This is a genomic window from Klebsiella pneumoniae subsp. pneumoniae HS11286 (assembly GCF_000240185.1).
GTDB lineage: Bacteria > Pseudomonadota > Gammaproteobacteria > Enterobacterales > Enterobacteriaceae > Klebsiella > Klebsiella pneumoniae.
In genome coordinates this window covers 4,428,324-4,485,715 of the sequence record NC_016845.1, presented here as the reverse complement: position 1 = coordinate 4,485,715, position 57,392 = coordinate 4,428,324, and the positions used below count along the sequence as shown (strand labels likewise).

At 58.1% G+C, this 57,392-nt stretch carries 55 protein-coding genes (2 of these 55 cut by a window edge); 35 read left to right on the top strand and 20 right to left on the bottom strand.

All coding sequences use genetic code 11. From position 1 onward, the window contains the following. The 6 genes from KPHS_44480 to KPHS_44430 form a co-directional block, all read right to left on the bottom strand. On the bottom strand, positions 1-516 hold the 5' portion of the coding sequence (locus tag KPHS_44480; protein YP_005228748.1) for a 16S rRNA (uracil(1498)-N(3))-methyltransferase. It extends 216 nt beyond the left edge of the window; 516 of the gene's 732 nt are visible here — the first part of the coding sequence; it begins with the start codon at positions 514-516; its stop codon lies off the left edge, out of view. Positions 517-607: 91 nt separating this feature from the next. Beyond that, positions 608-1,315, bottom strand: a complete 708-nt coding sequence (locus KPHS_44470) for a DNA-specific endonuclease I (RefSeq protein ID YP_005228747.1) — start codon at positions 1,313-1,315, stop codon at positions 608-610. A gap of 94 nt (positions 1,316-1,409) precedes the next feature. Next, the gene (locus KPHS_44460; protein ID YP_005228746.1) at positions 1,410-1,910 is read right to left on the bottom strand and encodes a SprT family zinc-dependent metalloprotease; all 501 of its coding nucleotides are present in this window, start codon (positions 1,908-1,910) and stop codon (positions 1,410-1,412) included. A gap of 77 nt (positions 1,911-1,987) precedes the next feature. Then, positions 1,988-3,382, bottom strand: a complete 1,395-nt coding sequence (locus KPHS_44450; protein YP_005228745.1) for a galactose-proton symport of transport system — start codon at positions 3,380-3,382, stop codon at positions 1,988-1,990. Positions 3,383-3,767: 385 nt separating this feature from the next. Continuing rightward, positions 3,768-4,922, bottom strand: a complete 1,155-nt coding sequence (locus tag KPHS_44440; protein ID YP_005228744.1) for an S-adenosylmethionine synthetase — start codon at positions 4,920-4,922, stop codon at positions 3,768-3,770. A 147-nt stretch (positions 4,923-5,069) separates the two neighbouring features. Continuing rightward, positions 5,070-5,240 (bottom strand): hypothetical protein, encoded by a 171-nt coding sequence (locus KPHS_44430; protein ID YP_005228743.1) that lies wholly within the window; start codon positions 5,238-5,240, stop codon positions 5,070-5,072. Between the two features lie 601 nt (positions 5,241-5,841). On the opposite strand from KPHS_44430, the gene KPHS_44420 reads away from it, so the two are divergent. Both KPHS_44420 and KPHS_44410 read left to right on the top strand, forming a co-directional pair. Beyond that, on the top strand, positions 5,842-7,740 hold the full coding sequence (locus tag KPHS_44420; protein YP_005228742.1) for an arginine decarboxylase: 1,899 nt from the start codon (positions 5,842-5,844) through the stop codon (positions 7,738-7,740). 233 nt (positions 7,741-7,973) lie between these two features. After that, a complete protein-coding gene (locus KPHS_44410) occupies positions 7,974-8,894 on the top strand; it encodes an agmatinase (protein YP_005228741.1) in 921 nt (306 codons plus the stop codon). 127 nt (positions 8,895-9,021) lie between these two features. Here KPHS_44410 and KPHS_44400 read toward each other — a convergent pair whose 3' ends face one another. Beyond that, the gene (locus tag KPHS_44400; protein ID YP_005228740.1) at positions 9,022-10,242 is read right to left on the bottom strand and encodes a major facilitator family transporter; all 1,221 of its coding nucleotides are present in this window, start codon (positions 10,240-10,242) and stop codon (positions 9,022-9,024) included. A gap of 427 nt (positions 10,243-10,669) precedes the next feature. On the opposite strand from KPHS_44400, the gene KPHS_44390 reads away from it, so the two are divergent. From KPHS_44390 to KPHS_44260, 14 genes are all read left to right on the top strand, one after another. Beyond that, complete coding sequence (locus KPHS_44390; RefSeq protein ID YP_005228739.1) at positions 10,670-10,993, top strand: naphthalene 1,2-dioxygenase system ferredoxin component; 324 nt, start codon at positions 10,670-10,672, stop codon at positions 10,991-10,993. Further along, positions 10,990-11,298 carry a hypothetical protein gene (locus KPHS_44380; protein YP_005228738.1) on the top strand — a complete coding sequence of 103 codons (309 nt, stop codon included), beginning with the start codon at positions 10,990-10,992 and terminating at the stop codon, positions 11,296-11,298. The genes KPHS_44390 and KPHS_44380 overlap by 4 nt, the downstream gene beginning before the upstream one ends. A gap of 10 nt (positions 11,299-11,308) precedes the next feature. Then, entirely contained in the window at positions 11,309-12,331 is a 1,023-nt protein-coding gene (locus KPHS_44370) for a 3-phenylpropionate dioxygenase subunit alpha (RefSeq protein YP_005228737.1), read from the top strand. Then, positions 12,331-13,080 carry a short chain dehydrogenase gene (locus KPHS_44360; protein ID YP_005228736.1) on the top strand — a complete coding sequence of 250 codons (750 nt, stop codon included), beginning with the start codon at positions 12,331-12,333 and terminating at the stop codon, positions 13,078-13,080. The genes KPHS_44370 and KPHS_44360 overlap by 1 nt, the downstream gene beginning before the upstream one ends. Positions 13,081-13,093: 13 nt before the next feature. Beyond that, positions 13,094-13,882, top strand: a complete 789-nt coding sequence (locus tag KPHS_44350; RefSeq protein ID YP_005228735.1) for a putative regulatory protein IclR — start codon at positions 13,094-13,096, stop codon at positions 13,880-13,882. Positions 13,883-13,970: 88 nt separating this feature from the next. Next, the gene (locus KPHS_44340) at positions 13,971-14,897 is read left to right on the top strand and encodes a putative glyoxalase/bleomycin resistance protein/dioxygenase (protein ID YP_005228734.1); all 927 of its coding nucleotides are present in this window, start codon (positions 13,971-13,973) and stop codon (positions 14,895-14,897) included. Further along, positions 14,894-16,090, top strand: coding sequence for a putative ferredoxin reductase subunit (locus KPHS_44330; RefSeq protein YP_005228733.1), 1,197 nt, complete (start codon positions 14,894-14,896; stop codon positions 16,088-16,090). The genes KPHS_44340 and KPHS_44330 overlap by 4 nt, the downstream gene beginning before the upstream one ends. 26 nt (positions 16,091-16,116) lie before the next feature. Beyond that, on the top strand, positions 16,117-17,373 hold the full coding sequence (locus KPHS_44320) for a major facilitator superfamily transporter MFS_1 (protein YP_005228732.1): 1,257 nt from the start codon (positions 16,117-16,119) through the stop codon (positions 17,371-17,373). Positions 17,374-17,383: 10 nt separating this feature from the next. Continuing rightward, positions 17,384-17,914, top strand: a complete 531-nt coding sequence (locus KPHS_44310) for a putative cupin domain protein (RefSeq protein ID YP_005228731.1) — start codon at positions 17,384-17,386, stop codon at positions 17,912-17,914. A gap of 9 nt (positions 17,915-17,923) precedes the next feature. After that, the gene (locus tag KPHS_44300; RefSeq protein ID YP_005228730.1) at positions 17,924-18,694 is read left to right on the top strand and encodes a putative hydrolase; all 771 of its coding nucleotides are present in this window, start codon (positions 17,924-17,926) and stop codon (positions 18,692-18,694) included. After that, on the top strand, positions 18,678-19,472 hold the full coding sequence (locus KPHS_44290) for a short chain dehydrogenase (protein YP_005228729.1): 795 nt from the start codon (positions 18,678-18,680) through the stop codon (positions 19,470-19,472). Before KPHS_44300 ends, KPHS_44290 begins: the two co-directional genes overlap by 17 nt. A 9-nt stretch (positions 19,473-19,481) precedes the next feature. Then, positions 19,482-20,246: an aspartate dehydrogenase gene (locus KPHS_44280; protein ID YP_005228728.1), complete on the top strand. Its 765-nt coding sequence runs from the start codon at positions 19,482-19,484 to the stop codon at positions 20,244-20,246. Between the two features lie 15 nt (positions 20,247-20,261). Further along, positions 20,262-21,731 (top strand): putative aldehyde dehydrogenase, encoded by a 1,470-nt coding sequence (locus KPHS_44270; RefSeq protein ID YP_005228727.1) that lies wholly within the window; start codon positions 20,262-20,264, stop codon positions 21,729-21,731. 13 nt (positions 21,732-21,744) lie between these two features. Further along, a complete protein-coding gene (locus KPHS_44260) occupies positions 21,745-23,385 on the top strand; it encodes a thiamine pyrophosphate enzyme (RefSeq protein YP_005228726.1) in 1,641 nt (546 codons plus the stop codon). Between the two features lie 136 nt (positions 23,386-23,521). Here KPHS_44260 and KPHS_44250 read toward each other — a convergent pair whose 3' ends face one another. Together KPHS_44250 and KPHS_44240 are read right to left on the bottom strand one after the other, a co-directional pair. Next, positions 23,522-24,790, bottom strand: a complete 1,269-nt coding sequence (locus tag KPHS_44250) for an outer membrane protein OprE3 (RefSeq protein ID YP_005228725.1) — start codon at positions 24,788-24,790, stop codon at positions 23,522-23,524. 377 nt (positions 24,791-25,167) lie between these two features. After that, positions 25,168-25,863 carry a M48 family metallopeptidase gene (locus KPHS_44240; RefSeq protein YP_005228724.1) on the bottom strand — a complete coding sequence of 232 codons (696 nt, stop codon included), beginning with the start codon at positions 25,861-25,863 and terminating at the stop codon, positions 25,168-25,170. A gap of 341 nt (positions 25,864-26,204) precedes the next feature. Here KPHS_44240 and KPHS_44230 point away from each other — a divergent pair, with 341 nt between their 5' ends. The 5 genes from KPHS_44230 (at position 26,205) to KPHS_44190 (ending at position 33,038) form a co-directional block, all read left to right on the top strand. Then, the gene (locus KPHS_44230) at positions 26,205-28,196 is read left to right on the top strand and encodes a transketolase (protein ID YP_005228723.1); all 1,992 of its coding nucleotides are present in this window, start codon (positions 26,205-26,207) and stop codon (positions 28,194-28,196) included. 385 nt (positions 28,197-28,581) lie between these two features. Next, the gene (locus KPHS_44220) at positions 28,582-29,610 is read left to right on the top strand and encodes a D-erythrose 4-phosphate dehydrogenase (RefSeq protein YP_005228722.1); all 1,029 of its coding nucleotides are present in this window, start codon (positions 28,582-28,584) and stop codon (positions 29,608-29,610) included. A gap of 39 nt (positions 29,611-29,649) precedes the next feature. Then, positions 29,650-30,813 carry a phosphoglycerate kinase gene (locus KPHS_44210; RefSeq protein YP_005228721.1) on the top strand — a complete coding sequence of 388 codons (1,164 nt, stop codon included), beginning with the start codon at positions 29,650-29,652 and terminating at the stop codon, positions 30,811-30,813. Positions 30,814-30,910: 97 nt separating this feature from the next. Beyond that, on the top strand, positions 30,911-31,990 hold the full coding sequence (locus KPHS_44200) for a fructose-bisphosphate aldolase (protein YP_005228720.1): 1,080 nt from the start codon (positions 30,911-30,913) through the stop codon (positions 31,988-31,990). Between the two features lie 190 nt (positions 31,991-32,180). Further along, complete coding sequence (locus KPHS_44190; RefSeq protein YP_005228719.1) at positions 32,181-33,038, top strand: mechanosensitive channel MscS; 858 nt, start codon at positions 32,181-32,183, stop codon at positions 33,036-33,038. An 82-nt stretch (positions 33,039-33,120) separates the two neighbouring features. Here the strand turns inward: KPHS_44190 and KPHS_44180 are convergent, their stop codons facing one another. Beyond that, the gene (locus tag KPHS_44180; protein YP_005228718.1) at positions 33,121-33,255 is read right to left on the bottom strand and encodes a hypothetical protein; all 135 of its coding nucleotides are present in this window, start codon (positions 33,253-33,255) and stop codon (positions 33,121-33,123) included. Here KPHS_44180 and KPHS_44170 point away from each other — a divergent pair. Then, on the top strand, positions 33,232-33,825 hold the full coding sequence (locus KPHS_44170) for an arginine exporter protein (protein ID YP_005228717.1): 594 nt from the start codon (positions 33,232-33,234) through the stop codon (positions 33,823-33,825). The two genes, KPHS_44180 and KPHS_44170, sit on opposite strands and share 24 nt — an antisense overlap. An 89-nt stretch (positions 33,826-33,914) precedes the next feature. Next, positions 33,915-34,682: an oxidative stress defense protein gene (locus tag KPHS_44160; protein ID YP_005228716.1), complete on the top strand. Its 768-nt coding sequence runs from the start codon at positions 33,915-33,917 to the stop codon at positions 34,680-34,682. Positions 34,683-34,735: 53 nt separating this feature from the next. On the opposite strand, the gene KPHS_44150 is transcribed toward KPHS_44160, so the two are convergent. Next, a complete protein-coding gene (locus tag KPHS_44150; protein ID YP_005228715.1) occupies positions 34,736-35,629 on the bottom strand; it encodes a chromosome replication initiation inhibitor protein in 894 nt (297 codons plus the stop codon). A gap of 167 nt (positions 35,630-35,796) precedes the next feature. On the opposite strand from KPHS_44150, the gene KPHS_44140 reads away from it, so the two are divergent. Next, the gene (locus KPHS_44140) at positions 35,797-36,456 is read left to right on the top strand and encodes a ribose-5-phosphate isomerase A (RefSeq protein ID YP_005228714.1); all 660 of its coding nucleotides are present in this window, start codon (positions 35,797-35,799) and stop codon (positions 36,454-36,456) included. 100 nt (positions 36,457-36,556) lie between these two features. Here the strand turns inward: KPHS_44140 and KPHS_44130 are convergent, their stop codons facing one another. Further along, complete coding sequence (locus tag KPHS_44130) at positions 36,557-36,694, bottom strand: hypothetical protein (RefSeq protein ID YP_005228713.1); 138 nt, start codon at positions 36,692-36,694, stop codon at positions 36,557-36,559. 31 nt (positions 36,695-36,725) lie between these two features. Between KPHS_44130 and KPHS_44120 the strand changes: the two genes are divergently transcribed. Then, a complete protein-coding gene (locus tag KPHS_44120) occupies positions 36,726-37,958 on the top strand; it encodes a D-3-phosphoglycerate dehydrogenase (protein YP_005228712.1) in 1,233 nt (410 codons plus the stop codon). Between the two features lie 83 nt (positions 37,959-38,041). Here KPHS_44120 and KPHS_44110 read toward each other — a convergent pair whose 3' ends face one another. Continuing rightward, positions 38,042-38,638 (bottom strand): putative ligase, encoded by a 597-nt coding sequence (locus KPHS_44110; RefSeq protein YP_005228711.1) that lies wholly within the window; start codon positions 38,636-38,638, stop codon positions 38,042-38,044. Positions 38,639-39,540: 902 nt separating this feature from the next. Here KPHS_44110 and KPHS_44100 point away from each other — a divergent pair. From KPHS_44100 to KPHS_44030, 8 genes are all read left to right on the top strand, one after another. Beyond that, complete coding sequence (locus KPHS_44100; protein YP_005228710.1) at positions 39,541-40,035, top strand: YecA family protein; 495 nt, start codon at positions 39,541-39,543, stop codon at positions 40,033-40,035. A gap of 23 nt (positions 40,036-40,058) precedes the next feature. Further along, positions 40,059-41,375, top strand: coding sequence for a proline aminopeptidase P II (locus tag KPHS_44090; protein YP_005228709.1), 1,317 nt, complete (start codon positions 40,059-40,061; stop codon positions 41,373-41,375). Continuing rightward, complete coding sequence (locus KPHS_44080) at positions 41,372-42,550, top strand: 2-octaprenyl-6-methoxyphenyl hydroxylase (protein YP_005228708.1); 1,179 nt, start codon at positions 41,372-41,374, stop codon at positions 42,548-42,550. The genes KPHS_44090 and KPHS_44080 overlap by 4 nt, the downstream gene beginning before the upstream one ends. A 10-nt stretch (positions 42,551-42,560) precedes the next feature. Next, entirely contained in the window at positions 42,561-43,763 is a 1,203-nt protein-coding gene (locus tag KPHS_44070; protein YP_005228707.1) for an FAD-dependent 2-octaprenylphenol hydroxylase, read from the top strand. Between the two features lie 422 nt (positions 43,764-44,185). Then, positions 44,186-45,280, top strand: coding sequence for an aminomethyltransferase (locus KPHS_44060; RefSeq protein YP_005228706.1), 1,095 nt, complete (start codon positions 44,186-44,188; stop codon positions 45,278-45,280). Between the two features lie 24 nt (positions 45,281-45,304). Further along, positions 45,305-45,694, top strand: a complete 390-nt coding sequence (locus KPHS_44050; protein YP_005228705.1) for a glycine cleavage system protein H — start codon at positions 45,305-45,307, stop codon at positions 45,692-45,694. Between the two features lie 206 nt (positions 45,695-45,900). Further along, on the top strand, positions 45,901-48,774 hold the full coding sequence (locus KPHS_44040; RefSeq protein YP_005228704.1) for a glycine dehydrogenase: 2,874 nt from the start codon (positions 45,901-45,903) through the stop codon (positions 48,772-48,774). 62 nt (positions 48,775-48,836) lie between these two features. Beyond that, the gene (locus KPHS_44030) at positions 48,837-49,580 is read left to right on the top strand and encodes a putative oxidoreductase (protein YP_005228703.1); all 744 of its coding nucleotides are present in this window, start codon (positions 48,837-48,839) and stop codon (positions 49,578-49,580) included. Between the two features lie 120 nt (positions 49,581-49,700). Here the strand turns inward: KPHS_44030 and KPHS_44020 are convergent, their stop codons facing one another. The 6 genes from KPHS_44020 to KPHS_43970 all read right to left on the bottom strand — a co-directional run bounded on the left by KPHS_44020 (position 49,701) and on the right by KPHS_43970 (position 55,630). Next, on the bottom strand, positions 49,701-50,204 hold the full coding sequence (locus KPHS_44020; protein YP_005228702.1) for a protein disulfide oxidoreductase: 504 nt from the start codon (positions 50,202-50,204) through the stop codon (positions 49,701-49,703). Beyond that, positions 50,194-50,805: a suppression of copper sensitivity protein gene (locus KPHS_44010; protein ID YP_005228701.1), complete on the bottom strand. Its 612-nt coding sequence runs from the start codon at positions 50,803-50,805 to the stop codon at positions 50,194-50,196. Before KPHS_44010 ends, KPHS_44020 begins: the two co-directional genes overlap by 11 nt. A 1-nt stretch (position 50,806) precedes the next feature. Next, positions 50,807-52,816 carry a suppression of copper sensitivity protein gene (locus tag KPHS_44000; protein YP_005228700.1) on the bottom strand — a complete coding sequence of 670 codons (2,010 nt, stop codon included), beginning with the start codon at positions 52,814-52,816 and terminating at the stop codon, positions 50,807-50,809. A gap of 49 nt (positions 52,817-52,865) precedes the next feature. After that, a complete protein-coding gene (locus KPHS_43990) occupies positions 52,866-53,225 on the bottom strand; it encodes a copper-sensitivity suppressor protein A (protein YP_005228699.1) in 360 nt (119 codons plus the stop codon). 124 nt (positions 53,226-53,349) lie between these two features. Continuing rightward, a complete protein-coding gene (locus KPHS_43980; RefSeq protein ID YP_005228698.1) occupies positions 53,350-54,783 on the bottom strand; it encodes a 6-phospho-beta-glucosidase in 1,434 nt (477 codons plus the stop codon). Between the two features lie 118 nt (positions 54,784-54,901). Then, complete coding sequence (locus KPHS_43970; protein ID YP_005228697.1) at positions 54,902-55,630, bottom strand: putative regulator; 729 nt, start codon at positions 55,628-55,630, stop codon at positions 54,902-54,904. A gap of 49 nt (positions 55,631-55,679) precedes the next feature. Between KPHS_43970 and KPHS_43960 the strand changes: the two genes are divergently transcribed. Both KPHS_43960 and KPHS_43950 read left to right on the top strand, forming a co-directional pair. Next, on the top strand, positions 55,680-55,991 hold the full coding sequence (locus KPHS_43960; RefSeq protein ID YP_005228696.1) for an ASCH domain-containing protein: 312 nt from the start codon (positions 55,680-55,682) through the stop codon (positions 55,989-55,991). Between the two features lie 163 nt (positions 55,992-56,154). After that, positions 56,155-56,814: a putative oxidoreductase gene (locus tag KPHS_43950; protein YP_005228695.1), complete on the top strand. Its 660-nt coding sequence runs from the start codon at positions 56,155-56,157 to the stop codon at positions 56,812-56,814. Between the two features lie 150 nt (positions 56,815-56,964). Here KPHS_43950 and KPHS_43940 read toward each other — a convergent pair whose 3' ends face one another. Further along, positions 56,965-57,392 carry the end of a tRNA-modifying protein YgfZ gene (locus tag KPHS_43940; protein ID YP_005228694.1) on the bottom strand. The gene runs 556 nt beyond the window's last position, so only the last 428 of its 984 coding nucleotides appear in the window; its start codon lies off the right edge, out of view — the gene reads right to left on this strand; the stop codon is at positions 56,965-56,967.

The window sequence follows — 57,392 nt, the reverse complement described above, 5'->3', positions numbered from 1 at the left end:
GTGCAGGTTGAGCTTCAGCCCGCTGTCCTGCTCGGCGCACCACGCCTCCAGCTGCATCGCCGGACGTATTTCCGGTACCACGTTACGACCGCTCTGTTCGCAGGCGGCAATAGCGATTTTCTGCCACTGCTGGATCTTTTTCTGCAAACGTTCGGCATCCAGTTTAACGCCGCAGCGCTCGGAAAACAGTGGCGTTATGAGGCTTACCCCGAGTTCGATCGATTTCTGGATGGTGAATTCCATTTTTTCGCCGCGGGACATCACCTGGCCTAAATGGATATGCAGCGGCGATTCCCGATCGTCAGGTTCGCCACTGAGCACCTCAACCGTAACGTTTTTCTTACCGGCCTCGGTGATGACCGCGTCAAACACCTGGTTACTGCCGTCAAAAAGCTGTAGGTGCTGACCGGCGGTCATGCGCAGGACGCGGCCGACGTGGTTGGCCGCGTCATCGCTCAGCGCGATCTGGCTGCCGACAATGAGGCGTTCTGGATGATGGATGCGAGGAATGCGCATGCTTGATATTCCGTTCGTTGCGCAGATGCCAGCTTCCCGCCATCGGGCGGGAAGCACAGGGCTGCAAATTAACAATTGCCGCTAGTGTAGGTTAGCTCTTTTGCGCCTGGCAAGCCTGCTGGACATACGGATTATGGTTGCCCTGCACTTTCGCGATGCGCTCATCACGTTCACATTCCCAGGCGGTGACCGGGTACTGTTTATTCCAGGCGGTAAACAGCTGAGTTTGCTGGCGGGAAAGATTCAGCTGATAGCGGTCGCGCATATAGAAGTAGGTGCGGGCGATGGCGCCGCGAGCGCGGGCAGGGGGCTCGGCGATTTTATCTTTAAAATCGACCTTCATTGTGCACTGGCCGTACTGGCCTTCACCGCCGTTCCACTGGCTGTACATAAAGTTGCCGCGATCGCCATTCACTTCTCCCACCGCCGGCTGCAGGTTGTGCATATCGCTTTCCATCTTGCGGTATTCCGGATCTTTGGCGCAGTTTTTACGTCCACCCTCCTGCCAGCACTGACGCTGATGGCCGAACTGCCATGCCGGCACTACGTGCTCCCATTCAACCCGGCTGGCGCGGTTCTCATTTTTACGCACTTTATAGCCGCAGGATTCCAAATCGATAACGCCTTTTTTCCCCTGCCAGTCGATTTTACAGCCGCAATAAAAATCGCCCGGAACGTCGGCATTCACTTTGACGCCAGCGGCTTTGGCCTGGGAAAAACTATTAATACCAGCGGCCGCAAGCGGACCACTGACTGCCGCGCTCAATACCGCTACGGCTAAAACATGCATACGGGACATCGTTAACTCCGTGTCAAAACGAGCCCGCAACGTAGCGAATGAGGGTGCCGGATGCAATCAGTCAGATCAGAAAGTTTCTAATTAATTCCGATGGTTATTTTTCAGCCACCAGCAGATCGCCGCAGCGAACGCAGCGGTAGGTGGCCTCGCCGCGAACCACCCGGTTATGGCGACGGACGGTGAGCTGGTGCTGCTGACAGCGACAGCGATAGGGGAAGGTGTTCTGGCGGACCGAAGCGAGTTCAAAGCGGTGGGTGCGACGCGCGGGAACGCCAAGGACGCTCTCCATCATCCATTTCCACTCTTTCCCGTGCGGCGCGACGCGGCCGAAATGCTGCCAGACCAGCAGGTGCGCCAGCTCATGCGGCACCACTTCATCGATAAACTCACGCTGATTTTCCAGCAGTAGCACCGGGTTTAAACGAATTTCGTTTTTCTCCAGCCAGGCGGTGCCGGCGGAAGTACCACGCTGCTGGTAGACCAGCGTCGGTTCCGCATAGCGGCGTTCCAGCTTGCGATTCGCATTGGCGAGATGCTCCCGCAGGCTGCGCATGACGGCCTGCTGAATAGCGATGGGAATACGGGGCGTTTTCATAGCGCCAGAGGATAGTGCGGCGGAGGGGGGAGAGCAAGAGGAAGCTTCCTCCCGGGATGGGAGGAAGCTCAGGAAGGTTAATCGCGGGCACCGATCTCGCGCAGTGGACGACCCTGCATCAGGTTACGTTCAATATGTTCCAGCGAGACGTTTTTGGTTTCCGGGATCAGCCACAGCGTCAGCAGGATAAACAGCACGTTCAGACCGCCGTACACCCAGAAGGTATTGGCGCTGCCCAGCGAGTTGAGCATGGTCAGGAAGGTGGCGCCGACAATCATGTTGGCAATCCAGTTGGTCGCTGTGGAGCAGGTGATACCGAAGTCGCGGCCTTTCAGCGGCTGGATTTCGGAGCACAGTACCCAAATCAGCGGGCCGGCGCTCATGGCGAAACCGACGATGAACATCAGCAGCATCAGGACGGCGATGTACTGCGCGGTAGAGGAGTGAATGCCGATGTGCATCATGGTACCCAAGACGCCCATACCCGCGGCCATCACGATAAAGCCAAGGATCAGCGTCGGTTTACGGCCCCAGCGGTCGACCAGACCGATGGCGATAAAGGTGGCCAGCACGTTAGTCAGACCGACGATCACTGTCCCCCACATTTGCTCAGTGGTGTTGGCATAACCCGCCAGCTCAAAAATCTTCGGCGCGTAGTACATGATGACGTTCATCCCGGTGAACTGTTGCATCACCTGCAGCAGGATGCCGAGGAACACCGCGCGGCGGAAGTTGCTGTTGTCTTTAAACAGCGACCAGCCGGACTGTTTTACCTTCAGGCTTTCACGGATTTCATCGAGCTCGCGTTTCGCTTCGGCGCTAGTATCGCGCAGGCGCAGCAGCACGCGTTCCGCATCGACAAAGCGACGTTTGGCGGCGAACCAGCGCGGGCTGTCCGGCAGGAAGATAACGCCGATCAGCAGCAATACCGCCGGAATGATGATAACCCCGAGCATCCAGCGCCATGCGCCGCTGTAGCTGAAAGCGGTGTCAGAGAGATAGGCGCCAAGGATCCCGATGGTGATCATCAGCTGGTACATGGAAATCATACTGCCGCGAATTTTTTCTGGGGCGATTTCCGACAGATACAGCGGAGCCGTATATGAGGCGACGCCCACCGCCAGGCCGAGCAGCACACGGGAAACCAGCAGGATCTCGACGTTTGGCGCGGCGGCAGAGAACAGCGAACCGGCGACGAAGAGGATTGCGCCGATCATCAGGCTCTTTTTCCGGCCCAGTTTGAAAGAGAGCCAGCCGCTGCCGACCGCGCCGACGGCAGCCCCGAACATCATGGAGCTGACCACCCACTCTTGGGTGTGGGCGGAAATCTGGAACTCATTGGCAATAAAGGGTAAGGCACCCGCAATAACACCGATATCAAGGCCGAACAGCAGGCCAGCCAGCGCGGCGAGGAAACAGACGAAGAACGTCATAGTCTTGTTCGAACGCCCTTGTTTTTTGTTGTCAGGCATAACGCCCTCCAGTTGAGTTATTGATTCTGTCGATGGTTAGGGTAGGACACTCGTCGGTAAAAAAACGTGACTATAATCACGGCTGTGTAATCGTTTCCACAAAGGTAAAGAAACGTAATTCATTAAATGCTTTTTAAATCAGCAATATAAACAAGGATAGACGACATTTTGAAAAACGGTAATCAGAGTTGACCGAAACAATATGTAACATTGTGAAAAATGGGTACAGGAGATAGCGTCTTTGGGCAGAAGGTGACAGTCTTTACTATGTAATCGCTTTCATTTTTTGGCGGCCGCGCGTTGAAATGGGGGCGCAGAAAAGGGGGGGGAGGCGTAAATAAAAAGGCCAGCGCGAGGCTGGCCTTGAAGAGAGGAAGCGCGGAGATTATTTCAGACCGGCCGCTTCCCGCAGCAGCGCCGCTTTGTCGGTTTTTTCCCATGGGAAATGTTCGCGACCAAAGTGACCGTAGGCTGCGGTTTCTTTGTAGATCGGGTGCAGCAGATCCAGCATCTGAATCAGGCCGTATGGACGCAGGTCGAAGAACTCGCGCACCAGCAGGGTCAGCTGTTCAGAAGGCACTTTCTCGGTGCCAAAGGTTTCCACCATGATGGACGTCGGTTCTGCAACGCCGATAGCGTAGGAAACCTGAATTTCGCAACGATCGGCCAGGCCTGCGGCAACGATGTTCTTCGCCACATAGCGCGCCGCGTAGGCTGCGGAACGGTCAACTTTAGATGGATCTTTACCGGAGAACGCGCCGCCGCCGTGGCGAGCCATGCCGCCGTAGGTATCAACGATGATCTTACGACCGGTCAGACCGCAGTCGCCCATCGGGCCGCCAATAACGAAACGGCCGGTCGGGTTGATGAAGAATTTGGTGGACGCGTTGAGCCATTCGGTCGGCAGAATCGGCTTGATGATCTCTTCCATCACTGCTTCCTGCAGGGATTTCTGATCGATATCTTCCGCGTGCTGAGTCGACAGAACGACCGCGTCGATGCCGACGATTTTGCCGTCGTCATACTGGAAGGTCACCTGGCTTTTCGCATCCGGGCGCAGCCACGGCAGGGTGCCGTTTTTACGCACTTCAGCCTGACGCTGCACCAGACGGTGAGCGTAAGTCACCGGCGCCGGCATCAGCACGTCGGTTTCGTTAGTGGCGTAGCCAAACATCAGCCCCTGGTCGCCGGCGCCCTGTTCCAGCGGATCGGCACGGTCAACGCCCTGGTTAATGTCCGGAGACTGTTTACCAATGGCGCTCAGTACGGCGCACGAGTTGGCGTCAAAGCCCATATCGGAATGCACGTAGCCAATTTCGCGGACGGTGTTGCGGGTGATCTCTTCGATATCAACCCATGCGCTGGTGGTGATTTCGCCGCCTACCAGCACCATGCCGGTTTTGACATAGGTTTCACATGCGACACGCGCTTTCGGATCCTGCTCGAGGATCGCATCCAGCACGGCATCGGAGATTTGGTCAGCAATTTTGTCAGGATGCCCTTCTGATACGGACTCAGACGTAAAAAGGTGTTTTGCCATATTTTATTTCACCTGTGGACGATTCGGATAGCTCATACTGTTGTGTAATGTGGCTTTGGTGGATAATCAGCGCAAAGCCGCGCAGGTAGCGACACGAGCAGTCTGAGTGTTAATCAGTATAGACGGATTAACTTCTGGACGGCCATTTTAGGTCAAATCTTGAGCCCATTTCCAGCCTTTTTTGATGGCGGTCGCATTTATGGGAAAACCCGCCTGGCAAAATTTCCTGACAACCGCGCAAACAGGCACATTTTTATTTTGCTTTTTACCCCGCTTCTCGGTATAAAACGCCGCGCGCGGCTCATTAAAAAAGCGCACGGGGCATGGCCCTGTGGTGCCACTTCCAGCCGGGTTAAGCAGTCTGTATTTACAGAATCTCGCAGCGGCGTAGCGCCTGTTGCCCGGTATGTATAGCTTTGGCTTGTCGCCGACCCTGTCGCAGGGCGGTGTGGAGGTGATACCAGATAATGAACCAATGTTTTTCGTTTGATTCGTCGCGTCGTTCTGTCGCGCGTCAGCACTCCGCAACCTGCATCTCTCTCATGCAAACCAGCCGATGTTCACCCCATCTCGGCGCTTCTCAGGATTCCAGGGCCGGTCGGCCGTCAGAAAACTGAACAAGGGCGCTCTTGCCTGGCAAGAGTTTTCTCGTGGTTTCTCCGGACTGTCATACTCTGTTCGGCTACGTGTTTTACGATGATATGAATAAGAAACCGGTCGCGCAGTCGCAAAACCAGCAGATAGTGCTGGGCTTTAGGACTGTTCATGGGTTGTTATCGCATCTTTGGACTGCGATAGTAGTTAACTGTCTTACACTTATTATTAAAAATTGAGGTTCGCTATGTCTGACGACATGTCTATGGTTTCGCCTTCGTCAGCAGGCGAACACGGTGTACTACGTTCCATGCAGGAGGTAGCGATGAGCTCCCAGGAAGCCAGCAAGATGCTGCGTACTTATAATATTGCCTGGTGGGGCAATAACTATTATGACGTCAACGAACTGGGCCACATCAGCGTTTGCCCGGATCCGGACGTCCCGGAAGCGCGCGTTGACCTCGCGGAATTAGTCAAAGCGCGTGAAGCGCAAGGGCAGCGCTTGCCGGCGCTGTTCTGCTTCCCGCAGATCCTGCAGCACCGCCTGCGCTCGATCAACGCCGCCTTCAAACGCGCGCGTGAATCGTATGGCTATAACGGCGATTACTTCCTCGTCTACCCGATCAAGGTTAACCAGCACCGTCGCGTGATTGAATCGCTGATCCATTCCGGCGAGCCGCTGGGCCTGGAAGCCGGTTCGAAAGCGGAACTGATGGCCGTGCTGGCGCACGCCGGGATGACCCGCAGCGTCATCGTCTGTAATGGTTATAAAGACCGCGAATATATCCGTCTGGCGCTGGTGGGCGAGAAGATGGGCCACAAGGTCTATCTGGTCATTGAGAAGATGTCCGAGATCGCTATCGTACTGGAAGAGGCCGAGCGCCTGAACGTGGTGCCGCGCCTTGGCGTACGTGCGCGTCTGGCCTCGCAGGGCTCCGGTAAATGGCAGTCCTCCGGCGGCGAGAAGTCCAAGTTCGGCCTCGCAGCGACCCAGGTGCTGCAACTGGTCGAAATTCTGCGCGAGGCAGGCCATCTTGAGAGCCTGCAACTGCTGCACTTCCACCTCGGTTCGCAGATGGCTAACATTCGCGATATCGCCACCGGCGTGCGTGAATCGGTGCGTTTCTACGTCGAACTACATAAGCTGGGTGTCAACATTCAGTGCTTCGACGTCGGCGGCGGCCTGGGCGTGGACTATGAAGGCACCCGCTCGCAGTCCGATTGCTCGGTGAACTACGGTCTGAACGAATACGCCAACAATATCATCTGGGCGATCGGCGATGCCTGCGAAGAGAATGGCCTGCCGCACCCGACGGTGATCACCGAGTCCGGCCGCGCGGTGACCGCGCACCATACCGTGCTGGTTTCCAACATCATCGGCGTTGAGCGTAACGAATACACCGAGGCGACCCCGCCGGCGGAAGACGCTGCGCGTCCGCTGCAGAGCATGTGGGAAACCTGGCTGGAGATGCACGAGACCGGCAACCGCCGCTCGCTGCGCGAATGGCTGCACGACAGCCAGATGGACCTGCACGATATCCACATCGGCTACTCCTCAGGCACCTTCAACCTGCAGGAGCGCGCGTGGGCGGAACAGCTGTATCTGAACATGTGCCATGAGGTGCAGAAGCAGCTCGACCCGAGCAACCGCGCCCATCGTCCCATCATCGATGAGCTGCAGGAGCGAATGGCGGATAAAATCTACGTCAACTTCTCGTTGTTCCAGTCGATGCCGGATGCCTGGGGGATCGATCAGCTGTTCCCGGTGATGCCGCTGGAAGGGCTGAACAAGTCGCCGGAGCGCCGCGCGGTGCTGCTGGACATCACCTGCGATTCCGATGGCGCCATCGATCACTACGTGGACGGCGACGGGATCGCCACCACCATGCCGATGCCGGAATACGACCCGGAGAACCCGCCGATGCTGGGCTTCTTCATGGTTGGCGCCTATCAGGAGATCCTCGGCAACATGCACAACCTGTTCGGCGATACCGAGGCGGTGGACGTGTTCGTCTTCCCTGACGGCAGCGTTGAGGTTGAGCTGTCCGACGAGGGCGATACCGTAGCGGATATGCTGCAGTATGTGCAGCTGGATCCGAACACGCTGCTGACCCAGTTCCGCGATCAGGTGAAAAATACCGGTCTGGACGACGCGCTGCAGCAGCAGTTCCTCGAGGAGTTCGAGGCGGGACTGTACGGCTATACTTATCTGGAAGACGAGTAGCTGCTGATGCCCGGTGGCGCTGCGCTGACCGGGCCTGCGTATGTCGGCCGGATAAGGCGAAGCCGTCATCCGGCAGCATGCGATACTCACTTGAACCCGTATGCATTACCGGCGATAATTCACGCCAATAAGCGATTTATCTATCAAACCCTTCCTCGTCGGGCCTAACGACGCGGAGGGGTTTTTTTATACTTATTTTTTACGTTCCACGACTGTCAAAAGAGGTCATATCCATGAGCACTTTAGGTCATCAATACGATAACTCCCTGGTATCCAATGCCTTTGGCTTTCTGCGTTTGCCAATGAACTTTATGCCGTATGAAAGCGATGCGGACTGGGTCATCACCGGCGTGCCGTTCGATATGGCGACCTCCGGGCGCGCGGGCGGCCGTCATGGCCCGGCGGCGATCCGTCAGGTTTCCACTAACCTTGCCTGGGAGCACAACCGTTTCCCGTGGAACTTCGATATGCGCGAGCGCCTGAACGTGGTGGACTGCGGGGATCTGGTGTACGCCTTCGGCGACGCGCGCGAAATGAGCGAGAAGCTGCAGGCTCACGCCGAGAAGCTGCTGGCGGCCGGCAAACGTATGCTCTCCTTTGGCGGCGACCACTTCGTTACCCTGCCGCTGCTGCGCGCCCATGCCAAGCACTTTGGTAAAATGGCGCTGGTGCACTTCGATGCTCACACCGATACCTACGCCAACGGCTGCGAGTTCGACCACGGCACCATGTTCTATACCGCGCCGAACGAAGGGCTTATCGATCCGAACCACTCCGTACAGATCGGGATCCGCACCGAGTTCGACAAAGACAATGGCTTTACGGTGCTCGACGCCGGCCAGGTTAACGACCGCAGCGTTGATGACGTGATTGCCCAGGTGAAGCAGATCGTCGGCGACATGCCGGTGTACCTGACCTTTGATATCGACTGTCTGGATCCGGCGTTTGCGCCAGGCACCGGTACCCCGGTTATCGGTGGGCTGACCTCCGACCGCGCGATCAAGCTGGTGCGCGGCCTGAAGGACCTGAACATCGTCGGGATGGACGTGGTGGAAGTCGCCCCGGCCTACGATCAGTCCGAAATTACCGCTCTGGCGGCGGCGACCCTGGCGCTGGAGATGCTGTACATCCAGGCGGCGAAAAAGGGCGAATAAATCTGTTCCCGTCATACTGCAAGTTGCATAGGCGTGGGCAATAAATCGGCCCATCCCTGGGCCTCGTCCTTACGGGGCCAGCGCAAGCGCTGTTCAAAACGACTAGCCGTTTTGTCCTGCAACTTATTTAGGGTATAGACGCGTTTACTGCTGCTGCGCGACGCATACGCAGCAGCAGTGCGCCGCCGGCGCACAGCGTAATCAGCTGCGATGCCACCAGAACGGAAAAACCTGAACTGACCGATCCCACCGATTTCATCACCACTCCCATCAGCAGCGGAATAAACGCCGCGCAAATATTGCCAATGCCGTTAATGATCCCATAGGCGCTGCCCACCGCTTCGCGCGGGGCGTGATGCTGAACCACCGCGGGGATCGCTGCCCCCTGTAATCCCCAGAAAACGTTCGCCGCCAGCATAAACAGCGCCAGCATCGCCGGCTGCTGGCTGAGCATCAGCGCCAGCACAGAACCGGCGGTGAGTAGGCCGCCGATAATAAACAGCAGCGGCGCCTGCTCCGGGCGCATTTTGTCGAGGAGCACGCCGCCAAGAAACTTTGAGCCGAGGCTTAACAGAAAGGGGACAGCCGCCAGCAGGCCGGTAGTCTGTAGCGAGAAGTGGTGCTCGTCGCGCAGCCAGGCGGGCAACCAGGCGCTACTCCCCCACAGATAGCTGAGCGTGGCGATTTCTACCAGCAGGATCCAGCCTAGCAGCGGTGTACGCCAGGCGAGGGCGAAAGTCTGCCTGAAACCCGGCTTCGCGCGCTGTGAGGTTACTTGTGGCGCGGGGAGAAACCGCCAGATTAATCCGCCGCCGAGCAGCAGGTTAAGCAGCGCCAGCGCGTAGAAGGAGCCGATCCAGCCAACGTGCACCATCAGCCAAGTGACCAGCGGGAAGCCTACCGCCAGCCCCAACGATACGCCAAGGGCGGTCAGCGCATTCGGCTTGCCTATTTCATCAGCGGCGAAGTTGTCGTTGATAAAGCGCGTTTTCAGAGAGAACAGCGGCCCCTCCGCCACGCCAAGAACGATGCGCGCGATCAACATTCCCAGCAGTGAGCCGAGTAGCGGGGAAATGGCGCACACCAGCGCCCATATAGCAATGCTGCTTAAGAGTCCCTGACGATAATGCCATCTACTTTCTATAACTGGGGTTAATAATAATGCCGAAAAACCATAACCCAGAAGAAAGCATGTCATTAGCATACCTTGTAACATTCTGTTTTCATTTAACTGAAAATGGGCAGCGAATTCCGGGTTAAGGATCATCACCGAGATATTTACCCGATCGACGTAGGAAATAATTATTAACAAAAGTAATGCTATTACCCCTTGCCATCTTGCCGCCATTCGTTGTCTCCACGCTTAATTTAATGATTGCCAGTTATTATTTTTTAACGCCAGAAATAGTTACATGAGTAAAATGGTTCACCTATGAAACTCATTGTTTTTAAATGATTAAATAAATAGCTGTTTCATGGGTGAAACACCATGGTTTCCGCTGTTGCCCATTTTTAATGATCGATTTGAAAAGAAGTCAATAGTCGTATGTGAAATTTAAATCGGCATTTTTATTTATAATGGATCACCGCTTTAAATATCATCATTTCATCTGAATGCAGTTTTTCGTGATCAATTGCACACTTAGCTAATTTAAAAGCCACTCATTAACAAATTCGTCACATTAATGCTTGACGAAACATTCACCGCTTTTATATTGACCGTATTAAATAAGAAACAGAGTTTCATATATGAAACAAAAGCCTGGAGGATTGCGATGAGCTGGATAGGCGTATGTGACGCGGAGCAAGTACAGGAAGATTTCCCATATAGCGGCAATATCGACGGTAAGGAAATCGGTATTTATCTGATTGATGGCGAATATTACGCGCTGGAAGACGTTTGCCCTCATGCCTATGCGCTCCTGAGCCAGGGCTTTGTCGAAGATGGCAAGGTGGAATGCCCGCTGCATGAGGCGGTATTCGACGTCAAAACCGGCCAGTGCCTGCATGGACCCGGCGGTCGCAACCTTAATCGTTACCCGGTGCGGGTATACGACAATCAGATCCAGATTACCTTTATCGAGGAGAACGTGGCATGAGCGAATCCCTGGACTTCAACCCGGCGCTACCGGAAAGCCGCCAGTTTACGCCACCGGCGGAAGGCGGAAACGGCAATATCCATAAGCCTGGCGACTATCACAATCTGATTTGGCAAACCCGCAGCCGGGTGCCGGAAAACTGGGAACTGCAGCTTATCGCCACCCTGGAAACGTTGTTCGAGCAGGGCGCGGAAAGTCTCGGTGAACTGGTGAACGGCCTCAATGGCGTCAGGATGCATGACCAACAGGGCGAACCGTGGAGCGAAAGCAGCTTCCAGGCATTTTTACAGGTTAACGGCTACTGAGGACACAGCGATGACGACAACGGTACAAAACTATCTTGATAAAGGACTGCGCGGCCTGTGGTATCCGGTGCTGGCGAGCTGGGAAGTGCAGTCTGCGCCGGTAGGCATTACCCGTCTCGGCGAGCAGATCGTGGTCTGGCGGAATAAAGATGGCCAGGTGCAGGCCCTGGAAGACCGCTGCCCGCATCGCGGCGCACGCCTGTCAATGGGCTGGAACTTAGGCGATCGTATCGCCTGCTGGTATCACGGCGTGGAAGTCGCCGGCAACGGCGAAGTCAAAGACGTCCCGGCGGTGGATCGCTGCCCGCTGGTCGGCCAGCAGTGCGTGCGCAGCTACAGCGTGCACGAAGCGCACGGGGCAATCTTCCTGTGGTTTGGCGTCACCGCCGATCAGCAGCCTGATGAATTGAGCTTCCCTGAGGAACTAGCCGATAGCGAAAAATACAGTAACTTCCTGTGCACCGCGGCGTGGAAATGCAACTACCAGTACGCGCTGGAAAACGTGATGGACCCGATGCACGGTACCTATCTGCACTCGTCATCGCACTCGATGGCGGAAGGCGATCGCAAAGCCGATATGGTCCTGCAGCCGACGAAAACCGGCTTTATCTTCGAGAAAAAAGGGCAGAGCGGCGTTAACTTTGACTGGGTTGAACTGGGCAACAGCGGCGCCTACTGGATGCGTCTGTCTATTCCGTACAAAAAGCGTTTCGGGCCGGGCGGCCACTTCTGGATCGTCGGCATGGTGGTTCCGGAAGATAACGATAACTGTCGCGTCTTCTTCTGGCGCATCCGCGGCGTTCAGGGCTGGCAGCGCGATCTGTGGCGCTTTATGTACCGCAACCGTCTGGAAAAACTGCACTGGGAAGTACTGGAACAGGATCGCGTGGTGCTGGAAAGTCTGGCGCCGAACGCCCGCGATCATGAATACCTTTATCAACATGACGTCGGTCTGTCCCGCCTGCGCCGCATGATGCAGAAAGCGGCGAAAGAGCAGTTAGCGCTCCGCGAAGCGCAGCAGGGTGCCGCCTGATGAACGGCCTGCTAAACGGTAAACGTATTGTCGTCACCGGTGCGGCGCGCGGTCTCGGGTACCACTTTGCCGAAGCCTGCGCCGCTCAGGGCGCGACGGTGGTGATGTGCGACATCCTGCAGGGAGAGCTGGCGGAAAGCGCTCATCGCCTGCAGCGGAAGGGCTATCAGGTCGAATCTCACGCCATCGATCTTGCCAGTCAAGCATCGATCGAGCAGGTCTTCAGCGCCATCGGCGCGCAGGGGTCTATCGATGGCTTAGTCAATAACGCAGCGATGGCCACCGGCGTCGGCGGAAAAAATATGATCGATTACGATCCGGATCTGTGGGATCGGGTAATGACGGTCAACGTTAAAGGCACCTGGTTGGTGACCCGCGCGGCGGTACCGCTGCTGCGCGAAGGGGCGGCGATCGTCAACGTCGCTTCGGATACCGCACTGTGGGGCGCGCCGCGGCTGATGGCCTATGTCGCCAGTAAGGGCGCGGTGATTGCGATGACCCGCTCTATGGCCCGCGAGCTGGGTGAAAAGCGGATCCGTATCAACGCCATCGCGCCGGGACTGACCCGCGTTGAGGCCACGGAATACGTTCCAGCCGAGCGTCATCAACTGTATGAGAACGGCCGCGCGCTCAGCGGCGCGCAGCAGCCGGAAGATGTCACCGGCAGCGTGGTCTGGCTGCTGAGCGATCTTTCGCGCTTTATCACCGGCCAGCTGATCCCGGTCAACGGCGGTTTTGTCTTTAACTAATAAGTGAGGCGGTATGGCGAACGATCAGGAAGTGAAGTATCTGGTGCCCGGTCTTGAGCGCGGTTTACAACTGCTGCTGGCGTTTGGCGAACAGCATCGCGATCTGACCTTTGCCGAGCTGCATCGGCTGGTGGATATGCCGAAAGCGACCGCCTATCGCGTGGTGCAGACGCTGGAATATATGGGCTTTCTTGAGCGCAACGCCCGCGCCAATACCTTTTCGCTGGGCATGAACGTACTGCGTCTGGGCTTTGAATATATCGCCTCACTGGATGTCGCTCAGGTGGGTCAGCCGGTCATCGAGCAACTACGCGATATCAGCAAGTGCAGCAGCCATCTGGCGATCCGCGACGGCCGCGACATCATCTACATCGCCCGCGTCAGCGCCGCCGGTTCGCGTATCAACCAGGTCAGCGTCGGAACGCGGCTACCGGTGCACTGCACCTCGCTTGGCCGCATGCTGCTGACCGATGTTTCCCGCAGCGAGTTTGAACAATTGTTCCCGAATGAACGTCTGCCGGGCAATACGCCGGGCCAGCTGTACGACCGCGAAGCGCTGTGGCAGATGGTGCAGCAGGATAAAGCCCGCGGCTACGTGATTGGCGAATCGTTCTATCGCCACGGCATCTCATCGATTGTCTATCCGGTCTTTGACCGCAGCGGCCGGGTGGCGGCGGTCGTCAGCATTCTGGTGCCGTCGGACGAGATCCCGCAAAGCGATCGCGAACGGTTGCAGAACGACGTCAGTATGGCAGCGGACAAAATTTCCGGCTTCCTCGGATATTTGCCACAGGCAAGTTAAATCAACAACTTAACAGCAGGCGCTTGATTGCGTCGGGCATGTTTTACGCCCAAATTCGGGCGACTGAACGGTAAAGAGGCGACGAATAATGAGTATTACCGGAATTGAAAAGCTGGAATTTGGCGTAGACGACCTGAACCACAGCGCTAAATTCATGCGCGATTTTGGCCTGACCGGCGACGCCAGCGGCCGCGCGTTTACCACCCTCAGCGGCGCGCGGGTCGAACTTAACCCGACCGATGCCGCCGACCTGCCGCCAGCCTTTGAGGCGGGCAACACTCTGCGTCGCATGACCTGGGGCGTGGCGGATCGGGCGGCGCTGGATGCGCTACGCCCGAAGCTGGAACGCCAGCCCGCTTTCCGTGAAATCGACGGTGCGCTGGAATGCCGCGATCCCAACGGTATGACGCTGCGGGTGCAGGTTAGCCAGCAAACGGCGGTTGAACTGAACGTTGAACCGATCAACCAGTGGGGCGATGTGCGTCGCATCGACACTCCGAGCCCGGTATACGACCGCGCGCAGCCCATTAACATCGGCCACGTCGTATTCTTTGTTGAAGAGCTGGCGGCGGTGGAAAGTTTCTATCGCGAAGTACTCGGCTTTCAGGTGTCAGACCGCTACATCAATCGCGCGGTGTTCCTGCGCTGCGGCGTGCGCGGCGGACACCATAACCTCTTCTTATTGCAGTTGCCCAACCGCAAGCGCGGGCTAAACCACGTCGCGTTTACCGTGCGGGATATTCATGAAGTGATCGGCGGCGGCATTGCGATGAATAAAAACGCGTGGAGCACGTTTATCGGTCCCGGCCGCCATCCGGTCTCCTCGGCCTACTTCTGGTATGTCAACAGCCCGACCGGCGGCGCTTTTGAGTACTACACCAACGATGACTATCTGACGGAAAACTGGCAGCCGCGCGAGCTTGAGCATTCACTCGTGTCCTTTACCGAATGGGCGGTGGAAGGCGGTATCGATCACGATACCCGTCGCCAGCAGAAAAAACCGGAGGCGGTATGACGGCGCGGATAGTCATTATCGGCGGTGGCCAGGCTGGCGGCTGGGCAGCGAAAACGCTGCGTGATGAAGGGTTTAGCGGCGAGATTTGCGTGGTTGCCGAAGAGCAATGGGATTTTTACGAACGTCCGCCGCTGTCGAAAGCGGCATTGCTGGAGGCCGAACCGGCGCTGCCGCGGTTATTCAGCGCCGAGGTGCAGCAGGCACTGGATTTGCGCTGGTACCGCCCGCTGCGCGCGAAATCGATCGACCGGCAAAATAAAACCCTGGCGCTGAGCAACGGCGAAACGCTGGCGTACGACCTACTGCTGATCGCCACCGGCGGCCGCGCGCGGCTGCCGTCCGAGGCCTGGGGGCAGCATCCTCAGGTATATACCCTGCGCCACTGGCAGGACGCGCAGCGTCTGAAGCAGCGGTTGGCATCGGCAACGCGGCTGGCGATCGTCGGCGGCGGCTGGATTGGCCTCGAAATCGCCGCCTCGGCGCGCAAAAGCGGCGTAGCCGTGACCCTTTATGAACAGCAGCCGGCGCTGTGCATGCGCTCGGTCAGTATGGAGGTCTCGCAGGCGCTGGATGAGTTGCATCGCGGGCAGGGCGTTGATATTCGCCGCGGCTGCGGCGCGCTGGAGCTGGAAGATGATAACGGCTTGCCGACGCTGCACTGCGACGGCCAGCGGGAAACCTTCGATGCGGTAGTGGTGGGGATCGGCGTCGATCTGAATCTCGAACTGGCGCGCGATGCCGGGCTCACTGTCGATCGCGGGATTGTCGTTAATGCCCAAGGGCGCAGTAACGATCCGGCGATTTTCGCCGCTGGCGATGTCGCCCAGCACCATCAGTACGGTCTGTGCATTCAGTCGTGGGCCTTTGCGCAAAATCAGGCCATCGCGACAGCGAAAGCGATGCTCGATCCACAGGCCAGCGGCTACGACGAGGCGCCGTGGCTGTGGTCAGATCAATACGATCGCAATGTCCAGATCCTCGGGATCCCGCAAGCGGGCAGCCGGACCATTGTGCGTGACGAGCCGCAGGGCGCGATCTACTTCTCCCTGAATGCCGATGGACGCTTAACTCAGCTGGTGGCCTTCAATAATGCACGTATCGTGAAGCTGGCGAAGCGCTGGATGGCGGCGGGAAGGGATCTCTCTAACGTCCCGCTCGCTGACCCGACTTTCTCGCTGATGTCATTGCGATAAGAAACGCGAACCCTTAAGGGGGAGAAATGACCACATTAGAGACCAACGCCGCGCCTGCAGAGGCGAGCGGCGAGGGCGTCCGCACGCCTGAAAAAGCAGTTCGTTGGGCCATTCCGCTGTCGCTGCTGGCCTGCGTGCTGCTGGCTTTTTTCGACAAAATCAGTATCGCCGCGCTGTTTTCCGATAGTCACTTCCAGCAGGCGATGGGCATCGATTTCGACACCACCCGGTTGGGCATTCTGATGAGTGCCTTTTTGCTGAGTTACGGCTTCTCGTCAGTGTTATTAAGCGGCCTTGGCGACCGGATTGCGCCGCTGCGTCTGCTGACTGGAATGATGGTGGTGTGGTGCATCCTGATGGTGATCATGGGCTTCACCCACAACTACGCGCTGATGGTGACGCTGCGCATCCTGTTGGGCATTGCTGAAGGGCCGCTGTTTCCGTTGGCGTTCGCCGTGGTGCGCCACACCTTCCCGCAGCGGCTACAGGCCCGCGCCACCATGCTGTGGCTGCTCGGCACGCCGGTTGGCGCGGCGCTGGGTTTCCCGCTGTCAATTTGGCTACTCAATACCTTCGGCTGGCAGAGCACATTTTTCGTGATGGCGATGCTGACGATACCGGTGCTGATTTTTGTACGCATCGGGCTGCGCGGCGTGCAACTGGAGGCGAGAGCGAGCAGCGATAAAACCTCGCAGGAAGCGCGCCGCAGCGCGCGTCGCGAGCTCTTTGTGAGTCCGCATTTTTGGATGATCTGCATCTTCAACATCGCCTTTCTCGCCTATCTGTGGGGGATCAACGGCTGGCTGCCGGGCTACCTGATTAAAGGCAAAGGCATTCATCTGGAACACGCCGGCTGGCTGTCGTCGATGCCATTTATCGCCATGTTGCTAGGCGAAATTATCGGCGCCTGGCTGTCCGACCACGTCGATAGGCGCGCCGCCGCCTGCTTTATTTCCCTGGCAGGCGCGGGTATTGGCCTGGCGGCAGTGATGCATTTCACCACGCCGCTGCCGGTAATCGCGGCGATGAGCTTTAGCACCTTTATGTGGGGCACCGGCGCGCCAAACATTTTCGCGCTGCTGGCTAAAGCGACCCATCCACGGGTCAGCGCCACGGCGGGTGGAATTTTCAACGGGCTGGGAAACTTTGCCGGGGCGCTATCGCCGGCGGTGATGGGCGCGCTTATCGCCTTCACCCATAGCATGGATTCCGGGCTGATTTTTCTGGCGGTGATGGCGGCGGTGGGCTGCGCCCTGTTACTGCCGCTGCTGAGACGCTACTGAGGATAAAACGATGACTGATTCAACCGTAACTGCAAAACAAAGTTTGAAACCTGACCATTTGACGATGGAAGAGTGGGTGGAGTCGCGTATCGCGCGCTTTGAAGGCCGCAAATATGACTGGAATGCGCTGAAATTCCAGGCCGATTTCGATCCGAAATATCGCCGCGCGCAGATGCGCTACATCGGCACCGGCGCCACCGGCGTCGCCAGTGATACCAACACCGTTCCGGCCGAGCACTTCACCTTTTCCACCATGGTGTTGCCGTCCAAATGTGAAGGCCCGCTGCACCTGCATGATGACGTAGAAGAGGTGTTCTTCATGCTCAAAGGGCAGATCACTCTGATGATTCAGGACGGCGACAACTATACCGAAACCGTGCTGCGCGAACGCGATCTGATCTCGGTGCCGCCTGGAATTTACCGCGGTTTGTTTAACCACGGCGAAGAAGAGGCGCTGATGTGCGTGATGCTCGGCACCCATAAGCCGCATATTCCGACCTACCCGGAAGATCATCCGCTGGCAAAAGTAAAACGTAACTAAGGGGCGATGATGACGGGGTTTCGTGAACAAGGAAGCGGTATTCCGCTGACGCTGCTGCACGGCATCAGTTCCGGCGCGGCCTCCTGGCATAAACAGATGGCGCTGCCCGGCTACCGCGTGCTGGCCTGGGATATGCCCGGTTATGGCGAAAGCCCGATGCTGGCGGCGACGCCGGCGGATGCCGGCGATTACGCCGACGCGCTGGCGCGAATGCTGGACCGCGCTGGAGTAGAGCAAACCATACTGGTCGGCCATTCGCTGGGCGCGCTGGTGGCGGCCGCCTTCGCCGCGAAATACCCGCAGAGGGTGCTTTACCTGGTGCTCGCCGACGTCGCGCAGGGCTACGGCCAGGCGGAAGCCGCACAGCGGGAAAAAGTCTGGCAGGGGCGTCAACAGCAGATAGCGCTGGGCGGCGAGGCGATGGCCCAGGGGCGGGCGGCAAAACTGCTGCGCCCTGGCGCGCGCGAAGCCGATGTGGCGACGGTGGCGGCGGGGATGCGCAGGCTACGCCGCGACGGTTATCTCGCCGCGGCCTGGATGCTGGCCCATGACGACATTCACCGTTGGCTCGCCGACTATCGCGGTCGTCTCTCCGTGTGGTGTGGCGAGCAGGATGCCATTACCCAACCGGAGTTAGTGCAGGGAGTGGCGCTGCGTTACGGCGCCCCTTACATCGCCATCCCTCAGGCTGGACATGCCAGCTATCTCGATAACGAAATCTTTTTTAATCAACAGCTTTTACGCATAGGGGAAGAGGTGCGCGATGAATGCACAAATTGAAGGACGCGTCGCGGTAGTCACCGGCGGTTCGTCAGGAATCGGCTTTGAAACGCTGCGCCTGCTGCTGGGCGAAGGGGCGAAAGTCGCCTTTTGCGGCCGCAACCCGGATCGGCTTGCCAGCGCCCATGCGGCGTTGCAAAACGAATATCCAGAAGGTGAGGTGTTCTCCTGGCGCTGTGACGTACTGAACGAAGCGGAAGTTGAGGCGTTCGCCGCCGCGGTCGCCGCGCGTTTCGGCGGCGTCGATATGCTGATTAATAACGCCGGCCAGGGCTATGTCGCCCACTTCGCCGATACGCCACGTGAGGCCTGGCTGCACGAAGCCGAACTGAAACTGTTCGGCGTGATTAACCCGGTAAAGGCCTTTCAGTCCCTGCTAGAGGCGTCGGATATCGCCTCGATTACCTGTGTGAACTCGCTGCTGGCTCTGCAGCCGGAAGAGCACATGATCGCCACCTCTGCCGCCCGCGCCGCGCTGCTCAATATGACGCTGACTCTGTCGAAAGAGCTGGTGGATAAAGGTATTCGTGTGAATTCCATTCTGCTGGGGATGGTGGAGTCCGGGCAGTGGCAGCGCCGTTTTGAGAGCCGAAGCGATAAGAGCCAGAGTTGGCAGCAGTGGACCGCCGATATCGCCCGTAAGCGGGGGATCCCGATGGCGCGTCTCGGTAAGCCGCAGGAGCCAGCGCAAGCGCTGCTATTCCTCGCTTCGCCGCTGGCCTCCTTTACCACCGGCGCGGCGCTGGACGTTTCCGGCGGTTTCTGTCGCCATCTGTAAGGAAAGATGATGAAAAAGGTCATGTTAATTGGCTATGGCGCGATGGCCCAGGCGGTGATTGAACGCCTGCCGCCGCAGGTGAGGGTGGAGTGGATCGTGGCGCGCGAATCGCATCACGCAGCGATCTGCCTGCAGTTTGGTCAAGCGGTGACGCCGCTTACCGATCCGCTGCAATGCGGTGGGACGCCGGATCTGGTGCTGGAATGCGCCAGTCAGCAGGCGGTCGCGCAATACGGCGAAGCGGTACTGGCGCGCGGCTGGCATCTGGCGGTGATCTCGACCGGTGCGTTGGCGGACAGCGAACTGGAACAGCGTTTACGTCAGGCGGGCGGCAAGTTGACGCTGCTGGCTGGCGCGGTGGCCGGAATAGATGGCCTGGCGGCGGCGAAAGAGGGGGGGCTTGAACGAGTGACCTATCGGTCGCGCAAAAGCCCGGCCAGCTGGCGCGGCAGCTATGCCGAACAGCTTATCGACCTCAGCGCGGTCAATGAAGCGAAAATTTTCTTCGAAGGCAGCGCCCGCGAGGCGGCGCGGCTATTCCCGGCAAATGCCAACGTGGCGGCAACCATCGCGCTGGGCGGTATCGGCCTTGACGCGACCCGAGTACAGCTGATGGTCGATCCGGCGACGCAACGCAACACCCATACGCTACACGCCGAAGGATTGTTCGGCGAGTTTCACCTGGAGCTGAGCGGCCTGCCGCTCGCCAGCAATCCGAAAACATCGACCCTCGCGGCACTGAGCGCGGTACGCGCCTGCCGTGAACTGGCATAACGCAGAGAGGCTGAGATGGACGAATTAGACATTTTTATCGGCGGTCAGTGGCGTCGCGGCGGCGGCAATTTGATGCACAGCCAGTTTCCGGCGGATGGCGCTATTAACGCGGCGCTGCATGCGGCAAGCCTCGATGATTTACAGGAGGCGATCGACTGTGCCGACCGCGCCTGGCGGGAGCCAACGTGGCGGGCGATGCTGCCGCATCAGCGGGCGAAGATCCTGCATAAAGTCGCCGATCTGATTGAAGCACAGCTTGATGAGCTCACCCAAAAGCAGAGCCGCGATAATGGTAAACCGCTGGCGGAAGCGCGAGGGCTGGTGATGAGCGCGGCGGGGACGGCACGCTATTTTGCCGCCGCCTGTGAACTGCTGGAAGGCGAGCTGCCGACGCCGCGGCAGGCAGATCTATTGACCCTGAGCCGCTATGAGCCGCTGGGCGTGGTGGCGGCGATCACCCCGTGGAACTCGCCGATCGCCAGCGAAATGCAGAAGGTGGCCCCGGCGATCGCCGCCGGAAATGCGGTGATCCTCAAACCGGCGGAAGCCACGCCGCTCATGGCGCTGGAGCTGGCGAAGATCTTTGAGCAGGCCGGTTTACCCGCCGGACTGCTGAGCGTGCTGCCGGGTAAAGGATCGATTATAGGCGATGCGCTGGCCCGCCATCCTAAGGTGCGCAAAATTTCCTTTACCGGCGGCACCACCACCGGACGTCACCTGGCGCATGTGGCGGCGGAAAAGCTGATCCCGGCGTCACTGGAGCTGGGCGGCAAATCACCGACCATCGTGCTGGAAGATGCCGATATCGAACAGGCGGCGCGGGGCATCTGCTACGGCATTTTCAGCTCCGGCGGCCAGGCCTGTATTGCCGGCTCGCGGCTGTTTGTTCATGACAAAGTGTATCCGCAATTAATGGCCCGCCTGCTGGAGTTAACCCAAGGGCTGCGGGTTGGCCATCCGTTCAGCGCTGGCACCCACGTCGGGCCGCTGATCAACGATAAACACCGGCAGAGCGTGCTGGAGTACGTCGAGCTGGCGAAACGCGAAGGCGGCAGCGTGCTATGCGGCGGCGAGATCCCGGCGGATCCGGCGCTGGCGGCAGGCAGCTATTTCCTGCCGACCATCATTGAAGGGCTGAACAATCAGGCCCGCGTTTGCCAGGAAGAGATCTTCGGACCGGTTCTGGTGGCGATGCGTTTTCACGATGAAGCGGCGCTGATCCGCGAGGCCAATGATTCGGTCTTCGGACTGGCGGCGGGGATCTGGACGCGCGATACCGGCCGCGCGCTGCGTCTGAGCGAACAACTGGAAGCCGGTACGGTGTGGATCAACACCTACAAAGTTTTCTCCATTTCGACCCCGTTTGGGGGCTTTAAAGAGAGCGGTCTGGGCCGCGAAAAAGGGATCCAGGGGCTGAAAGCCTGGATGCAACAAAAGAGCATTTATCTGGCGACGGGTAATAGCGTCAACCACTGGTGCGACTGAGAAAGGGTGAGCAATGAGCGAAATGATAACCGTCGGCGATGCCATCGCCAGAACGCTGGAGCAGTATCACGTTGAAGCCATTTATGGCGTCATTTCTATCCATAACCTGCCGATCGCCGATGCCGTCGGCCAGCGGGAAAAAATCCGCTTTGTTCCGGCGCGCGGTGAAGCGGGCTCGGTGACCATGGCTGACGCCCACGGCCGTTTTTCAGGGCTCGGCGTGGCGCTGACCAGTACCGGCGCGGGTGCGGGTAATGCGGTCGGCGCGCTGGTTGAGGCGATGAACGCCGGTACGCCGCTGCTGCACCTGACCGGACAGGTCGAAAAAGCCTGGCTGGACGCCGACACCGGTTTCATTCATGAAACCCGCGATCAGTTGACCTTCCTGAAAGCCAGTTCGAAGCGCGCTTACCGCATTAGCAACGCCAACCAGGCGGTGGCTATCCTGCATAAGGCGATTCAGGAGGCGCAGACGCCGCCGTGCGGCCCGGTCTCGGTGGAGATCCCAATCGACATTCAGAGCGCCAAAATTCCGCTTTCACTGCTGACCGCGCCGCTGAAACGCGCTCCGGCGGTTGAGCCGGAAGCGTCGCTGGTCGATGCGCTGTGGGCGCAGCTTAAGCAGGCGAAGCAGCCGCTGCTGTGGCTTGGCGGCGGCGCGTTAGAGAGCGGCGAGGCGGTGAAGACGCTGGCGGATGCCGGGGTGACGGTGATTTCCAGTACCCACGGCCGCGGCATTCTGGCGGACAGCCATCGCGCCAGCCTGCGCGCGTTTCATAATTCTCCCTCGGTTGAAGCGCTGATTTCACAATGTGATTTCACACTTGTTGCCGGTTCCCGGCTGCGCAGCAACGAAACGCGCTCGTGGACGCTGGAACTGCCCACGCCGCGGGTGCAGATTGATATTGACCCGGCGGCGGCCAGCCGTAACTACTTGATGGACAATACCCTGGTGGCGGATTGCCGGGCGCTATTAGCGGCGCTGGCAGAGCGGGTGCAGGGCCGGATATGGGGCGATGCGCGTTGGGATAGCCAACTTAAAGAGGCGGTAGAGGCGGCGGAGCAGGGGCTGCGCGACCAGTGCGGCGATTACGCTAAATTGAATGACGCGATTGCGCAGGCGCTGCCCGATGACGGCATCCTGGTGCGCGATATTACCGTTTCTGGCAGCCTGTGGGGCAGCCGTCTGTTCCGCGCTCACGGCCCGCTGATGAATATCCATTCTCTGGCCGGAGCCATCGGTATGGGGCTACCGATGGCGGTGGGTACCGCGATTGCCAATCCGCAACGTAAAGTGGTCGGCCTGGTCGGCGACGGCGGCCTGAGCCTCAACCTTGGCGAACTGGCGACCCTGGCGCAGGAGAAGGCCAATGTGACGCTGTTGATTATGAATGACGGCGGCTACGGCGTAATGCGTGGTATTCAGGATAAGTATTTTGGCGGCCGCCAGTATTACAACGAGCTGCACACGCCAGACTTTTCCCTGCTGGCGCAGGCGATGGGTCTGCAGGCGTGGAGCGTGGATCGGGCTGAGGATTTCCAGGCGGTGATGACCGAAGCGCTGGCGATGCCGGGGCCATCGGTGGTGGAAGTGAAGATGGGCCAGATTGGCGCGCTGCGCTTTGCCGGCCCGCCGCAGAAGACGCTGTATTAATGATAACCCAGTGACCCCAACCCTCTCCCTTCCGGGGAGAGGGTACCGCACGGCACAGGGGGTTAATCAAGGCGCCGGACGGTTGCTCCTGCGCGCCGGGAGAGGGCCGGCTCACTGGAGAGGGTTCATTATATGGTTAAAACACGTCAAACGGATATTCGACGTAGAACCGCACTTCATTCCCGCTGACGTTATAGTCGCTGGCGTTGCTGGAAACGCGCAGCACCGAATAGCGGAGTCTCAATTTCAAATCTTTCGCCATGCCGTTTTGCACCTGGTACTGCACCTGGTTGAACCATTCGTGTTCTTTACCGTTGCTGGTCTCGGCGGTTTTAATGTTATCCCCGCGAACGTAGGCGGTGGTCCAGCTCAGGCCCGGTACGCCCAGTCCGGCAAAATCCAGGCCATAGGAGGCCTGCCAGGAACGTTCATCCTCGCCGTTAAAATCTGACCAGTAGGAGTTAGCCAGCCAGATGGTGTTGCCGCCATCGCCGACGCCGCCCTGGTTCTGGTAGCCGCCATAATGGTAGCCGGTGCTGCCGCTGCTTTGCTGGTAAGCGACCTTAAAGGTGTGAATATCCCAGATATAGCTGGCGGCAAGGCTCCAGATGCTGTTGCTGCGCCCGGTGCCATTGGCGTCGGCATATTCTTGATTTAAGCGCGAGTTATAGCCGTTGAAGTCAACAATCAGCTGCTGGTCGGTGGCGAACGGCTGCTTGTAGTTCAGGCCGAGATACTGCTTATTCAGCACGTCTTCGACGTGCGAAGCGTAAAGCGCGCCGCTAAGCTGGTCGTTGAATTGATAGCTGGCGCCGCCAAAGGTCAGGCTCTTCAGGCCGCTATTGTGGCTGTCGTCGCTTTTGCGCTGCTGATCGGTGAGATAACCGGCGTTAATTTCCAGACCGTCGATTTCTCTTGAGGTCAGCATGGTACCGGTATAGCTCTCGTACAGCAGCCGCGAGTCATCGGCGTAGACGATAGGCAGCATCGGGCGCTGGCTACCGTAGCTGAGGACGGTATTCGAGAAGCGCATTTTAGCGGTAGCGCCAAATTTTGCTAAATCGGACTTTGCGCGGCCATCATCATCCTGGGCGAAAAAGTCGATACCGCCCGCGCCGCTGCGGCCGCGGCCGCCGTCGAGGCGCACGGCGTACTGCGCAATGCCGTCAACGCCGAAGCCGACCGGCCCTTGAGTAAAGCCGGACTCGAAGGTCGCGATGATACCCTGACCCCATTCGGCTTTATCCGGCAAACCATCGCGATAATCGCGTTTGATATAAGCGTTACGTAAAAAGAGATCCAGGTGGCTGTCTTCAATAAAGCCCTGACTGGTAGATTGTTGGCTGGCGAAAGCCGGCGCGGCGGCAATAATGCCAAGTGCGATTAATGGTAATTCTTTTTTCACTGAGGGCACTTCTCTGTCTGTCGATATATTCAAGGGAATCACTGCTGACCAGATATTCTCCTGAAATAATGTCGAAAGCAATCATTGTGTGAGCAGTTATTGCAGCCGGAAACAGGTTGTATGGTGCATGAGCCGTGCGCCAGGCAGTAAGGGGTGGACTATTTATTATTCGGGTAAAGACGATTCTGGAAGCCAGATAGTGTGCGGCCTTTTTAATTTACCAAATAATATATTTCTGAATCGCCGGGCATAAAATAATTGGCTGTGATGCGCTGTGATAATAATTAACGGTTTGTGCGCTTAAATTATCAATTAATGCGGCTAAATATTTTTACGGATATATAAAAAAGGGAGGCAATAATGCCTCCCGCTGTCGCTTATTTAATGCCGTCGGCCTTCATGCGATCGCGAATATGCTGCGCGCGGGCTTCCGATGCCGGGTGATCGTCAAACATAGAGCTCTGACGGCCGGCTTCCAGCTTGGCCAGTTTCTCGAAGCTGGTGGCCAGTCCCGACGGATTGATACCGCGCTTACGCAGCAGGTCGTAAGAGTAGTCATCCGCTTCCGATTCCTGACGCTGGGAGAACTGCGAGTTCACCAGTTTTTCGCCCAGATCGCCCAACTGAGACTGCGACAGGCTACCGACGATACCGCCCGCGGAGGCCGCCGCCGCACGCACAGCGTTGGTACCCAGGGCGACCTGCATGCCTTTCTTCACGTGGCCCAGCGCGACGTGGCCCATTTCGTGGCCGATCACCGCCTCGACTTCATTATCGTTCATCAGATCCATCAGCCCGCTGTAGACGCGGATGCAGCCGTTGGCCATGGCGAAGGCGTTGACATCCTTGGTCTCATAGACCTTGTAGTTCACGGGCTGACCATTGATGTTATCGCCCAGCGCAGCCGCGATTTTGTTCAGCCGCTGGCTGTATTCACTGTTGGCCGGGGCGATTTTCGCTTTGGCGTCCATCTCTTTACAGGCCTGGTCGCTTAAGGTTTTCACCTGCGCGTCGCTGAGAGAGTATGCCTGGAAGGCTTCGGCGCCTGAGCTGAGCAGACCGTTGGAGTCCATGTTCTGACATCCGGTGAGGGTTGCTGCGATCCCAAGAGCAAGTACGGTTGAGCGAATTTTCATTTTTATCTTCCACAATCTTATGGTTGTTTATCCGAAAATACGGCGACGGCAGGGAACCGTATTCTGCGTAAATTATAAAGAGTATCGCAGGATGCGGGCGAGCGGATTCCGGCGTAGCACAACCTGTTCCAGAGATTTCTTAAAGGGCAAAAGGATGCTCCATGTACATGACTTGTCGCTTGGGTTACATTGTTCACACTTTTTTCCGGCGTAGCCCAAAACGCGCTCTCGTCAAGTCGTTAAGGGCATGGCCTTCAACAGTCCGAACTGGAGTCAAAATGTCCTCACGTAAAGAGCTTGCTAACGCTATTCGTGCGCTGAGCATGGACGCTGTACAGAAAGCCAAATCCGGCCACCCGGGGGCCCCGATGGGTATGGCTGACATTGCCGAAGTGCTGTGGCGTGATTTCCTGAACCATAACCCGAACAATCCGGCCTGGGCTGACCGTGACCGTTTTGTGTTGTCAAATGGCCATGGTTCGATGCTGATTTACAGCCTGCTGCACCTCACTGGCTACGATCTGCCGATTGAAGAGCTGAAAAACTTCCGCCAGCTGCACTCCAAAACCCCGGGTCACCCGGAAGTCGGCTACACCGCAGGCGTGGAAACCACCACCGGTCCGCTGGGCCAGGGTATCGCTAACGCGGTCGGGATGGCTATCGCCGAGAAAACCCTGGCGGCGCAGTTCAACCGTCCGGGACACGATATCGTCGACCACTACACCTACGCCTTCATGGGCGACGGCTGCATGATGGAAGGCATTTCTCACGAAGTGTGCTCCCTGGCCGGTACCCTGAAACTGGGTAAACTGGTGGCGTTCTATGATGACAACGGCATCTCTATCGACGGCCACGTTGAAGGCTGGTTCACCGATGACACCGCGAAACGCTTTGAAGCCTACGGCTGGCACGTGGTGCGCGGCGTGGACGGTCACGACGCTGACGCCATCAAACGCGCGGTAGAAGAAGCGCGGGCGGTCACCGACAAACCGTCCCTGCTGATGTGCAAGACCATCATCGGTTTCGGTTCGCCGAACAAAGCCGGCACCCACGACTCCCACGGCGCGCCGCTGGGCGACGCCGAAATCGCCCTGACCCGCGAAGCGCTGGGCTGGAAACACGCGCCGTTTGACATCCCGTCTGACATCTATGCCCAGTGGGATGCCAAAGAAGCCGGCCAGGCGAAAGAAGCCGCATGGAACGAGAAGTTTGCGGCTTACGCCAAAGCCTTCCCGCAGGAAGCAGCCGAATTCACCCGCCGTATGAAAGGCGAGATGCCGTCTGACTTCGACGCGAAAGCTAACGAGTTCATCGCGAAGCTGCAGGCCAACCCGGCGAAAATCGCCAGCCGTAAAGCCTCGCAGAACGCCATCGAAGCTTTCGGCCCGCTGCTGCCGGAATTCCTCGGCGGCTCCGCAGATCTCGCGCCGTCCAACCTGACCCTGTGGTCTGGCTCTAAGCCGATCAACGAAGACGCTGCCGGGAACTACATCCACTACGGCGTGCGCGAGTTCGGTATGACCGCTATCGCCAACGGTATCGCGCTGCACGGCGGCTTCCTGCCGTACACCTCCACCTTCCTGATGTTCGTGGAATACGCGCGTAACGCGGTACGTATGGCCGCGCTGATGAAACAGCGTCAGGTGATGGTCTACACCCACGACTCGATCGGTCTGGGCGAAGACGGCCCGACTCACCAGCCGGTAGAGCAGGTGGCTTCCCTGCGCGTGACCCCGAACATGTCCACCTGGCGTCCGTGTGACCAGGTTGAATCCGCGATTGCGTGGAAATATGGCGTGGAGCGTCAGGACGGCCCGACCGCGCTGATCCTCTCCCGTCAGAACCTGGCGCAGCAGGAGCGTACCGCAGAGCAGCTGGCGAACGTGGCCCGCGGCGGTTATGTGCTGAAAGATTGCGCCGGCCAGCCGGAGCTGATCTTCATCGCCACCGGTTCAGAAGTGGAGCTGGCGGTTGCCGCATGGGACAAACTGACTGCCGAAGGCGTGAAGGCGCGCGTGGTTTCCATGCCGTCCACCGACGCGTTCGACAAGCAGGATGCGGCTTATCGCGAATCCGTACTGCCGAAAGACGTGACCGCGCGCGTTGCCGTGGAAGCGGGTATCGCTGACTACTGGTTCAAATACGTTGGCCTGAACGGCGCTATCGTTGGCATGACCACCTTCGGTGAGTCTGCGCCGGCTGAGCAGCTGTTCGAGGAGTTCGGCTTCACCGTTGATAACGTGGTTGCTAAAGCGAAAGCGCTGCTGTAATCGCTGGTACGGTGCGGGCTGATGCCCTCACCCCAACCCTCTCCCACAGGAGAGGGTGCCAACACCAAAAACGGTAACCCCTGGGTTACCGTTTTGCTTTTATCTCGCCACCCGGCTTTTTTGTATCTGCTATTCCTGAACCATGTAATACGGTTGTAAATTATTCCAGCAAAAATGTGATGTGAGTCATATAGCTGGTTTATTGCGCTGGACAAACATTCCTTTTATTCCTCATTTCGCTTATTCTAGCTGAAGCGTTTCAGTCGTTTAAATGTTCGACAATTAATCAATCAGTCGCAGTTTGCAGCTGGTAAGGTTCCCCTCAGAGCGTTGCTGGATTACTCTGTCAGCCACCTCATAACAGGGACAGCCTTGCAGGAGATCTATGACCATTCGCATCGCGATTAATGGCTTCGGTCGCATTGGACGCAACGTGGTTCGTGCTCTATATGAATCCGGGCGTCGTGCGGAAATCACCGTGGTGGCAATCAATGAGCTGGCGGATGCCGCGGGCATCGCGCATTTATTGAAATATGACACCAGCCATGGCCGTTTCGCCTGGGATGTCCGTCAGGAGCGCGAGCAGCTGTTTGTTGGCGACGATGCCATCCGTCTGCTGCATGAGCCGACCATTGCGGCGTTGCCCTGGCGCGAACTGGCGGTGGACGTCGTGCTTGACTGTACCGGCGTATACGGGAGTCGTGAACACGGTGAAGCCCATCTTCAGGCGGGGGCGAAAAAAGTGCTCTTTTCCCACCCCGGCGGCAACGACCTCGACGCGACGGTGGTGTACGGCGTAAATCAGGATGAACTTCGCGCCGGGCATCGCATTGTCTCCAACGCCTCCTGCACCACCAACTGCATTATTCCGATCATTAAACTGCTCGATGACGCCTATGGCATTGAGTCCGGCACCGTCACCACCATTCACTCGGCGATGCATGACCAGCAGGTGATTGACGCTTATCATCCGGATCTGCGGCGTACCCGCGCGGCCAGCCAGTCGATCATTCCGGTGGATACCAAACTGGCGGCAGGGATCACCCGTATTTTTCCGCAATTTAACGACCGTTTTGAAGCGATTGCCGTGCGGGTGCCGACGATTAACGTGACGGCAATTGACCTGAGCGTGACGGTGAAAAAACCGGTAAAAGCATGTGAAGTCAACCAGTTGCTGCAAAAAGCAGCACAAGGTGCATTTCATGGTATAGTTGACTATACGGAATTACCGTTGGTCTCGACAGATTTTAACCACGATCCGCACAGCGCCATCGTCGATGGTACGCAAACCCGGGTCAGTGGCGCGCATCTGATCAAAACGCTGGTCTGGTGCGATAACGAATGGGGCTTTGCTAACCGAATGCTCGACACGACGTTAGCGATGGCGGCTATTGGTTTCAGGTTCGACGCGTAAACGTCGACAAAACTTTATGAATCAACGAGAGGATTCACCATGTCTGTAATTAAGATGACCGATCTGGATCTGGCTGGTAAACGCGTTTTTATCCGTGCGGATCTGAACGTACCAGTTAAAGACGGGAAAGTAACCAGCGACGCACGTATCCGTGCATCTCTGCCGACCATTGAACTGGCGCTGAAGCAGGGCGCGAAAGTCATGGTTACTTCTCACCTGGGTCGTCCGACCGAAGGCGAGTACAACGAAGAATTCTCTCTGCTGCCGGTTGTTAATTACCTGAAAGACAAACTGTCCAACCCGGTACGCCTGGTTAAAGACTACCTGGACGGCGTGGAAGTGGCTGCCGGTGAACTGGTGGTGCTGGAAAACGTTCGCTTCAACAAAGGCGAGAAAAAAGACGACGAAGAACTGTCTAAGAAATACGCTGCGCTGTGCGACGTGTTCGTGATGGACGCTTTCGGTACTGCGCACCGCGCGCAGGCTTCCACCCACGGCATCGGCAAATTTGCTGACGTGGCGTGCGCAGGCCCGCTGCTGGCCGCTGAACTGGACGCGCTGGGTAAAGCGCTGAAAGAGCCAGCTCGTCCGATGGTCGCTATCGTTGGTGGTTCTAAAGTGTCCACCAAACTGACCGTTCTGGATTCCCTGTCTAAAATCGCTGACCAGCTGATCGTGGGCGGCGGTATCGCTAACACCTTCGTTGCCGCTCAGGGCCACAACGTCGGTAAATCCCTGTACGAAGCAGATCTGGTTGATGAAGCCAAGCGCCTGCTGGGCACCTGCGATATCCCGGTTCCGACCGACGTTCGCGTAGCGACCGAGTTCTCCGAAACCGCAACGGCAACCCTGAAGTCTGTTAACGACATCAAAGATGACGAGCAGATTCTGGACCTTGGCGACGTTTCCGCACAGAAACTGGCTGAAATCCTGAAGAACGCCAAAACCATCCTGTGGAACGGCCCGGTTGGCGTATTCGAATTCCCTAACTTCCGTAAAGGGACTGAAATCGTGGCTAACGCTATCGCGGACAGCGAAGGTTTCTCCATCGCCGGCGGCGGTGACACCCTGGCAGCGATCGACCTGTTCGGCATCGCTGACAAAATTTCCTACATCTCCACTGGCGGCGGCGCATTCCTTGAATTCGTCGAAGGCAAAGTCCTGCCGGCAGTAGCGATGCTCGAAGAGCGCGCTAAGCAGTAATTCAGTTCAGGCGGGGAAACCCGCCTGTTTTTCAGCGCGCTTAAGGGCTCGCGAACCTTCTTCAACGGTCGAAGATACAGATACAGGACTAAGTAACATGTCTAAAATTTTTGATTTCGTAAAACCGGGCGTCATCACTGGCGACGACGTTCAGAAAGTGTTCCAGGTAGCGAAAGAAAACAACTTTGCACTGCCGGCGGTAAACTGCGTAGGTACTGATTCCATCAACGCCGTTCTGGAAGCTGCAGCGAAAGTTCGCTCTCCGGTTATCGTTCAGTTCTCTAACGGCGGCGCAGCGTTCATCGCAGGTAAAGGCGTGAAAACTGACGTTCCTCAGGGTGCTGCTATCCTCGGCGCTATCTCTGGCGCCCACCACGTGCACCAGATGGCTGAACACTACGGCGTGCCGGTTATCCTGCACACTGACCACTGCGCGAAGAAACTGCTGCCGTGGATCGACGGCCTGCTGGACGCCGGTGAAAAACACTTCGCCGCTACTGGCAAACCGCTGTTCTCTTCCCACATGATCGACCTGTCTGAAGAGTCCCTGCACGAAAACATCGAGATCTGCTCCAAGTACCTGGCTCGCATGTCCAAAATGGGCATGACCCTGGAAATCGAACTGGGCTGCACCGGCGGTGAAGAAGACGGCGTGGATAACAGCCACATGGACGCTTCCGCCCTGTACACCCAGCCGGAAGACGTGGATTACGCCTACACCGAGCTGAGCAAAATCAGCCCGCGTTTCACCATCGCCGCTTCCTTCGGTAACGTACACGGCGTGTACAAACCAGGTAACGTAGTTCTGACCCCGACCATCCTGCGCGACTCTCAGGAATATGTTTCCAAGAAACACAACCTGCCGCACAACAGCCTGAACTTCGTGTTCCACGGCGGTTCCGGTTCTTCCGCTCAGGAAATCAAAGACTCCGTCAGCTACGGCGTGGTGAAAATGAACATTGATACCGACACCCAATGGGCAACCTGGGACGGTATCCTGCAGTATTACAAAGCGAACGAAGCTTACCTGCAGGGCCAGCTGGGCAACCCGAAAGGCGAAGACCAGCCGAACAAGAAATACTACGACCCGCGCGTATGGCTGCGTGCTGCCCAGACTTCCATGGTGACTCGTCTGGAGCAGGCATTTAAAGAGCTGAACGCGATCGACGTTCTGTAAGAAAAATCTGTTTCTTACCTGGAAGCCCGCAGCAATGCGGGCTTTTTTATTATCTTAACAACAGGATAGCGTGGCAGAAAACTGTGATCCATTTGGCAAAACGTGCACTTATTGTTTACCCTATAACCTGACTGCCCTGTCGCAGGCTGAGTTATTTACTTTCCCCCAGGGGATTCATAAGGAATGTTAAATGGAAGATTTGAACGTTGTCGATAGCATCAACCACGCCGGGACGTGGCTGGCACGCAATCAGGAGCTGCTGCTGAGCTATGCCGTCAACATCGTCGCGGCTATCGCTATCCTGATCGTCGGGATGATCGTGGCGCGCGTCGTCTCTAATACCGTCAACCGCCTGATGCTGGCGCGTAAAATTGACGCTACCGTGGCCGATTTTCTCTCTGCGCTGGTGCGCTATGCGGTTATCGCCTTTACGCTGATTGCCGCCCTGGGGCGGGTAGGCGTGCAGACCGCCTCGGTGATTGCGGTGCTGGGTGCTGCCGGTTTGGCGGTGGGTTTAGCGCTGCAGGGATCGCTGTCGAACCTTGCCGCAGGCGTACTGCTGGTGATGTTCCGCCCGTTCCGCGCTGGCGAGTATGTCGACCTTGGCGGCGTGGCAGGTACGGTGTTGAACGTGCAGATTTTCTCCACCACCCTGCGTACCGCGGACGGTAAGGTAGTGGTGGTCCCGAACGGGAAAATCATCGCCGGCAATATCATTAACTTCTCCCGGGAGCCTGCGCGTCGCAATGAGTTTATTATCGGCGTCGCTTACGATGCTGATATCGACAAGGTAAAGCAGCTGCTGACCTCGATTATCGAATCTGACGATCGAATTCTGCGCGATCGGGAAATGACCGTTCGTCTGAACGAACTCGGCGCCTCGTCGGTGAACTTCGTGGTGCGCGTGTGGAGCAAAAGCAGCGATCTGCAAAACGTCTACTGGGATATCCTCGAGCGTATCAAGCGTGAATTTGACGCCAACGGCATCAGCTTCCCTTACCCGCAGATGGATGTTCATGTGGTGCGCCTGCCGGAAAAAGCAGAGTAAACCGCCTCTCAATAACTCAGGCCGGCCATGCCGGCCTTTTTCAATAGCTCATCATTAGTTGTTCTAATTAATGATTAATTATTTAAATTTCCGCTAATAATTCATTCACGCTATAGTCAGCGCCACTCTCGAACTCAGCGGATAAATCCTTATGTTTACTTATTACTTTCAGGGGCTTGCCCTGGGAGCGGCTATGATATTGCCGCTTGGCCCACAAAATGCCTTTGTGATAAATCAGGGGATCCGTCGTCAGTATCATCTGATGATTGCCCTGCTATGCGCGGTCAGCGACTTGCTGTTAATCTGCGCTGGCATTTTCGGCGGTAGCGCACTGCTGATGCAATCCCCGTGGCTGCTGGCGCTAGTGACCTGGGGCGGCGTGGCCTTTTTGCTGTGGTATGGCTTCGGCGCATTGAAAACGGCGTTCAGTCAGAGTCTTGAACTCGCCAATGCAGAGGTAATGCAGCAGGGGCGCTGGAAAATCATTATCACCATGCTGGCGGTGACCTGGCTTAACCCGCACGTTTATCTGGACACCTTTGTGGTGTTAGGCAGTCTGGGAGGTCAGCTGGCGGTGGAGCCGAAGCGCTGGTTTGCGCTAGGGACCATTAGCGCCTCTTTCCTGTGGTTCTTTGGCCTGGCGCTGTTAGCCGCCTGGCTGGCGCCGCGACTGCGTACCGCCAGAGCCCAGCGGATCATCAATATTGTGGTCGGCGCCGTCATGTGGTTTATTGCGTTTCAGCTGGCAAGAGAAGGCGTCAGCCATATCCAGGCGTTGCTTAACTAAGCGTTGTCCGATGGACTTTCCTGCTGTACGCGCTAAGCTTGCTGGCATGCGTCCCGTAAGGGCGATTTAAGTAACATGGAGAAACGACAGTGAAGTTAAAAGTCTTAGCCCTGGCGGCAACACTCGGATTGACCACGATGGCGGCACAGGCCAGCGAATTGCCGGATGGCCCGCACATTGTGACTTCAGGCACAGCAAGCGTTGCCGCGGTTCCGGACATCGCCACCCTGGCGATCGAAGTGAACGTGTCGGCAAAAGACGCCGCGTCGGCAAAAAAACAGGCTGACGATCGCGTTGCGCAATATCTCTCTTTCCTCGAAAAGAGCGGTATTGCTAAAAAGGACATCAACTCGGCGAATCTGCGTACCCAGCCTGATTACGACTATCAGAACGGGAAAAGCATTCTGAAAGGCTATCGCGCGGTGCGCACAGTGGAAGTGACCTTGCGCCAGCTGGATAAACTCAACGGTCTGCTGGATGGCGCCCTGAAAGCGGGTCTCAACGAGATTCGCTCCGTCTCGCTGGGCGTTGCGCAACCGGACGCCTACAAAGATAAAGCGCGTAAAGCGGCGATCGACGACGCCGTGCATCAGGCGCAGGAGCTGGCCGCAGGCTTCCACAGCAAGCTGGGTCCGGTGTACAGCGTGCGCTACCATGTCTCCAACTATCAGCCGAGCCCGATGGTTCGCATGATGAAGGCTGCTGACGCTGCGCCGGTTTCTGCCCAGGAAACCTACGAGCAGGCGACTATCCAGTTTGACGACCAGGTCGATGTAGTCTTTGAGCTGCAGCCGGCGCAAGCCGCTGCTCCAGCCACCCCGGCGAAACCGGCGGAAACGCCGAAACCGGCCCAGTAAGCGATAGAAACAAAAAAGCCACTTCAGCGAAGTGGCTTTTTTATGCCCGCGGTTTAATCCTGACGCAGCACCTTGTGTCCGTAGTCAATGAGCGCATCGGTCACCCGGCGCATCATGCGGCTTTCCGGGGCGAAGCGGTGCCAGTAGAGCATGCGGCGCTGGAACAGGCCCGGGGTGAGATCGATAAGTTCGCCGCTGTTGAGCTCTTTTTCGATCTGCAGATGCGGGATCATACAGCAGGTGGTGCCCTGGCGCGCCAGCTGCACGAAAGCTTCCGACGAGTTGACGATGTGGCAGGGGACGCTGCCCGGCGGCAGGTCGAAGTTTTGCTGCAGGAACGCCTGATGCATATCGTCCAGATGGTCGAAGGCGACGACTGGCGCCTTAAGCAGCGCCGAACGCGTCACGCCATTCGGGAAATAGCGTTGCGCAAACTCTTTTGATGCGACAAACAGGTAATCGAGCGCCCCCAGCTGATCCACCAGGCAGCTTGGCAGCGCCTGCGGCTGGATACTCACTGCGCCCACTACTTCGCCACGGCGCAGGCGCTCCTGGGTGCGGGTTTCATCTTCCACCTGCAGGTTGAGACGAATAGGGGAGTCTGACAGAACGTTGGCCAGCGCCGGCAGCAGCCAGGTCGCCAGACTGTCGGCGTTCACCGCCAGCGACAGCAGCAGCGGCGTCGAGCCGGTTTGTTCATCGCCCAGCCACTCTTCCTCCAGCAGTTCAACCTGGCGCAACAGAGCCAGCAGTTTCTGTCCTTGCTCGGTGGGGCGCGGCGGCACGGTACGCACCAGCAGCGGCTGGCCGAACATATTTTCCAGCTGCTTAATACGCTGTGAGACGGCGGACTGGGTAATACATAGCTTCTGCGCGGCGCGCTCAAATCCTCGTTCCCTAATCACCGCATCCAGCGCTTGTAGTGTCCTGTAGTCCGGTCGTTTCATTATTCTGGCGTGCCCCCATAACTAATCGTTATCTCGCACTATGACATAAATTTTTATTTGATACAGACGAAATTGGTCTGTTCAGTTGTGTGATCTGCATCGCAGGGACATTTCCACTATCGATGTTCTATAATGCGCCACAGGCATTCACATCTCGGACCAGAATTATGACGCAGGATGAACTGAAAAAAGCGGTAGGTTGGGCAGCACTGCAATATGTACAGCCAGGGACTATTGTCGGCGTAGGCACCGGCTCGACGGCGGCCCATTTTATTGACGCGCTGGGCACCATGAAGGGGCAGATCGAAGGGGCGGTTTCCAGCTCCGACGCCTCCACCGAGAAGCTGAAAAGCCTCGGGATCACCGTCTTCGATCTTAACAGCGTCGATCGCCTGGGGATCTATGTTGACGGCGCGGATGAGATCAACGGCCATATGCAGATGATCAAAGGCGGCGGCGCGGCGCTGACCCGTGAAAAGATCATCGCCTCGGTCGCGGATAAATTTATCTGCATCGCCGACGCCTCCAAGCAGGTCGATATTCTGGGCAAGTTCCCGCTGCCGGTGGAAGTCATTCCGATGGCGCGCAGCGCCGTGGCGCGTCAGCTGGTCAAGCTGGGCGGCCGTCCAGAGTACCGTCAGGGCGTGGTGACCGATAACGGCAACGTGATCCTTGACGTGCACGGCCTGGAAATTCTCGATGCGATCGCGCTGGAAAACGCGATCAACGGTATTCCTGGCGTTGTCACCGTGGGGCTGTTCGCCAACCGTGGCGCCGACGTGGCGCTGATTGGTACTGCCGACGGCGTGAAGACCATCGTAAAATAGTCTGTCCGCAGGGAGCCGACCGGCTCCCTCGCAAATATTTTTTCACCAGGTGCAATTTGGTGACTTCTGTCACATTTATGCAACCATTCTGATTTACACGCTACCATTTCTTCTCTTTCTGGTGTTTTGTCCTGCGATTTCCCTCTGGATGACATTTCTTCAGGACGGCGACGCAAACGTTCATATTGCCGCGATAGTTTTTTTTGATATGTTGCTGAGACGAACTTTCGTTCAGCACGACATCAGTTAAGACAAAACAGGACGGGGAAATGGCTAAGGTATCACTGGAAAAAGACAAGATTAAATTTCTGCTGGTTGAAGGTGTGCATCAAAAGGCAATCGATAGCCTTCGCGCAGCGGGTTACACCAACATTGAATTTCATAAAGGCGCGCTGGATTCAGAACAGCTGAAAGCGTCGATCCGTGATGCCCATTTCATCGGCCTGCGTTCCCGTACCCATCTGACTGAAGAGATTTTCGCCGCAGCGGAAAAACTGGTTGCCGTCGGTTGCTTCTGCATCGGGACCAACCAGGTCGATCTGAACGCCGCTGCGAAGCGCGGTATTCCGGTGTTTAACGCGCCGTTCTCTAACACCCGCTCGGTGGCCGAGTTGGTGATCGGCGAACTGCTGCTGATGCTGCGCGGCGTGCCGGAAGCCAACGCCAAAGCGCACCGCGGGGTGTGGAACAAGCAGGCGGTCGGCAGCTTCGAAGCGCGTGGTAAAAAGCTGGGCATCATCGGTTACGGCCACATCGGTACCCAGCTTGGCATTCTGGCGGAATCGCTGGGAATGCACGTCTTCTTCTATGATATTGAAAACAAACTGCCGCTCGGCAACGCCACTCAGGTACAGCATCTCTCCGACCTGCTGAACATGAGCGATGTGGTCAGCCTGCACGTGCCGGAAAACGCCTCTACCAAAAATATGATGGGCGCGGAAGAACTGGCGCTGATGAAGCCGGGCGCGCTGCTGATCAACGCCTCCCGCGGTACCGTGGTGGACATTCCGGCGCTATGCGATGCGCTGGCCAGTAAGCATCTGGCCGGGGCGGCTATCGACGTCTTCCCGACTGAACCTGCGACCAACAGCGACCCCTTCACTTCGCCGCTGTGCGAGTTTGATAACGTGATCCTCACACCGCATATCGGTGGCTCCACTCAGGAAGCGCAGGAGAACATCGGTCTGGAAGTAGCTGGCAAGCTGGCGAAATACTCTGACAACGGGTCAACCCTGTCGGCAGTTAACTTCCCGGAAGTTTCTCTACCGCTGCACGGCGGCCGCCGTCTGCTGCATATCCATGAGAACCGACCGGGCGTCCTGACCGCAATCAACCAAATCTTCGCCGCGCAGAGCATCAACATTGCTGCCCAGTATCTGCAAACGTCGCCGCAGATGGGCTACGTGGTGATTGATATTGAAGCGGAGGAAGATGTTGCCCAGCAGGCGCTGCAGGCAATGAAAGCGATCCCGGGGACTATCCGCGCCCGTCTGCTGTTCTAATCATTTTTGCCTCTCGGGCAGGTCGCGTACCTGCCCGTTTTTTTGTTAATACTTTCCAGGCTGAATTTCTCGTCCCCGCGTACCTACCAACACCAGGTTTTTCCCGGGGTGATGACCGCCGGCAGCGGGATATCCCACTCTTCGCTCGGCAGGCTATCCACCTGCTGGCAGTCGTGCGCGTAGCCCACCGGCTGCAGGCGATACTGCTGCCAGTTTTGCAGCGTCCGGTCGTAAAAACCGCCGCCCATTCCCAGCCGTTGGCCACTGACATCGAAGGCCACCAGCGGGGTCACCAGCACATCGAGTTCAGCCAGCGGCAGCACATCCCGCACATCGAGCTTCGGTTCGCGGATCTTCAGGCGATTCACGATCAGTTGGCTCTGCGGATGGTAGTGTAAAAACAGCAGATTGCCGGGGCTAAAGGGATGCAGCACCGGGAGATATACCCGCTTGCCGGCGCGCCAGAGCTGGTCGATCAGCGGCTGGGTGTCCAGCTCGCCGTCAAAGGAGAGAAACAGCGCCACGTTGTGGGCGAGAACTACCGGCGGCCAGGCCATCATCCGCTCGGCGGCCTGTTGGGCAAACAGGCGCTGTTGCTCCGGGCTGAGTGCGCGTCGACGATCGCGGATCTGCTGGCGAATATGCTGACGGGAGAGCAGGGTATCGGGCTGTATAGTCATGCAGGTCTCGTTACGAGCTGGCGAAACAATAGGAGCAAGTGTAATACAGGGCGGCTTCAGCCGAAAACACGTATGGGGGATGATGCGAAGTAAAGAAGGGAATCTCCGAGATGCCGCCGCAGGCTGTAACCCTTGAACCCTTGGTTCAAGGTGAATGTGTCGTCACGGTTTTAAGGCTTCTCGGACGAACCGAGCATGCTCACCAACCGTGGAGCGCCACATTCTTGTGGTATGAAATATCGGCTCAGGGGACTGGCCCGCTTGCAAACATCTCAGAGAAATTTTGTTCTTGCGATTACTCTAACACAGTTAACTGCAAAGTGTTATTCAAACTTCGACCCTGGCTTTTCGCTTATGCGACCTTGCTCAAGCAATGCTTGTTCGATGGTCTGCTGAAGCATGCGAATGCGCTGCTCCATGCTGGAAGCGTAGTCGCGGGTCTTCGCTTTTCCTGAGTCAACTCATAGCTGATGTTCAACGCCGCGATGAAGACCAGCTGCTCAGTATTTGTGACTCTAGTGCGTTCTTTTAAATCTTGCAACCGCTGATTAAGGTCTTCAGCTGCCTGATTCAGGGCATCCCTTTGTTCAGGCGGGCAATTCACTCGCAGTGAACGGCCGAAAATTTGGAGATCTACGGGTTGTGCAGACATGCCACCTTCCTGCTGATTGACTGCGCTGCCTTCACACCCTGGCCCGGGTCTGCGAAGGGGCGACACTATAGCTACCCTGGTGCGAAGATACAAGCCCTATTCTGGTTCACCAGGGTCCAAAGTGGTAGCATACCATGAATATTCCTCCCAACGATGACGAATGCGCATGTCTATACAGAACGAAATGCCTGGTTACAACGATGTAGACCAGTTACTGAACCAACAAGGGGTAGGTCTCACCCCGGCCGAAATGCACGGTTTGATCAGCGGATTGCTGTGCGGCGGCAACACGGACAGCAGCTGGCAGCCGCTGGTGCACGACCTGACCAACGAAGGTCTCGCCTTTGGCCATGAACTGGCTCAGGCGCTGCGTAACATGCATTCCGCCATCAGCGATTCACTGGATGACGACGGTTTCCTCTTTCAACTGTATCTGCCGGAAGGCGATGCGGTGAGCGTCTTTGACCGTGCCGACGCCCTCGCCGGTTGGGTCAACCACTTCCTGCTTGGTCTTGGCGTTAGCCAGCCGAAGCTGGATAAAGTGAAGGATGAAACCGGGGAAGCGATTGACGATCTGCGTAATATTGCCCAGCTGGGCTACGATGAAGACGAAGATCAGGAAGAGCTGGAGATGTCTCTGGAGGAGATTATCGAGTATGTCCGCGTTGCCGCACTGCTGTGCCACGACACCTTTGCCCGTCAGCAGCCAACCGCACCGGAAGTCCGCAAACCGACATTACACTAACTAAAATTCGTTCAGGGGGCGTCATGACTCAGCAGGAATTTCTATCGCGTCGCCAGACGCTGTTGGCGCAGATGCAGCCAGGCAGCGCGGCGCTGATTTTCGCCGCACCGGAAGCGGTGCGCAGTGCAGATTCGGAATATCCCTACCGGCAGAACAGCGATTTCTGGTACTTCACCGGCTTTAACGAACCGGAAGCGCTGCTGGTGTTGATTAAAAGCGATGAAACCCACAACCATAGCGTGCTGTTCAACCGGGTTCGCGATCTGACCGCTGAGATCTGGTTTGGACGCCGTCTGGGCCAGGAGGCCGCGCCGGCGAAGCTTGGCGTCGACCGGGCGCTGGCGTTCAGCGAAATCAACCAGCAGCTGTATCAGCTGCTCAACGGTCTGGACGCGATCTACTTCGCCCAGGGTGAATATGCCTATGCCGATGAGATTGTGTTCAACGCCCTCGAAAAACTGCGCAAAGGCTCGCGCCAGAATCTGCAGGCGCCGAACTCGGTTATCGACTGGCGGCCCATTGTGCATGAGATGCGCCTGTTTAAATCCGCGGAAGAGCTTGCCGTGATGCGCCGCGCCGGGGAGATCACCGCGCTGGCCCATACCCGGGCGATGGAAAAATGCCGCCCTGGCATGTTCGAATATCAGCTGGAAGGTGAAATTCTCCATGAATTCAACCGCCACGGGGCACGTTTCCCCTCCTATAACACCATCGTTGGCGGCGGCGAAAACGGCTGTATTCTGCACTACACCGAAAACGAATCTGAACTGCGCGACGGCGATTTAGTCCTGATTGACGCCGGCTGCGAGTATCGCGGCTATGCCGGGGACATTACCCGCACCTTCCCGGTAAACGGTAAATTTACCCAGCCGCAGCGCGAGATCTACGACATTGTGCTCGAATCGCTGGAGACCGCGCTGAAACTCTATCGGCCGGGCACCTCGATCTGTCAGGTCAACCAGGAAGTGGTGCGCATTATGATTACCGGCCTGGTGCGGCTGGGGATCCTGAAAGGCGAGATTGACGAGCTTATCGCCAACAACGCCCACCGCCCGTACTTTATGCATGGCCTGAGCCACTGGCTGGGTCTGGATGTGCACGATGTCGGTAATTACGACACCGACCGTTCGCGCGTCCTGGAGCCGGGAATGGTGCTGACCGTCGAGCCAGGACTGTATATCGCCACCGATGCCGACGTGCCGGCGCAGTATCGCGGCATCGGCATCCGTATTGAAGATGACATCGTGATTACCGAAGACGGTAACGAAAATCTCACCGCCGGCGTGGTGAAGAAGGCGGATGAGATCGAGGCGCTGATGGCGGCGGCGCGCCAGTCATGAGCGTGCTGATCGTCGGGGGCGGGATGACCGGCGCGACGCTCGCGCTGGCCATCTCCCGTTTGACTGGCGGCGCGCTGCCGGTCCACCTCATTGAAGCGCAGGATCCGCATTCTTCACGCCACCCTGGCTTTGACGACCGGGCGATCGCCCTGGCTGCGGGCACCTGCCAGCAGCTGGCGCGTATCGGTATCTGGCAACGCCTCGCCGAACGCGCGACGCCCATCCAGCGAGTACACGTCAGCGACCGCGGTCATGCCGGGTTTGTGAATCTGGCGGCCGCGGATTATGGCCTGTCGGCGCTGGGCCAGGTGGTTGAACTCCACGATGTCGGCCAGCGGCTGTTTGGTCTGCTGCGCGAGGCGCCGGGCGTCACGCTGCACTGTCCGGCGAAAGTGGAAGCGGTCAGTCGCAGCCAGGAGAGCGTCAGCCTTACGCTTGAGGGCGGCGAAATCATTAACGGTAAGCTGCTGGTGGCGGCGGACGGTTCCCGTTCGGCACTGGGCGCCCGCTGCGGCATCAGCTGGCAGCAGCAGCCGTATGAGCAGATAGCGATCATTGCTAACGTCAGCACCGCGTTGCCCCACGAAGGTCGCGCCTTCGAGCGCTTTACCGAGCATGGCCCGCTGGCGATGCTGCCGATGTCGCAAGGGCGCTGCTCGCTGGTGTGGTGTCATCCGCAGTCGCGCCGCGATGAGGTGCAGAGCTGGTCTGACGAACGCTTTTGTCAGGAGCTGCAGCAGGCGTTCGGCTGGCGGCTGGGGCGTATTACCCACGCCGGGAAACGCAGCGTCTATCCGCTGGCCCTCACCACCGCCAGCCGCGCGGTGTCGCACCGCCTGGCGCTGGTCGGCAATGCGGCGCAGACGCTGCACCCGATCGCCGGGCAGGGCTTTAATCTCGGCCTGCGCGATGTGATGAGCCTGGCGGAATTACTCGCTGACGCCCATCTCAGCGGCGAAGATGTCGGTCATTATCCGCTGCTGTGCCGCTATCAGGCGCGCAGGGCAGGGGATAAAGCCGCCACCATCGGCGTGACCGATGGGCTGGTGCATCTGTTTGCCAACCGTTGGGCGCCGCTGGTGGCGGGGCGCAACGTCGGTCTGATGGCGATGGAATTATTTACCCCGGCGCGCGATGCGCTGGCGCAGCGTACCCTCGGTTGGGTTCCCCGTTAAGGAGTAGAACGTGCAAAGTGTTGATGTTGCCATTGTTGGCGGTGGAATGGTGGGGCTGGCGGTAGCCTGCGGTCTACAGGGTAGCGGCCTGCGCGTCGCAGTGCTGGAGAAAGCAGAGCCGCGACCGCTGGCCGCCGATGCGCCGCCGGCGCTGCGCGTTTCGGCAATTAATGCCGCCAGCGAAAAGCTGCTGACGAAGCTGGACGTCTGGCGCGAGATCGTCGCCCAGCGGGCCAGCTGCTATCACGGTATGGAAGTATGGGATAAAGACAGCTTTGGCCACATTAGCTTCGATGACCAGAGCATGGGCTTTAGCCACCTTGGCTATATTATCGAAAATGCCGTAGTGCATCATGCATTGTGGCAGAAGGCGCAGCGTTGCGCTGACGTTACCCTGCTGGCTCCGGCGGAACTTCAGCAGGTGGCGTGGGGCGAGAATGAAGCCTTTCTCAGCCTGCAGGACGGCAGCATGCTGACCGCGCGGCTGGTGATCGGCGCCGATGGTGCCAATTCATGGCTGCGCAATAAAGCCGATATTCCGCTGACCTTCTGGGATTACCATCATCATGCGCTGGTGGCGACCATCCGTACCGCTGAGCCGCATCAGGCGGTGGCCCGCCAGGCGTTCCATGGCGACGGGATCCTCGCCTTCCTGCCGCTCAGCGATCCGCACCTGTGCTCGATCGTCTGGTCGCTATCGCCGGGGGAAGCGCAGCGGATGCAGCAGGCTGATGAAACCACCTTCAACCAGGCGCTGAATATCGCGTTCGATAATCGCCTTGGCCTCTGCCAGCTGGCAAGTGAACGTGAAGTTTTCCCGCTGACCGGCCGCTATGCCCGTCAGTTTGCCGCCCACCGGCTGGCGCTGGTCGGCGATGCCGCGCATACCATCCATCCGCTGGCCGGGCAGGGGGTCAACCTCGGTTTTATGGATGCCGCCGAGCTTATTGACGAGCTGAAGCGCCTGCACGCTCAGGGCAAAGATATCGGCCAGCATCTTTATCTGCGCCGCTACGAGCGCAGCCGCAAGCACAGCGCGGCGCTGATGCTGGCGGGCATGCAGGGCTTCCGCGAAATGTTCTCCGGGAGCCATCCGGCGAAGAAATTTCTTCGCGATGTGGGACTCAAACTGGCCGATACGCTGCCTGGCGTGAAACCGCAGCTGATTCGCCAGGCGATGGGCCTCAACGATCTGCCTGCCTGGTTACGTTAACCGCGTCACACTTCTTTCACCCGGCCTGGGCGCCGGGTTTTCCCCCTCATTTGAAATATTCTAATTTCACCTCTTTTTTCGCATTAGATTTATTAATGCGTCCTTTTTTTTGTTAAAGAAATTAGAGCCGTAAAATCGCATAAAACACCATCATTACCTAATTGTCGCGCCGTTAATGTTAATTTTATGTGGCGTAAATCGCTTTTTTCCAGTCAATAACTCTGTAGGCTTTTCGGCGGATTTTAGCCATAAGCTAATGTGATGCCCTGAATGAGCTTATGGTTTAGCGCCGGGTTCGGTGGTAAGTTCAGGCCAAAGAGAACGTTTGCGTCGGCGTCCGTCAGCGATGCCGATGCCGAATTTCGTGGCGCAAAATCGCCGACAATTTCGTGGCTGGTTCCGTTTTATTCGATGAGGAAAAGATGGCTCAACAGACTCCGTTGTATGAACAACACACGCTGTGCGGCGCGCGCATGGTGGATTTCCATGGCTGGATGATGCCGCTGCATTACGGGTCCCAGATTGATGAGCACCATGCGGTGCGCGGCGATGCAGGGATGTTCGATGTGTCGCATATGACCATCGTCGATTTCCACGGCAGCCGGATCCGCGAGTTCTTGCGCTATTTGCTGGCCAACGATGTGGCGAAGCTCACCACCCCAGGCAAAGCGCTCTACACCGGCATGCTGACCGCCTCCGCCGGCGTCATCGACGACCTGATTGTCTATTTCCTTTCTGAAGATTATTTCCGCCTCGTTGTTAACTCCGCCACCCGCGAAAAAGACCTCGCCTGGATCTCCGAACAAGCTGAACCTTACGGCCTTGAAATTACCGTTCGCGACGATCTGTCGCTGATCGCGGTGCAGGGCCCCCAGGCGAAAGCGAAGGCGGCGACGCTGTTTACCGACGCTCAGCGTCAGGCCGTGGAAGGCATGAAGCCGTTCTTCGGCGTGCAGGCCGGCGACCTGTTTATCGCCACCACCGGCTATACCGGCGAAGCGGGTTATGAAATTGCGATGCCGAACGAGCAGGCGGCTGATTTCTGGCGCGGTCTGCTGGACGCTGGCGTTAAGCCGTGCGGTCTTGGGGCGCGCGACACCCTGCGCCTGGAGGCCGGGATGAACCTGTACGGCCAGGAGATGGACGAAGGCGTTTCCCCGCTGGCGGCGAACATGGGCTGGACTATCGCCTGGGAGCCCGCCGATCGTAACTTCATCGGCCGCGAAGCGCTGGAGATGCAGCGCGAAAAAGGCACCGAGCAGCTGGTTGGCCTGGTGATGACCGAGAAAGGCGTCCTGCGCGGTGGTCTGCCGGTCCGTTTTACCGATAGCGACGGTAATCAAAAAGAAGGCATTATCACCAGCGGCACCTTCTCGCCGACGCTGGGCTACAGCATCGCGCTGGCTCGCGTGCCGGCCGGGATTGGCGACACCGCGGTGGTGCAAATCCGTAACCGTGAAATGCCGGTAAAAGTGACTAAACCTGGTTTTGTACGCAATGGCAAAGCCATTGTGTGATTTCCCTTTTTTGGAGATGAATTGATGAGCAACGTACCAGCAGAACTGAAATACAGCAAAGAACACGAGTGGCTGCGTAAAGAAGCGGACGGCACCTATACCGTAGGGATCACCGAGCACGCGCAGGAGCTGCTTGGCGATATGGTTTTCGTTGACCTGCCGGAAGTGGGCGCCACCGTTGAAGCGGGCGCCGATTGCGCGGTTGCCGAATCCGTGAAGGCGGCCTCCGATATCTACGCGCCGATTAGCGGTGAAATCGTTGCCGTCAACGAAGAGCTGAACGACTCTCCGGAACTGGTCAACAGCGACCCGTATACTGACGGCTGGATCTTCAAGATCAAAGCCAGCGACGAAGCGCAGGTTGCCGCGCTGCTGGATGCCGCCGCGTATGAAGCTTTACTGGAAGACGAATAAATACGCTTCATCCTTCACGCTGCAGGGGCGTTGGCTTCCTGGCTCCCCCCGGTCACTTACTTTTGTAAGCTCCCGGGGAGTCGCTGTGTCGCCGCCTTCCTGCAACGCGAATGATTTTGCGTATTCTGGCCCGGTAAGCATCAGCGCTTGCCGGGCAAACCAGTCAGACAACCACGATTCACCGCACGTTTCAGGAACCATCGCTCATGACTCAGACTTTAAGTCAGCTTGAAAACCGCGACGCCTTTATTGAACGTCACATTGGCCCGGACGCTCAGCAACAGCAAGAGATGCTGAAGACCGTCGGCGCGGATTCGCTTAACGCCCTGATCGGCCAGATTGTGCCGCAGGATATCCAGCTGGCGACCCCACCGCAGGTGGGCGACGCGACTACCGAATTCGCCGCGCTGGCGGAGCTGAAGGCGATTGCCAGTCGCAACAAGCGCTTCAAGTCTTACATCGGCATGGGCTATACCGCCGTGCAGCTGCCGCCGGTCATTCAGCGCAACATGCTGGAAAACCCGGGCTGGTATACCGCCTATACCCCTTACCAGCCGGAAGTATCCCAGGGCCGTCTGGAGTCGCTGCTCAACTTCCAGCAGGTCACTCTGGATCTGACCGGGTTGGATATCGCTTCCGCTTCGCTGCTTGATGAAGCCACCGCCGCCGCCGAAGCGATGGCGATGGCCAAACGCGTCAGTAAACTGAAGAGCGCCAACCGCTTCTTCGTTGCCGCCGACGTCCATCCGCAAACCCTGGACGTGGTGCGCACCCGCGCGGAAACCTTCGGTTTCGACGTCATCGTCGATGACGCCGACAAAGTGCTCGATCACCAGGATGTCTTCGGCGTGCTGCTGCAGCAGGTGGGCACCACCGGCGAAATCCACGATTACAGCAAACTGATCGCCGAGCTGAAAGCGCGCAAAGTGATTGTCAGCGTCGCTGCCGACTTTATGGCGCTGGTGCTGCTGACGGCGCCGGGCAAGCAGGGCGCGGATATCGTCTTCGGTTCCGCCCAACGCTTCGGCGTGCCGATGGGCTACGGCGGCCCGCACGCAGCCTTCTTCGCGGCGAAAGATGAATTCAAACGCTCCATGCCGGGCCGGATTATCGGCGTATCGAAAGATGCGGCGGGGAATACCGCGCTGCGCATGGCGATGCAGACTCGCGAGCAGCACATCCGCCGTGAGAAAGCGAACTCCAACATTTGTACCTCGCAGGTTCTGCTGGCCAACATCGCCAGCCTGTACGCGGTATTCCACGGCCCGGCGGGTCTGAAACGTATCGCTGGCCGCATTCATCGTCTGACCGACATTCTGGCCGACGGCCTGCAGAAGAAAGGGCTGAAGCTGCGCCATGCCCACTACTTCGACACCCTGTGCGTCGAAGTGGCGGATAAAGCCGCGGTGCTGGCGCGTGCCGAAGCCCTGCAGATTAACCTGCGCAGCGATATTCACGGCGCGGTGGGCATTACGCTCGATGAAGCGACCACCCGCGAAGATGTGCTGAACCTGTTCCGCGCCATCGTCGGCGACGATCACGGTCTGGATATCGATACCCTGGATAAAGACGTGGCGCTGGATAGCCGTTCGATCCCGGCGGCGATGCTGCGCGACGATGCGATCCTCACCCATCCGGTGTTTAACCGCTACCATAGCGAAACCGAGATGATGCGCTACATGCACGCCCTGGAGCGTAAAGATCTGGCGCTGAACCAGGCGATGATCCCGCTGGGCTCCTGCACCATGAAACTGAACGCCGCGGCGGAGATGATCCCGATCACCTGGCCGGAATTCGCCGAGCTGCACCCGTTCTGCCCGGTCGAGCAGGCGGAAGGGTATCAGCAGATGATCGCCCAGCTTTCCGACTGGCTGGTGAAACTGACCGGCTATGACGCCGTCTGCATGCAGCCGAACTCCGGCGCGCAGGGTGAATATGCTGGTCTGCTGGCGATTCGCCATTATCACGAGAGCCGCAACGAAGGCCATCGCGATATCTGCCTGATCCCTAGCTCCGCGCACGGCACCAACCCGGCTTCCGCGCAGATGGCGGGTATGCAGGTAGTGGTCGTTGCCTGTGATAAAAACGGCAACATCGATCTCGCCGATCTGCGTGAAAAAGCAGAGCAGGCGGGGGCCAATCTCTCCTGCATCATGGTCACCTATCCGTCGACCCACGGCGTGTATGAAGAGACCATTCGCGAAGTGTGCGAGATCGTGCACCAGTTTGGCGGCCAGGTTTATCTCGACGGCGCCAACATGAACGCCCAGGTCGGGATCACCTCTCCGGGCTTTATCGGCGCCGACGTTTCGCACCTCAACCTGCATAAAACGTTCTGCATTCCGCACGGCGGCGGCGGCCCGGGCATGGGCCCAATCGGCGTGAAAGCGCACCTGGCGCCGTTCGTGCCGGGCCACAGCGTGGTACAGATTGAAGGTATGCTGACCCGCCAGGGCGCGGTTTCCGCCGCGCCGTTCGGCAGCGCGTCCATTTTGCCGATCAGCTGGATGTATATCCGCATGATGGGCGCGGAAGGGCTGAAGCAGGCGAGCCAGAACGCGATCCTTAACGCCAACTACATCGCTACCCGGCTGAAAGACGCCTACCCGGTGCTCTACACCGGTCGCGATGGTCGCGTAGCGCACGAATGTATTCTCGATATTCGTCCGCTGAAAGAAGAGACCGGCATTAGCGAGCTGGATATCGCCAAGCGCCTGATCGACTTTGGCTTCCATGCCCCGACCATGTCTTTCCCGGTAGCGGGGACGCTGATGGTTGAGCCGACGGAATCGGAAAGCAAGGTCGAGCTGGACCGCTTTATCGACGCGATGCTGGCGATCCGCGCGGAAATCGACCGCGTCAAAGCCGGCGAATGGCCGTTGGAGGATAACCCTCTGGTGAACGCGCCGCACACCCAGGGCGAGCTGGTGGGCGAGTGGAACCATCCGTACAGCCGCGAGCTGGCGGTATTCCCGGCTGGGTTGCACAACAAGTACTGGCCGACGGTGAAACGTCTGGATGATGTCTACGGCGACCGCAACCTGTTCTGCTCCTGCGTGCCGATGAGCGAATACCAGTAAGTTTGCGTTTTAGCTAAACTTTTAAAGGCGCTGCGGCGCCTTTATTTTTTTGGAGGGAAGGTATGGGAATAGCTCTTATTAGCGGCGCGAGCCGCGGCATAGGCCGGGCGACGGCGCTGCTGCTGGCGCAGGAAGGGTATACCGTGGCGGTCAATTACCATCACAACATTAACGCCGCCACCGAGGTGGTGAATACCATTGTGGCGTCTGGCGGCAAAGCCACGGCGCTGCGGGCGGACATCAGCGATGAAGCGCAGGTGATGGCGATGTTTGAGGCGATCGACCGCATGGGCGAGCCGCTGACGGCGCTGGTCAACAACGCCGGGATCCTGTTTACCCAGTGTACGGTGGAGAGCCTGAGCGCCGAGCGTATTAACCGCGTGCTGGCCACCAACGTCACCGGTTACTTCCTCTGCTGTCGTGAGGCGGTAAAGCGTATGTCACATCGGCATGGCGGCAAGGGCGGGGCGATAGTTAACGTGTCGTCGGCGGCCTCGCGCCTTGGCGCGCCGGGGGAGTACGTTGACTATGCCGCGTCGAAAGGGGCGGTAGATACCCTGACCACCGGGCTGGCGCTGGAGGTGGCGGCGCAGGGGATCCGGGTCAACGGCGTGCGTCCGGGGCTGATTTATACCGAGATGCACGCCTCCGGCGGTGAGCCGGGACGCGTGGATCGAGTGAAAGGTTCGCTACCGATGCAGCGCGGCGGCCTGCCGGAAGAGGTCGCTCAGGCCATTGCCTGGCTGCTGAGCGACAAAGCGTCGTATGTGACGGGTAGCTTCCTTGAACTGGCGGGCGGGAAATAACCCGTAGATGTCTATTGCCCGGCGGCGCTGCGCTTGCCGGCCCTACGGGGTCAAAGCCGAATGGTAGGCCGGGTGGCGGATACGCCTTACCCGGCATAAAAACCGCTAAAGCCCGGCGGCCTACCAGGAGGCCAGCCACAGCCGCAGGCGCATTCCCCAGCCGCTGGTCCAGCCGGTGGTAACCGACTTTACCTCGCCTTGAGAAATGACCACCAGCGTTGGCGTTACCTGGATATCCCACTGCCGCGCCAGCTGGCCGCTTGGATCATTCACCGTCGGCAGCGCCAGTTTCTTCCTGGTCAGCCACTTCTCCAGCGTGACGTTATCGCCGGAACGCAGGGCTACCGTCAGCACATTGCCGCTGTCCGCGGCAAGCGATGCCACCGACGGCGTGGTATAGCGACAAACTCCGCACCAGGTCGCCCAGACGTACAGCAGCAGCGGCTTTTGCTGGCTCATGGCATGCAGATCCAGCGTCCTGCCGTCGAGTGTCTGCAGCGATGTGGCGCTGACGTTTTGCGGCAGCGCGGGCTGGCGAAAATAATCCACCGCCAGGCTCACCGCCGCGCCAATCAGCAGCCACACCGCCAGCTCGCGCAGCCAGCGCCTGATTTTACTGGCCACGGGCTTTCGCCAGCTGCTCTTTCACCAGCCCCTCCAGCTCATCAGCAGGGATCGCGCCGGCCACCATCTGATCGCCGATGATGGTCGCCGGGGTGCCCTGAATATTCAGCACCTGCGACAAAATCAGGTTCATCTTCAGCGAATCCATGGTCTTGTCATCGATTTTTACACTATCGGTGGCGGTTTTCTTCTGCGCGGCGGCGATACTGGCGTCATCGTGATAGCCTTTTTTCGCCATCAGCCGCTGATGCAGCGCCCAGAATTTATCGGGCTGCTGACGCCAGGTGGAGAGCGCGGTTTTAGCGGCATTCACCGAACTCTGCCCTTTAAACGGCAGCAGCTTAACGATGAGCTGGATGTCCGGATTATCGTGGACGATTTTTTCCAGCAGCGGATCAAACTGTTTGCAGTAAGGGCAGTTGTAATCGGTAAACGAGACGATTGTGAGTTTTGGCTCTTTCGCGCCGGTGCGCGGGCTATTCGGATCGTTAAACAGCAGCTGGGCTAACTGGTCATTACCGTTCGATTGTGGTTCTTCCGCCGGGGCGGCGAAGCTGAAGGCCGATACGCACAGCAGTAATAAGGCGGTGATAGCTCTCATGTTATTTTCCTTTAGCGGCGGACAGGGTGGCGAGAAGGTGTTCGCGGTCTAACAGCGCAGGCAGAATCTGTCCCTGCGGCAATTCCGGTCCGTAAATCTGGTTAAACGGCACCGCGGCGCTGCCGCGAGCGGTTAAAAACTGGCTAATGTCAGCGGAGGGGCGGCTCCAGTCGCCGCGCAGGGCGACTACGTCTGGCGCTAACAGCGCCTGCTGGACGTCGTCGCGCAGCAGCACGTTGTATTTATTGGCTTTACAGGTCACGCACCAGTCGGCGGTGACATCAATAAATACCCGCTTATGCTCCGCCAGGGCGCTGGCGATAGCCTGCTCGCTGAGCGGCTGCCAGTTAACCCGGTCGCGGCGCGGGCCCTGGCCGTCCTGTTGGGCGACAAAGGCGACGGCGCCCGCCACCACGATGGCCAGAGCGCCCGCGCGTAGCGCCGTCCGCCAGCGGTAGCGCCAGGCGGTGGCCACTAGCAGGGCGATGGCCAGAATCACCAGCAGGGTAAGCACCGGCGTACGGCCGATGTGGATCGTCAGCAGGCTGACCAGCCATAGCGCTGAACCAAGCATCATTAGCCCCAGCACCACCCGCAGATGATTCATCCAGCGGCCCGGGCGTGGCAGTCGTTGCGCCAGACCCGGCCAGGCAACGATCAGCAGCCACGGCAGGCTCATGCCGATCCCCATGGCGAAGAAAATGCCCCACAGCAGCGGCAGGGGCGCCACCAGCGCCACCGACACGGCGGTACCGAGGAACGGCGCGGTACAGGGCGTCGCCAGCAGGGTGGCGAAGGCGCCCTGCCAGAAATGGCCCATTAAGCCGTTGCCGCCCCTGGTGGCGAGGAAAGTGCTGGCGCTGGAGGATAGGCGGATTTCGAACAGCCCCAATAAACTGGCGCCGAACAGCACCATCACCAGCGCCATCGCGCCGATAAACCACGGGTTCTGGAACTGGATGCCCCAGCCGAGCGCCTGATTCCCCAGGCGTAGCGCGGTCATCATCAGCGCCAGCGCCAGGAACGAGACGACGATCCCGCACACCGAGGCGAGGAACTGCCGCCGCACCGCGCCGCGTTCGCGACCTTCGGTTTGCACCAGCGAGCCGAGCTTCATCGCCAGCACCGGCAGCACGCAGGGCATGACGTTGAGAATAAGCCCGCCGGCCAGCGCCATCAGCAGCACCCAGCCTAACGCCAGCCCCGGCGCGGCGCTGCCGGCGGCGACGGCGATTTGGCTTTCCTGCGCCTGACCGCTATCGGCCAGCACCAGCGACAGCGTTTTGCCGCTCAGGTCCGGCGCCGCTTCGCCCCAGCTGTCGGTGACTGGTACGGTGGCGGTCAACGTAGCGCCGCGGCTGGTAAAGCTCGGCTTACCGAAATCGACATCCTCCATGCTGTCGATAAACAGCGCTGGCTGCTGCCAGCCGGCATCGCGGCGGGCGGTCACCGTCAGTTTGCCGCTGACGTAGCTGGCGGTCAGTTGCGAAGTCAGGCCATCGCGCAGCGGCAGTGTGCCCATCGCGCGGGTAAAATCATAATTAAATCGCTCCCCCGCCGGAGTCGTCATATCCAGCGAAAAGGGATAGTCAGTGAGAATACAGACATTGCTGCAGGTAGAGAGCGTCAGGACGCCGCTAAGCGTCGGCGGTATCTTCCCGCGCAGCGTCATCGGAAAGCTGACGTCGCCGTGATAGCCCTGAGTGGAAATGCCCGCGACGTCGAAGCGCTGCGGCGTCGGCCAGCGCCAGTTCACCTCCAGCGGCGTGTGCCAGGCGATAGCCGGCGCGATGCCGCCTTCCCCTGGCGAGCGCCAGTAGGTTTTCCAGCCCTTTTCCAGCGCTACGTCTAAAAGCAGGCGAGTGTCGCCATTGCTTTCGGTTTGCGCCCGCAGGCGGACGCTGGCGTGTTGATTGTCGGCGGCGCGCAGCCAGCCGCTGTCGGCGGCCTGGCTGACGGGCAGCCATAGCCAAAGCAGGCAGACCAGTAGTCGCCTGAATACCATATACATAAGTTTGCTCCGTAAGTGATGAATTAACCTGAACTGTCAGGAGAATCAATCACTCACGGAAGATGCATAATCGCAGATGCACCCGCAATCGGGGTGGGGAGATAACGCGGGGAGGCCACTGGCGTTCGATACGCGGCGGGATCGCCGCCAGCACCGCCAGCAGCAGGGTGATAGCCAACAGCGCCCCTTCAAACAGCATCGGCGGAACGGCCATCAGCGACTTGGCGCTGAGCTCGCACGGCGTGACCGGCGCCTCGACCTGATCCTGGTTTTGCTGTAGCGACGGGCTGTCGGCGGTGAGGTTCATGACCAGCGCGTGCATCCCGGCCATCCGCTGGGCGGTGCAGGTTAGCACTACCAGACAGGCCAGGAGGACAAAAAGAATGGCTTTGCGTTGTCGCTTAATCATGATTGCCTCAAATATTCACGAGGCTTATCTTAACGGGCGAACGGGTTTTGGCAATGGTAAAGCTGTAAAGAAGTGTCTGGCGGATAAGCAATTAGCCCTCCCCCGGCCGGGAGAGGGCGGTTAGTTACAGGTTCTCACCGTTGCTGGCGATGACCTCTTTGTACCAGTTAAAGCTCTTCTTGCGCGAGCGGGACATATCGCCGGTGCCATCGTCGTGTTTGTTGACGTAGATGAAGCCGTAGCGTTTGCTGTACTGCCCGGTGGTGAAGGAGACGCAGTCGATGCAGCCCCATGGGGTATAGCCCAGCAGATCGACGCCGTCATAAGTGACCGCTTTGATCATCTCTTCGATGTGGGCGCGCAGGTAGTCGATGCGGTAGTCATCGTTGATGCTGCCGTCGGCTTCTACTTTGTCGTAGGCGCCAAAGCCGTTTTCCACGATAAACAGCGGCTTCTGATAACGCTCATACAGTTCACACAGAGAATAGCGCAGGCCGACCGGGTCAATCTGCCAGCCCCAGTCGGAAGCTTTGACGTGCGGGTTCGGCACGCTGCCTTCGAAACCGGAAATGGCGTCGCCAGTGCCGCCCTCGGCTTTCACCGCGTTGGTCATGTAGTAGCTGAAGCCGAGATAGGCGCAGGTACCTTCGCGCAGGATCTGCGCGTCGCCGTCTTCCATCCTGATGTTGAAGCCGCGGCGTTCCCATTCATTCAACACATAGCTCGGGTAGTAACCGCGCAGCTGGACGTCGGTAAAGACGTAGCGCTCGCGCATCGACTCCTGGGCGAACATGACATCTTCCGGTTTGCAGGAGTAAGGGTAGAGGGCGACCATCGCCAGCATGCAGCCGACCTGCATGTCCGGGTTGATGCGCCGCGCCGCTTTCACCGCCAGCGCGCTGGCCACGAACTGGTGGTGCAGCACCTGGTACATGGTCTCTTCCGGATTGTCATGCTCGGTATAGACCACCCCGGAGCAGCAGTAGCCGAACAGCGGCGCGCGCCAGTTGCGCTGGTTGTTGATCTCGTTAAAGGTCATCCAGTATTTCACTTTGTGCTTATAGCGCTCGAAGACCACTTCGGCAAAGCGCACAAAGAAATCGACCACTTTGCGGTTGGTCCAGCCGCCATACTGCTGCACCAGGTGCAGGGGCATCTCGAAGTGGGAGAGAGTGATCACCGGCTCGATGTTGTATTTCAGCAGCTCGTCGAACATGTCGTCGTAGAACTTCAGTCCCTCTTCATTCGGCTGGGTTTCGTCACCCTGCGGGAAGATGCGGGTCCAGGCGATAGAGGTGCGGAAGCATTTGAAGCCCATCTCGGCGAACAGTTTGATGTCTTCTTTGTAGCGACCGTAGAAGTCGACGGCTTCGTGGTTCGGGTAGTATTTTCCCGCTTCGACCTGGTGGGTGATTTCGCGCGGCACGCCGTGCGCCCCGCCGGTCAACACATCGCAGATGCTGGGGCCTTTGCCGCCCTGATCCCAGCCGCCTTCAACCTGATGCGCGGCGACCGCGCCGCCCCATAAAAAATCTTTCGGAAGGGTTAATTTTTTCATCCTGGCTAATCTCTCTAATAACTATTGTTCTCGAGTCTAGCAAAGTGAAAGTGAATGTCACGATATAACAAATTCCGCCAAAGGTAATATGTTACATCAAAAAAACAGGCTGTTATTTTTAGCTGATTTTGCGCGCTAATTTACGTCCGAGGGATTCGAGAATATAGATCACTGGAATTTGCGTTGTAATATCGTAGACCCCGCCAATGCGCGTCTGCGGCACGTGCCAGGAGAGATTGAAATCAGCCAGTTTGGCCAGCCGCGAATGCTCATGGCTGGTAATCGACATTACCTTGCAATGATGCAGACTGAACTGGCTGGCAAAGCGCAGGATCTCTTCCGTCTCGCCAGAGACGGAAAGCACGATCGCCAGCGCGTTGCGGGCCATATCGTTGGTTACCGGAAAATAGGGGTCGTCAATATGGTTGCTGAATTTACCGACGTTGGAGAAGAAGCGTGCGCCATATTTCGCCAGCGCGCCGGAGGTGCCGGCGCCGACAAAAATAATACGTTCGGAGGCGAGAATAATATCGACGGCCTGCTCGAGTAATTCATCGAACTCGTCATTATTGACGCTTTTAAAAAAGCTCATTATTTCGCTGGCGCCGATATTTGCCTGTTGAGGCTCATTCTGCTCGAGATATAATTTAAAGCGCACGCGAAATTCAGAGTAGCCCTCGCACTGCAGTTTGCGGCAGAAGCGTAACACGGTGGTCGTGGAGACCCCGGCGGCCTCGGCCAGTTCGCGGATGGTCATGTACATCACTTTGTCACGATTTTTAATGACGTAGTGGTAGACCATCATCTCAAGATTATTGAGACTGGCGACAGCGGCGTGGGAGAACATACTCACAGGGCGAACTCACAATTCATAATGACCAGGACGGAATTATATCATGCAGGCCAATGACATTACCTTTTTTCAGCGTTTTCAGGACGACATCCTCGCCGGGCGCAAAACCATCACCATTCGCGATGCAGCGGAGTCGCACTTTAAGCCCGGCGATGTGCTGCGCGTTGGGCGCTATGAAGATGACGGCTATTTTTGCACCATTGCCGTGACCGCGACCTCGACGGTGACGCTCGATACGCTGACCGAACAGCATGCGCAACAGGAGAATATGACTCTCGGGCAGCTGCGGCAGGTCATCAGCGACATCTATCCTGGCGAGAGCCAGTTTTATGTCATTGAATTCAAAGCGCTTTAAGATAATCAGGAACAGCTGTGAGTTGAAATAAAAATGTAACTTTATGATTTTAAAGTATTTACAAATATACATCGTTTTATTTTAGCTAACAGGTGTTCACTGGAATCATTCTCAGTTACCCTAAGTGGGCAATGAAAGCGTTCTTGTTTTCACGGAGTCCAGTATGGTTCGCAAACCATTAATCACTCAGGGATATTCTCTGGCAGAGGAAGTTGCCAACAGCATCAGCCACGGGATCGGGCTGGTGTTCGGTATCGTCGGCCTTGTGTTGCTGCTGGTGCAGGCGGCAGATACAAACGCCAGCGCGACGGCGATCGCCAGCTACAGCCTGTACGGCGGCAGCATGATTATGCTGTTCCTCGCTTCCACGCTCTATCACGCGATCCCGCATCAGCGGGCGAAACAGTGGCTGAAGAAATTCGACCACTGCGCCATCTATTTGCTGATTGCCGGGACCTACACGCCGTTTTTGCTGGTGGGGTTGAATTCACCGCTGGCGAAGGGGCTGATGATCGTCATCTGGAGCCTGGCGCTGCTGGGGATCCTGTTTAAGCTGACCATCGCGCACCGCTTTAAAATTTTGTCGCTGGTGACCTATCTGACCATGGGGTGGCTGTCGCTTATCGTGGTCTATCAGCTGGCGGTGAAGCTGGCGGTGGGCGGGGTAACGCTGCTGGCGGTTGGCGGGGTGGTGTACTCGCTGGGGGTCATCTTCTACGTCTGCAAACGTATTCCTTATAACCACGCTATCTGGCACGGCTTCGTGCTCGGCGGCAGCGTGTGTCACTTCCTGGCGATTTATCTTTACATCGGCCAGTCCTGATAAACATCCCACGGTGGCGCTGCGCTTACCGTGGCTACAATACTCTACGGCCTGGAAATTCCACGGTGGCGCTACGCTTACCGTGGCTACGATATTCTGCGGCCGGGTAGCCCGGCTAAGGCGCAAGCGCCGCAAGCCGGGAACTTTTCCTTAATTTTCTTCCAGCGAATACGGCAATGGTTTGATGCTCAGGCTGCCGGCATCGTCGCGTACACGGAACACGCTGTCCGGTTCCATGTCGTTATTCATCACTACCTGGACCATCAGGCTTCCGTCATCCAGCTGTACGGCTGCCAGCACCGTACCGGTGCGGCGCCAGTTGTCGCCCATCTTCAGCTCCAGGTCTTCCCCGGCTTCCGGCACCCGGCTGGCGGTCCCTGACAGCGTCCACAGCGCGCGCTTATTGGCGCCGCGGAATTTCGCCCTCGCGACCATTTCCTGGCCGGTGTAGCAGCCTTTTTTGAAGCTGATGCCGCCCAGCGCCTGCAGGTTGGTGGCCTGCGGAATGAACTGCCCGCTGTTAGCGCTGTCGATAACCGGCAGGCCGGCTTCAATATTCAGCGCCAGCCACTGTTGGC

What these genes read in the sequence shown, in the direction of transcription:
- KPHS_44470 (YP_005228747.1), bottom strand. Translation starts at nt 1,315, where the DNA reads ATGTCCCGTATGCATGTTTTAGCCGTAGCGGTATTGAGCGCGGCAGTC.
- KPHS_44460 (YP_005228746.1), bottom strand. Translation starts at nt 1,910, where the DNA reads ATGAAAACGCCCCGTATTCCCATCGCTATTCAGCAGGCCGTCATGCGC.
- KPHS_44450 (YP_005228745.1), bottom strand. Translation starts at nt 3,382, where the DNA reads ATGCCTGACAACAAAAAACAAGGGCGTTCGAACAAGACTATGACGTTC.
- KPHS_44440 (YP_005228744.1), bottom strand. Translation starts at nt 4,922, where the DNA reads ATGGCAAAACACCTTTTTACGTCTGAGTCCGTATCAGAAGGGCATCCT.
- KPHS_44420 (YP_005228742.1), top strand. Translation starts at nt 5,842, where the DNA reads ATGAGCTCCCAGGAAGCCAGCAAGATGCTGCGTACTTATAATATTGCC.
- KPHS_44410 (YP_005228741.1), top strand. Translation starts at nt 7,974, where the DNA reads ATGAGCACTTTAGGTCATCAATACGATAACTCCCTGGTATCCAATGCC.
- KPHS_44400 (YP_005228740.1), bottom strand. Translation starts at nt 10,242, where the DNA reads ATGGCGGCAAGATGGCAAGGGGTAATAGCATTACTTTTGTTAATAATT.
- KPHS_44390 (YP_005228739.1), top strand. Translation starts at nt 10,670, where the DNA reads ATGAGCTGGATAGGCGTATGTGACGCGGAGCAAGTACAGGAAGATTTC.
- KPHS_44380 (YP_005228738.1), top strand. Translation starts at nt 10,990, where the DNA reads ATGAGCGAATCCCTGGACTTCAACCCGGCGCTACCGGAAAGCCGCCAG.
- KPHS_44370 (YP_005228737.1), top strand. Translation starts at nt 11,309, where the DNA reads ATGACGACAACGGTACAAAACTATCTTGATAAAGGACTGCGCGGCCTG.
- KPHS_44360 (YP_005228736.1), top strand. Translation starts at nt 12,331, where the DNA reads ATGAACGGCCTGCTAAACGGTAAACGTATTGTCGTCACCGGTGCGGCG.
- KPHS_44350 (YP_005228735.1), top strand. Translation starts at nt 13,094, where the DNA reads ATGGCGAACGATCAGGAAGTGAAGTATCTGGTGCCCGGTCTTGAGCGC.
- KPHS_44340 (YP_005228734.1), top strand. Translation starts at nt 13,971, where the DNA reads ATGAGTATTACCGGAATTGAAAAGCTGGAATTTGGCGTAGACGACCTG.
- KPHS_44330 (YP_005228733.1), top strand. Translation starts at nt 14,894, where the DNA reads ATGACGGCGCGGATAGTCATTATCGGCGGTGGCCAGGCTGGCGGCTGG.
- KPHS_44320 (YP_005228732.1), top strand. Translation starts at nt 16,117, where the DNA reads ATGACCACATTAGAGACCAACGCCGCGCCTGCAGAGGCGAGCGGCGAG.
- KPHS_44310 (YP_005228731.1), top strand. Translation starts at nt 17,384, where the DNA reads ATGACTGATTCAACCGTAACTGCAAAACAAAGTTTGAAACCTGACCAT.
- KPHS_44300 (YP_005228730.1), top strand. Translation starts at nt 17,924, where the DNA reads ATGACGGGGTTTCGTGAACAAGGAAGCGGTATTCCGCTGACGCTGCTG.
- KPHS_44290 (YP_005228729.1), top strand. Translation starts at nt 18,678, where the DNA reads ATGAATGCACAAATTGAAGGACGCGTCGCGGTAGTCACCGGCGGTTCG.
- KPHS_44280 (YP_005228728.1), top strand. Translation starts at nt 19,482, where the DNA reads ATGAAAAAGGTCATGTTAATTGGCTATGGCGCGATGGCCCAGGCGGTG.
- KPHS_44270 (YP_005228727.1), top strand. Translation starts at nt 20,262, where the DNA reads ATGGACGAATTAGACATTTTTATCGGCGGTCAGTGGCGTCGCGGCGGC.
- KPHS_44260 (YP_005228726.1), top strand. Translation starts at nt 21,745, where the DNA reads ATGAGCGAAATGATAACCGTCGGCGATGCCATCGCCAGAACGCTGGAG.
- KPHS_44240 (YP_005228724.1), bottom strand. Translation starts at nt 25,863, where the DNA reads ATGGACTCCAACGGTCTGCTCAGCTCAGGCGCCGAAGCCTTCCAGGCA.
- KPHS_44230 (YP_005228723.1), top strand. Translation starts at nt 26,205, where the DNA reads ATGTCCTCACGTAAAGAGCTTGCTAACGCTATTCGTGCGCTGAGCATG.
- KPHS_44220 (YP_005228722.1), top strand. Translation starts at nt 28,582, where the DNA reads ATGACCATTCGCATCGCGATTAATGGCTTCGGTCGCATTGGACGCAAC.
- KPHS_44210 (YP_005228721.1), top strand. Translation starts at nt 29,650, where the DNA reads ATGTCTGTAATTAAGATGACCGATCTGGATCTGGCTGGTAAACGCGTT.
- KPHS_44200 (YP_005228720.1), top strand. Translation starts at nt 30,911, where the DNA reads ATGTCTAAAATTTTTGATTTCGTAAAACCGGGCGTCATCACTGGCGAC.
- KPHS_44190 (YP_005228719.1), top strand. Translation starts at nt 32,181, where the DNA reads ATGGAAGATTTGAACGTTGTCGATAGCATCAACCACGCCGGGACGTGG.
- KPHS_44170 (YP_005228717.1), top strand. Translation starts at nt 33,232, where the DNA reads ATGATATTGCCGCTTGGCCCACAAAATGCCTTTGTGATAAATCAGGGG.
- KPHS_44150 (YP_005228715.1), bottom strand. Translation starts at nt 35,629, where the DNA reads ATGAAACGACCGGACTACAGGACACTACAAGCGCTGGATGCGGTGATT.
- KPHS_44140 (YP_005228714.1), top strand. Translation starts at nt 35,797, where the DNA reads ATGACGCAGGATGAACTGAAAAAAGCGGTAGGTTGGGCAGCACTGCAA.
- KPHS_44120 (YP_005228712.1), top strand. Translation starts at nt 36,726, where the DNA reads ATGGCTAAGGTATCACTGGAAAAAGACAAGATTAAATTTCTGCTGGTT.
- KPHS_44110 (YP_005228711.1), bottom strand. Translation starts at nt 38,638, where the DNA reads ATGACTATACAGCCCGATACCCTGCTCTCCCGTCAGCATATTCGCCAG.
- KPHS_44100 (YP_005228710.1), top strand. Translation starts at nt 39,541, where the DNA reads ATGCACGGTTTGATCAGCGGATTGCTGTGCGGCGGCAACACGGACAGC.
- KPHS_44090 (YP_005228709.1), top strand. Translation starts at nt 40,059, where the DNA reads ATGACTCAGCAGGAATTTCTATCGCGTCGCCAGACGCTGTTGGCGCAG.
- KPHS_44080 (YP_005228708.1), top strand. Translation starts at nt 41,372, where the DNA reads ATGAGCGTGCTGATCGTCGGGGGCGGGATGACCGGCGCGACGCTCGCG.
- KPHS_44060 (YP_005228706.1), top strand. Translation starts at nt 44,186, where the DNA reads ATGGCTCAACAGACTCCGTTGTATGAACAACACACGCTGTGCGGCGCG.
- KPHS_44050 (YP_005228705.1), top strand. Translation starts at nt 45,305, where the DNA reads ATGAGCAACGTACCAGCAGAACTGAAATACAGCAAAGAACACGAGTGG.
- KPHS_44040 (YP_005228704.1), top strand. Translation starts at nt 45,901, where the DNA reads ATGACTCAGACTTTAAGTCAGCTTGAAAACCGCGACGCCTTTATTGAA.
- KPHS_44030 (YP_005228703.1), top strand. Translation starts at nt 48,837, where the DNA reads ATGGGAATAGCTCTTATTAGCGGCGCGAGCCGCGGCATAGGCCGGGCG.
- KPHS_44010 (YP_005228701.1), bottom strand. Translation starts at nt 50,805, where the DNA reads ATGAGAGCTATCACCGCCTTATTACTGCTGTGCGTATCGGCCTTCAGC.
- KPHS_44000 (YP_005228700.1), bottom strand. Translation starts at nt 52,816, where the DNA reads ATGTATATGGTATTCAGGCGACTACTGGTCTGCCTGCTTTGGCTATGG.
- KPHS_43990 (YP_005228699.1), bottom strand. Translation starts at nt 53,225, where the DNA reads ATGATTAAGCGACAACGCAAAGCCATTCTTTTTGTCCTCCTGGCCTGT.
- KPHS_43980 (YP_005228698.1), bottom strand. Translation starts at nt 54,783, where the DNA reads ATGAAAAAATTAACCCTTCCGAAAGATTTTTTATGGGGCGGCGCGGTC.
- KPHS_43970 (YP_005228697.1), bottom strand. Translation starts at nt 55,630, where the DNA reads ATGTTCTCCCACGCCGCTGTCGCCAGTCTCAATAATCTTGAGATGATG.
- KPHS_43960 (YP_005228696.1), top strand. Translation starts at nt 55,680, where the DNA reads ATGCAGGCCAATGACATTACCTTTTTTCAGCGTTTTCAGGACGACATC.
- KPHS_43950 (YP_005228695.1), top strand. Translation starts at nt 56,155, where the DNA reads ATGGTTCGCAAACCATTAATCACTCAGGGATATTCTCTGGCAGAGGAA.